The 57,374-nt window shown below is 56.8% G+C and carries 56 protein-coding genes (1 of these 56 running past the window's edge); 19 read left to right on the forward strand and 37 right to left on the reverse strand.

Annotated features, from left to right (window positions below; translation table 11 throughout):
• The first annotated feature begins 55 nt into the window (after window positions 1–55).
• Window positions 56–283 (forward strand): SlyX family protein, encoded by a 228-nt coding sequence (locus tag QOT07_RS23270; RefSeq protein ID WP_099063553.1) that lies wholly within the window; start codon window positions 56–58, stop codon window positions 281–283.
• A gap of 58 nt (window positions 284–341) precedes the next feature.
• Here QOT07_RS23270 and slyD read toward each other — a convergent pair whose 3' ends face one another.
• The 4 genes from slyD to kefG form a co-directional block, all read right to left on the reverse strand.
• A complete protein-coding gene (gene slyD / locus QOT07_RS23275) occupies window positions 342–944 on the reverse strand; it encodes a peptidylprolyl isomerase (protein WP_283603965.1) in 603 nt (200 codons plus the stop codon).
• Window positions 945–1,066: 122 nt separating this feature from the next.
• Complete coding sequence (locus QOT07_RS23280) at window positions 1,067–1,270, reverse strand: YheV family putative zinc ribbon protein (RefSeq protein ID WP_012147237.1); 204 nt, start codon at window positions 1,268–1,270, stop codon at window positions 1,067–1,069.
• A gap of 14 nt (window positions 1,271–1,284) precedes the next feature.
• Window positions 1,285–3,093 (reverse strand): glutathione-regulated potassium-efflux system protein KefB, encoded by a 1,809-nt coding sequence (kefB, locus tag QOT07_RS23285; RefSeq protein WP_129936933.1) that lies wholly within the window; start codon window positions 3,091–3,093, stop codon window positions 1,285–1,287.
• 2 nt (window positions 3,094–3,095) lie between these two features.
• A complete protein-coding gene (gene kefG, locus QOT07_RS23290) occupies window positions 3,096–3,647 on the reverse strand; it encodes a glutathione-regulated potassium-efflux system ancillary protein KefG (RefSeq protein WP_165366406.1) in 552 nt (183 codons plus the stop codon).
• Between the two features lie 133 nt (window positions 3,648–3,780).
• Here kefG and QOT07_RS23295 point away from each other — a divergent pair, with 133 nt between their 5' ends.
• Window positions 3,781–5,694, forward strand: coding sequence for an ABC transporter ATP-binding protein (locus QOT07_RS23295; protein WP_099063550.1), 1,914 nt, complete (start codon window positions 3,781–3,783; stop codon window positions 5,692–5,694).
• A gap of 15 nt (window positions 5,695–5,709) precedes the next feature.
• Here the strand turns inward: QOT07_RS23295 and tauD are convergent, their stop codons facing one another.
• The 9 genes from tauD to QOT07_RS23340 form a co-directional block, all read right to left on the reverse strand.
• A complete protein-coding gene (gene tauD / locus QOT07_RS23300) occupies window positions 5,710–6,558 on the reverse strand; it encodes a taurine dioxygenase (protein ID WP_099063549.1) in 849 nt (282 codons plus the stop codon).
• Entirely contained in the window at window positions 6,555–7,394 is an 840-nt protein-coding gene (tauC, locus tag QOT07_RS23305; RefSeq protein ID WP_283603966.1) for a taurine ABC transporter permease TauC, read from the reverse strand. The genes tauD and tauC overlap by 4 nt, the downstream gene beginning before the upstream one ends.
• Window positions 7,391–8,158 (reverse strand): taurine ABC transporter ATP-binding subunit, encoded by a 768-nt coding sequence (tauB, locus tag QOT07_RS23310; protein ID WP_099063547.1) that lies wholly within the window; start codon window positions 8,156–8,158, stop codon window positions 7,391–7,393. The genes tauC and tauB overlap by 4 nt, the downstream gene beginning before the upstream one ends.
• A gap of 9 nt (window positions 8,159–8,167) precedes the next feature.
• Window positions 8,168–9,163 carry a taurine ABC transporter substrate-binding protein gene (tauA, locus tag QOT07_RS23315; protein WP_112349091.1) on the reverse strand — a complete coding sequence of 332 codons (996 nt, stop codon included), beginning with the start codon at window positions 9,161–9,163 and terminating at the stop codon, window positions 8,168–8,170.
• Window positions 9,164–9,270: 107 nt separating this feature from the next.
• Window positions 9,271–10,392, reverse strand: a complete 1,122-nt coding sequence (locus tag QOT07_RS23320; protein WP_283603967.1) for a Gfo/Idh/MocA family protein — start codon at window positions 10,390–10,392, stop codon at window positions 9,271–9,273.
• Window positions 10,389–11,453 (reverse strand): sugar phosphate isomerase/epimerase family protein, encoded by a 1,065-nt coding sequence (locus QOT07_RS23325; RefSeq protein ID WP_099063544.1) that lies wholly within the window; start codon window positions 11,451–11,453, stop codon window positions 10,389–10,391. Before QOT07_RS23325 ends, QOT07_RS23320 begins: the two co-directional genes overlap by 4 nt.
• Window positions 11,450–12,529, reverse strand: a complete 1,080-nt coding sequence (locus QOT07_RS23330) for a Gfo/Idh/MocA family protein (protein ID WP_283603968.1) — start codon at window positions 12,527–12,529, stop codon at window positions 11,450–11,452. The genes QOT07_RS23325 and QOT07_RS23330 overlap by 4 nt, the downstream gene beginning before the upstream one ends.
• Complete coding sequence (locus tag QOT07_RS23335; RefSeq protein WP_283603969.1) at window positions 12,522–13,781, reverse strand: MFS transporter; 1,260 nt, start codon at window positions 13,779–13,781, stop codon at window positions 12,522–12,524. Before QOT07_RS23335 ends, QOT07_RS23330 begins: the two co-directional genes overlap by 8 nt.
• 31 nt (window positions 13,782–13,812) lie before the next feature.
• Window positions 13,813–14,730 carry a GNAT family N-acetyltransferase gene (locus tag QOT07_RS23340; protein ID WP_283603970.1) on the reverse strand — a complete coding sequence of 306 codons (918 nt, stop codon included), beginning with the start codon at window positions 14,728–14,730 and terminating at the stop codon, window positions 13,813–13,815.
• 243 nt (window positions 14,731–14,973) lie between these two features.
• Here QOT07_RS23340 and QOT07_RS23345 point away from each other — a divergent pair, with 243 nt between their 5' ends.
• Complete coding sequence (locus tag QOT07_RS23345; protein ID WP_261418137.1) at window positions 14,974–15,954, forward strand: LacI family DNA-binding transcriptional regulator; 981 nt, start codon at window positions 14,974–14,976, stop codon at window positions 15,952–15,954.
• Here the strand turns inward: QOT07_RS23345 and QOT07_RS23350 are convergent, their stop codons facing one another.
• Together QOT07_RS23350 and QOT07_RS23355 are read right to left on the reverse strand one after the other, a co-directional pair.
• On the reverse strand, window positions 15,955–16,737 hold the full coding sequence (locus QOT07_RS23350) for a PhzF family phenazine biosynthesis protein (protein ID WP_283603971.1): 783 nt from the start codon (window positions 16,735–16,737) through the stop codon (window positions 15,955–15,957). It abuts the gene before it with no gap.
• 9 nt (window positions 16,738–16,746) lie between these two features.
• Window positions 16,747–17,349, reverse strand: a complete 603-nt coding sequence (locus QOT07_RS23355; protein WP_099063538.1) for a LysE family translocator — start codon at window positions 17,347–17,349, stop codon at window positions 16,747–16,749.
• Between the two features lie 118 nt (window positions 17,350–17,467).
• Here QOT07_RS23355 and QOT07_RS23360 point away from each other — a divergent pair, with 118 nt between their 5' ends.
• The 3 genes from QOT07_RS23360 to QOT07_RS23370 all read left to right on the forward strand — a co-directional run bounded on the left by QOT07_RS23360 (window position 17,468) and on the right by QOT07_RS23370 (window position 19,824).
• Entirely contained in the window at window positions 17,468–18,448 is a 981-nt protein-coding gene (locus tag QOT07_RS23360; protein WP_283603972.1) for a hydrolase, read from the forward strand.
• Complete coding sequence (locus QOT07_RS23365) at window positions 18,445–18,678, forward strand: YheU family protein (RefSeq protein WP_085119788.1); 234 nt, start codon at window positions 18,445–18,447, stop codon at window positions 18,676–18,678. The genes QOT07_RS23360 and QOT07_RS23365 overlap by 4 nt, the downstream gene beginning before the upstream one ends.
• Before the next feature lie 276 nt (window positions 18,679–18,954).
• Window positions 18,955–19,824 (forward strand): phosphoribulokinase, encoded by an 870-nt coding sequence (locus QOT07_RS23370; RefSeq protein WP_012147256.1) that lies wholly within the window; start codon window positions 18,955–18,957, stop codon window positions 19,822–19,824.
• Window positions 19,825–19,864: 40 nt separating this feature from the next.
• On the opposite strand, the gene QOT07_RS23375 is transcribed toward QOT07_RS23370, so the two are convergent.
• Window positions 19,865–20,272 (reverse strand): OsmC family protein, encoded by a 408-nt coding sequence (locus QOT07_RS23375; protein ID WP_085119790.1) that lies wholly within the window; start codon window positions 20,270–20,272, stop codon window positions 19,865–19,867.
• Between the two features lie 379 nt (window positions 20,273–20,651).
• On the opposite strand from QOT07_RS23375, the gene crp reads away from it, so the two are divergent.
• Together crp and QOT07_RS23385 are read left to right on the forward strand one after the other, a co-directional pair.
• Window positions 20,652–21,284, forward strand: a complete 633-nt coding sequence (crp, locus tag QOT07_RS23380; RefSeq protein ID WP_004718520.1) for a cAMP-activated global transcriptional regulator CRP — start codon at window positions 20,652–20,654, stop codon at window positions 21,282–21,284.
• 54 nt (window positions 21,285–21,338) lie between these two features.
• Entirely contained in the window at window positions 21,339–23,414 is a 2,076-nt protein-coding gene (locus tag QOT07_RS23385; protein ID WP_283603973.1) for a YccS/YhfK family putative transporter, read from the forward strand.
• Window positions 23,415–23,451: 37 nt separating this feature from the next.
• Here QOT07_RS23385 and argD read toward each other — a convergent pair whose 3' ends face one another.
• The 6 genes from argD to ppiA form a co-directional block, all read right to left on the reverse strand.
• Entirely contained in the window at window positions 23,452–24,669 is a 1,218-nt protein-coding gene (argD, locus tag QOT07_RS23390; RefSeq protein ID WP_283603975.1) for a bifunctional acetylornithine/succinyldiaminopimelate transaminase, read from the reverse strand.
• A 131-nt stretch (window positions 24,670–24,800) separates the two neighbouring features.
• On the reverse strand, window positions 24,801–25,376 hold the full coding sequence (locus QOT07_RS23395; RefSeq protein WP_099063533.1) for an aminodeoxychorismate synthase component II: 576 nt from the start codon (window positions 25,374–25,376) through the stop codon (window positions 24,801–24,803).
• Window positions 25,377–25,474: 98 nt separating this feature from the next.
• Window positions 25,475–27,001 carry a helicase HerA-like domain-containing protein gene (locus tag QOT07_RS23400; protein WP_099063532.1) on the reverse strand — a complete coding sequence of 509 codons (1,527 nt, stop codon included), beginning with the start codon at window positions 26,999–27,001 and terminating at the stop codon, window positions 25,475–25,477.
• Between the two features lie 141 nt (window positions 27,002–27,142).
• Window positions 27,143–27,868, reverse strand: coding sequence for a two-component system response regulator BtsR (gene btsR / locus QOT07_RS23405; protein WP_283603978.1), 726 nt, complete (start codon window positions 27,866–27,868; stop codon window positions 27,143–27,145).
• Window positions 27,868–29,553, reverse strand: a complete 1,686-nt coding sequence (locus tag QOT07_RS23410) for a sensor histidine kinase (protein ID WP_099063528.1) — start codon at window positions 29,551–29,553, stop codon at window positions 27,868–27,870. Before QOT07_RS23410 ends, btsR begins: the two co-directional genes overlap by 1 nt.
• Before the next feature lie 161 nt (window positions 29,554–29,714).
• Window positions 29,715–30,284: a peptidylprolyl isomerase A gene (gene ppiA, locus QOT07_RS23415; protein WP_099063527.1), complete on the reverse strand. Its 570-nt coding sequence runs from the start codon at window positions 30,282–30,284 to the stop codon at window positions 29,715–29,717.
• Between the two features lie 356 nt (window positions 30,285–30,640).
• Here ppiA and QOT07_RS23420 point away from each other — a divergent pair, with 356 nt between their 5' ends.
• The 5 genes from QOT07_RS23420 (at window position 30,641) to QOT07_RS23440 (ending at window position 36,229) form a co-directional block, all read left to right on the forward strand.
• Complete coding sequence (locus tag QOT07_RS23420) at window positions 30,641–30,979, forward strand: PTS lactose/cellobiose transporter subunit IIA (protein ID WP_099063567.1); 339 nt, start codon at window positions 30,641–30,643, stop codon at window positions 30,977–30,979.
• The gene (locus QOT07_RS23425) at window positions 30,976–32,283 is read left to right on the forward strand and encodes a 6-phospho-beta-glucosidase (RefSeq protein WP_099063526.1); all 1,308 of its coding nucleotides are present in this window, start codon (window positions 30,976–30,978) and stop codon (window positions 32,281–32,283) included. Before QOT07_RS23420 ends, QOT07_RS23425 begins: the two co-directional genes overlap by 4 nt.
• Before the next feature lie 95 nt (window positions 32,284–32,378).
• The gene (locus QOT07_RS23430) at window positions 32,379–33,359 is read left to right on the forward strand and encodes a LacI family DNA-binding transcriptional regulator (protein ID WP_283604429.1); all 981 of its coding nucleotides are present in this window, start codon (window positions 32,379–32,381) and stop codon (window positions 33,357–33,359) included.
• Between the two features lie 312 nt (window positions 33,360–33,671).
• On the forward strand, window positions 33,672–34,856 hold the full coding sequence (tsgA, locus tag QOT07_RS23435; RefSeq protein ID WP_099063525.1) for an MFS transporter TsgA: 1,185 nt from the start codon (window positions 33,672–33,674) through the stop codon (window positions 34,854–34,856).
• A gap of 221 nt (window positions 34,857–35,077) precedes the next feature.
• Window positions 35,078–36,229: a Fic family protein gene (locus tag QOT07_RS23440; RefSeq protein ID WP_283603984.1), complete on the forward strand. Its 1,152-nt coding sequence runs from the start codon at window positions 35,078–35,080 to the stop codon at window positions 36,227–36,229.
• A 55-nt stretch (window positions 36,230–36,284) separates the two neighbouring features.
• Here the strand turns inward: QOT07_RS23440 and QOT07_RS23445 are convergent, their stop codons facing one another.
• Entirely contained in the window at window positions 36,285–37,553 is a 1,269-nt protein-coding gene (locus QOT07_RS23445) for a cytosine deaminase (protein ID WP_243457993.1), read from the reverse strand.
• Between the two features lie 303 nt (window positions 37,554–37,856).
• Between QOT07_RS23445 and nirB the strand changes: the two genes are divergently transcribed.
• From nirB to cysG, 4 genes are read left to right on the forward strand one after another with little or no spacing between them, the layout of a single operon-like run.
• A complete protein-coding gene (gene nirB, locus QOT07_RS23450) occupies window positions 37,857–40,406 on the forward strand; it encodes a nitrite reductase large subunit NirB (RefSeq protein ID WP_129936952.1) in 2,550 nt (849 codons plus the stop codon).
• Window positions 40,403–40,729, forward strand: a complete 327-nt coding sequence (nirD, locus tag QOT07_RS23455) for a nitrite reductase small subunit NirD (RefSeq protein WP_085119802.1) — start codon at window positions 40,403–40,405, stop codon at window positions 40,727–40,729. The genes nirB and nirD overlap by 4 nt, the downstream gene beginning before the upstream one ends.
• Before the next feature lie 30 nt (window positions 40,730–40,759).
• Complete coding sequence (gene nirC, locus QOT07_RS23460; protein ID WP_207979678.1) at window positions 40,760–41,560, forward strand: nitrite transporter NirC; 801 nt, start codon at window positions 40,760–40,762, stop codon at window positions 41,558–41,560.
• Between the two features lie 49 nt (window positions 41,561–41,609).
• Window positions 41,610–43,019 carry a siroheme synthase CysG gene (gene cysG / locus QOT07_RS23465; protein ID WP_283603986.1) on the forward strand — a complete coding sequence of 470 codons (1,410 nt, stop codon included), beginning with the start codon at window positions 41,610–41,612 and terminating at the stop codon, window positions 43,017–43,019.
• A gap of 51 nt (window positions 43,020–43,070) precedes the next feature.
• Here the strand turns inward: cysG and trpS are convergent, their stop codons facing one another.
• The 13 genes from trpS to pilM form a co-directional block, all read right to left on the reverse strand.
• A complete protein-coding gene (gene trpS / locus QOT07_RS23470; protein WP_283603987.1) occupies window positions 43,071–44,075 on the reverse strand; it encodes a tryptophan--tRNA ligase in 1,005 nt (334 codons plus the stop codon).
• Between the two features lie 2 nt (window positions 44,076–44,077).
• Entirely contained in the window at window positions 44,078–44,776 is a 699-nt protein-coding gene (locus QOT07_RS23475) for a phosphoglycolate phosphatase (protein ID WP_099063518.1), read from the reverse strand.
• The gene (rpe, locus tag QOT07_RS23480; protein WP_099063517.1) at window positions 44,769–45,446 is read right to left on the reverse strand and encodes a ribulose-phosphate 3-epimerase; all 678 of its coding nucleotides are present in this window, start codon (window positions 45,444–45,446) and stop codon (window positions 44,769–44,771) included. Before rpe ends, QOT07_RS23475 begins: the two co-directional genes overlap by 8 nt.
• A 55-nt stretch (window positions 45,447–45,501) precedes the next feature.
• Window positions 45,502–46,314, reverse strand: a complete 813-nt coding sequence (dam, locus tag QOT07_RS23485) for an adenine-specific DNA-methyltransferase (protein WP_099063516.1) — start codon at window positions 46,312–46,314, stop codon at window positions 45,502–45,504.
• A 255-nt stretch (window positions 46,315–46,569) separates the two neighbouring features.
• A complete protein-coding gene (locus QOT07_RS23490) occupies window positions 46,570–47,592 on the reverse strand; it encodes an SPOR domain-containing protein (RefSeq protein WP_099063515.1) in 1,023 nt (340 codons plus the stop codon).
• 158 nt (window positions 47,593–47,750) lie between these two features.
• Window positions 47,751–48,848 carry a 3-dehydroquinate synthase gene (aroB, locus tag QOT07_RS23495; RefSeq protein ID WP_099063514.1) on the reverse strand — a complete coding sequence of 366 codons (1,098 nt, stop codon included), beginning with the start codon at window positions 48,846–48,848 and terminating at the stop codon, window positions 47,751–47,753.
• A 93-nt stretch (window positions 48,849–48,941) separates the two neighbouring features.
• Window positions 48,942–49,463, reverse strand: a complete 522-nt coding sequence (gene aroK / locus QOT07_RS23500; RefSeq protein ID WP_004391482.1) for a shikimate kinase AroK — start codon at window positions 49,461–49,463, stop codon at window positions 48,942–48,944.
• A gap of 350 nt (window positions 49,464–49,813) precedes the next feature.
• A complete protein-coding gene (gene hofQ, locus QOT07_RS23505; protein WP_283603992.1) occupies window positions 49,814–51,055 on the reverse strand; it encodes a DNA uptake porin HofQ in 1,242 nt (413 codons plus the stop codon).
• Window positions 51,052–51,414, reverse strand: coding sequence for a DNA utilization family protein (locus QOT07_RS23510; RefSeq protein ID WP_099063512.1), 363 nt, complete (start codon window positions 51,412–51,414; stop codon window positions 51,052–51,054). The genes hofQ and QOT07_RS23510 overlap by 4 nt, the downstream gene beginning before the upstream one ends.
• Complete coding sequence (locus QOT07_RS23515) at window positions 51,407–51,748, reverse strand: hypothetical protein (RefSeq protein WP_283603995.1); 342 nt, start codon at window positions 51,746–51,748, stop codon at window positions 51,407–51,409. Before QOT07_RS23515 ends, QOT07_RS23510 begins: the two co-directional genes overlap by 8 nt.
• A 42-nt stretch (window positions 51,749–51,790) precedes the next feature.
• The gene (locus QOT07_RS23520; protein ID WP_283603996.1) at window positions 51,791–51,928 is read right to left on the reverse strand and encodes a hypothetical protein; all 138 of its coding nucleotides are present in this window, start codon (window positions 51,926–51,928) and stop codon (window positions 51,791–51,793) included.
• A complete protein-coding gene (locus QOT07_RS23525; protein ID WP_207979687.1) occupies window positions 51,921–52,457 on the reverse strand; it encodes a PilN domain-containing protein in 537 nt (178 codons plus the stop codon). The genes QOT07_RS23520 and QOT07_RS23525 overlap by 8 nt, the downstream gene beginning before the upstream one ends.
• Complete coding sequence (gene pilM, locus QOT07_RS23530) at window positions 52,457–53,299, reverse strand: type IV pilus biogenesis protein PilM (RefSeq protein WP_283603998.1); 843 nt, start codon at window positions 53,297–53,299, stop codon at window positions 52,457–52,459. Before pilM ends, QOT07_RS23525 begins: the two co-directional genes overlap by 1 nt.
• Before the next feature lie 122 nt (window positions 53,300–53,421).
• Between pilM and mrcA the strand changes: the two genes are divergently transcribed.
• On the forward strand, window positions 53,422–55,980 hold the full coding sequence (gene mrcA, locus QOT07_RS23535) for a peptidoglycan glycosyltransferase/peptidoglycan DD-transpeptidase MrcA (protein WP_207979691.1): 2,559 nt from the start codon (window positions 53,422–53,424) through the stop codon (window positions 55,978–55,980).
• Window positions 55,981–56,030: 50 nt separating this feature from the next.
• On the opposite strand, the gene nudE is transcribed toward mrcA, so the two are convergent.
• Window positions 56,031–56,585 carry an ADP compounds hydrolase NudE gene (gene nudE / locus QOT07_RS23540; RefSeq protein ID WP_085119817.1) on the reverse strand — a complete coding sequence of 185 codons (555 nt, stop codon included), beginning with the start codon at window positions 56,583–56,585 and terminating at the stop codon, window positions 56,031–56,033.
• A gap of 466 nt (window positions 56,586–57,051) precedes the next feature.
• Here nudE and QOT07_RS23545 point away from each other — a divergent pair, with 466 nt between their 5' ends.
• Window positions 57,052–57,374 carry the start of an intracellular growth attenuator family protein gene (locus QOT07_RS23545; RefSeq protein ID WP_283604000.1) on the forward strand. It continues 1,810 nt past the right edge of the window, so only the first 323 of its 2,133 coding nucleotides appear in the window; its start codon is at window positions 57,052–57,054; its stop codon lies beyond the right edge, outside the window.

Here is a 57,374-nt window from a genome sequence, read left to right on the forward strand (position 1 = left end):
GCAGCTGTTAACATAGCGTCAGATTCAGGATTAAACCGCGTCAGAGGTAGCCCCCATGCACAACGCCGATAACCAAAGCCTGTTACTGCGGCTTGAAGAGTTGGAGAGCCGTCAGGCCTTCCAGGAAGTCACCATCGAAGATCTCAACCAGACCCTGGTACAGCACCAGCTTGAAATGCTGAAATTGCAGGAACATCTGCGCGTGCTGACCGATAAAATGCGTTCGACCCAGACGTCGATGATAGCTTCGCAGTCGGAAGAAACACCGCCACCACATTATTGATAAACCATAAAAAAGGGCAGCCCCAGGGCCGCCCTTTTTTGCCGTTACTGCGCTGCGATTAGTGGCAGCCGCAACCGCCGTTACCACAACCGCCTTTCTTGGCTTGATCCTGGTCATGCGCATGGTCATGATCGTGATCGTGGTCATGACCGCCGCAGCAGCCTTCACCGTGTTCATGGTCGTGGTGATGATCGTGCTCGCCGTGTACGTGGCCGTGCGCCAGTTCTTCAGCGGTAGCTTCGCGGATCGCGACAACTTCCACGTTGAAGTTCAGGTTCTGACCCGCCAGCATGTGGTTACCGTCAACCACTACGTGATCGCCGTCCACTTCGGTGATTTCGACCGGCACTGGGCCCTGATCGGTATCAGCCAGGAAGCGCATACCCACTTCCAACTCGTCAACGCCCATAAAGACGTCTTTTGGCACGCGCTGCACCAGGTTTTCGTCGTAGTTGCCGTACGCATCGTTAGCGCCAACATTCACGTCAAAACGATCGCCCGCTTCGTGGCCTTCGAGAGCTTTTTCCAGACCTGCAATCAGAGAGCCATGCCCGTGCAGATAGTCCAGCGGCGCACTCACCGGAGACTCATCAACCAAAACACCGTCTTCTGTACGTACTTGATAAGCCAGGCTGACCACCAAGTCTTTTGCTACTTTCATGATATCTCCTACCGTTGGATACTTGGACGCAACCGTCATGGGGGCTGCGCCTTAACCGGACAGATTGTATCGGAAATCTTTCCCGCTGTACCCTCCAGCATAAAAAATCGCGCTCGATAACGCTACTCCGGATGGAAAATACCGATCACCTGTTCCTGCGGCCGGACGTGCTTTTCTACCTGCTCTTCGGTCTGCCGCTGATGATGGCCGCACTTAACGCACTCCACCACTTCAACCTGGTCTTCACGCCAAACTGCCAGCGTATCCATAGCCTTACAGCTCGGGCAGACCGCCCCGGCGATAAATCTTTTACGTGTTGCAGACATCTCAGTGCTCCAAATTATTCGTATTCATCCCAGCCGTCGAACTGGCGACTCTCTTTTTGCATTTCTCGATGGAAAAGTTCTTCCAACTCGCGCCGCGCTTCTTTTACGCGGGAAATCTGCGCCACATCGCCGTGATGCGGAGGCATCAGCTCACGCAGCATACGCATATCCAACCGGCGGAAGTGCTGCTGCGCCCGGTAGGCCTGATGCGGATGCATACCCAGCTCCGTTAACGCCTTGCGCCCCAGTTCCAGCGCACTGGAAAAAGTTTCACGACTGAACTGTTTGACCCCGGCCTGCAGCAATTCGTGCGCCTCCACACGACCGCGAGCCCGCGCCAGAATGCTCAGATCGGGAAAATGTTGCTGGCACAGACGCACGATTTCCATGGTGTCTTCAGGTTCATTACAGGTGATCACAATCGACTTGGCCTTCGCCGCACCGGCCGCACGCAGCAGCTCCAGTTCGGTGGCGTCGCCGTAATACACCTTGTAACCGTAGCGGCGCAGCACACCGACGGCGCTGACATCACGCTCCAACACGGTGATGCGCATCTTGTTGGCCATCAGCAACCGGCCGATCACCTGACCAAAACGCCCGAAACCGACGATGATCACCTGCGGGTCATCGTCCTCCACATACGGCGTCTCTTCGTCTTCATCGCGGGCGTTGTAACGGCGCGCCAGGATGCGATCAATAATTTGCATCAGCAGCGGCGTGGTCATCATCGACAGAGTGACCACCACCAACAGCAGCGCGAGTTGATCGGGCTGCAACACCTTCTGCGTGCCCGCCGCAGAGAACAGCACAAAGGCGAACTCACCGCCCTGGCTAAGCACGCCGGCAAACTGCAGACGTACCGAACTGCGCAGGCCGAAGATACGCGACAGTGAATACAACACCCCTGACTTGATCGCCACCAGCGCCACCACACCAATCAACACTTCGGCCAGATGGGTATAGAGTACGCCGATATTTAACGCCATACCCACCGAGATAAAAAACAGCCCCAGCAGCAGCCCCTTGAATGGCTCGATTGAAATCTCCAGCTCATGGCGATATTCACTCTCCGCCAGCAGCACGCCGGCGATAAAGGTCCCAAGCGCCATCGACAGGCCAAGCGCATCCATAAACAGCGCCGCCCCCAGCACCACCAGCAGAGCGGCAGCGGTGAAGATTTCACGCACCCCGGAAGAGGCGATATAGCGAAACAGCGGCCGCAGCAGGAAACGTCCACCGATCAGCATGCCGCCGAACGCCGCCACCTTGAGTGCAATTTGTGCCCAGTCGTCACTGCTGCCCCCGGCCCCGGCCAGGATCGGGATCAGCGCCAGCGCCGGGATCACCGCCATATCCTGGAACAGCAATACCGAGAACCCCAGTTGGCCGCCCTCATTGCGGTTCATGCCCTTCTCGCGCATTAGCTGCAGCGCCATGGCGGTTGACGACATCGCCAGCCCAATGCCCCCGATTACGGCGGCCTGCCAGGCGAAATGAGTCAGATAAAGCAGCGCCCCCAGCACCGTGGCGGTAATCAGCACCTGCCCGGCACCGACGCCAAAGATGGAGCGCCGCAACTCCCACAGTTTGCTCGGGTTCAGTTCCAGCCCGATGATAAACATCAGGAACACCACGCCCAGTTCGGAAAAGTGCAGGATCTCGTCAACGTCACGGATAAAGCCCAGCCCCCAGGGGCCGATGGCGATACCGGCGATCAGATATCCCAACACTGCGCCAATGCCCAGGCGACGAGCGATCGGCACCGTGACCACCGCGGCGAACAGGAACAGTAAAATTGCGGTCAGTAAGGTTGAACCTTCCATGTTTACCTCCCTCCGTGTGGTAGCGGATTACGCAGCCAGTCGCCATACGCGGCGGCATGGCTTTCCAGCACCTCCGGCTTCTGCCTGCGCGCCCAATACACCAGCATCGGCGTCAGCCAGTGCATGTGGCACATGGCCGCGGTCAGTTCGAACGGACGCAAAATATCTTCCATCGGATAGCGGTTATAACCGCCGGTGCGATAGGCCCCCTCAGGTTCACCGGTGGTGATCACCGAGCGCCAGTACTTTCCCGCCAGCGCATTGCCACCCATGCCGCTGGCAAAACCGCGCGACAGCACGCGATCCAGCCATTCTTTCAACAGGGCCGGGCAACTGTAGGTATAGAGAGGATGTTGAAAAACAATGACCTGATGTTCACGCAGCAGTTGTTGTTCGTGGTGAATATCAATAAAAAAATCAGGATAGTGCGCGTATAAATCGTGCACGGTGACATGGTCCAACTGCTGTGCCGGTCGAAGCAAAACCCGATTCGCGACCGAGTCCTGGGATTCCGGATGGGCATACAGCAGCAAGACCTTCGGCGGCTGTGACATCATTCCCCTCCAAAGCGTCGTCAGGGTAGCGGTTTTCCGTTACCATGCTCCGCAAAGACTAATAATAGGACAGTCTGCGTCCTGTTAACTTAGAACTCACTCAATTTAACATACTCTGAACATACGGCACTTTATGATTGTATTTTCCTCGCTACAAATCCGACGCGGCACCCGCGTCCTGTTGGACAACGCCACTGCGACGGTTAATCCAGGTCAGAAAGTCGGCCTGGTGGGTAAAAACGGCTGCGGCAAATCGACGCTGCTGTCATTGCTGAAGGGCGAAATGGCCGCGGACGGCGGCAGCTACACCTTCCCAAGCAACTGGGCCCTGGCCTGGGTCAACCAGGAAACGCCGGCGCTGGATATACCGGCGCTTGAGTATGTGATCGACGGCGACCGCGAATTCCGCCAGCTTGAAGCCGAATTGCAGGTGGCGAACGATAAAAACGACGGTCATGCCATCGCCACGCTGCACGGTAAACTGGACGCGCTCGATGCCTGGACTATCCGTTCACGCGCCGCCAGCCTGCTGCACGGTCTGGGCTTTTCCAACGAACAGTTGCTCAATCCGGTACGCGCCTTCTCGGGCGGCTGGCGCATGCGTCTGAACCTGGCACAAGCGCTGGTCTGTCGCTCAGACCTGCTGCTGCTCGACGAACCCACCAACCACCTGGACCTGGATGCGGTGATCTGGCTGGAGCGTTGGCTGAAGAGCTACCCTGGCACGCTGGTGCTGATTTCGCATGACCGCGACTTCCTCGATCCGATCGTCGATAAAATTCTGCATATCGAACAAGAAACCATTAACGAATATACCGGTAACTACTCTTCGTTCGAACGTCAGCGTTCGACCAAACTGGCTCAGCAACAGGCGCTGTACCAGAATCAACAAGAGAAAGTGGCGCACCTGCAAAGCTACATTGACCGCTTCCGCGCGCAGGCTACCAAGGCCAAGCAGGCGCAAAGCCGCATCAAAATGCTTGAACGCATGGAGTTGATCGCACCGGCCCACGTCGATAACCCGTTCAGCTTCAGCTTCCGCCAACCGGAAAGCCTGCCGAACCCGCTGCTGCGCATGGAAAAGGTCAGCGCCGGTTATGGCGACAAGGTGATCCTGAACTCGATCAAACTGAACCTGGTGCCCGGCTCGCGCATCGGTTTGCTGGGCCGTAATGGCGCCGGTAAATCTACCCTGATCAAAATGCTGGCCGGCTCACTGGAACCGCTGAGCGGTGAGATTGGTCTGGCAAAAGGCATCAAGCTGGGTTACTTCGCCCAGCATCAGCTGGAGTTCTTGCGCGCCGATGAATCCCCGCTGCAGCATTTGAGCCGCATCGCTCCCCGGGTGCTGGAACAGCAGTTGCGCGACTACCTGGGCGGCTTTGGCTTCCAGGGCGATAAGGTCACCGAGGCCACCGAGCGTTTCTCCGGCGGCGAAAAAGCGCGGCTGGTACTGGCTCTGATCGTCTGGCAACGCCCTAACCTGCTGCTGCTCGATGAACCGACCAACCACCTGGATCTGGACATGCGTCAGGCGCTGACCGAAGCGCTGATCGACTTCGAGGGCGCGTTAGTGGTGGTCTCGCACGACCGTCACCTGTTGCGCTCCACTACCGACGATCTCTATCTGGTGCACGATGGCCAGGTGGAAGTGTTCGATGGCGATTTGGACGACTATCAGCAATGGCTGATCGACCTGCAACGCCAGGAAAACCAGCAGGACGCGCCGGACAAGGAAAACAACGGTAACAGCGCCCAGGCGCGCAAGGATCAGAAACGTCGGGAAGCCGAGTTCCGCAGCCAGACTCAGCCGCTACGCAAGCAGATTGCCAAACTGGAACAGCAGATGGAAAAGCTGAGTGCCGAACTGGCGGCGGTGGAAGAGAAGCTGGCGGACTCTTCGCTGTATGACATCAGCCGCAAGGCCGATCTGACCCTCTGCCTGCAACAACAAAGCCAGGCCAAGTCCGCGCTGGAAGAAACGGAAATGACCTGGCTGGATGCGCAAGAGCAGTTGGAACAGTTCACCAACGAGTTTGATCTGTAACTCAGACCCCACCTTTTAGGCCTTGTAAAAAGGCTTATCCCCCAGAATGGTCGCGCGGTGCATAATGCGCCGCTGCGGCAGATAATCCGCGTTGGCGTAATGCTGCGTCACGCGGTTATCCCAGATGGCAACGTCATTTTCCTGCCAGCGCCAGCGCACCTGGAACTCCGGCTTGGTAATGTGGGCGAACAGGAAGTTCAGCAGCGCGTCGCTCTCCTTCGGTGCCAAATCAACAATCCGCGTAGTGAAACCTTCATTGACGAACAGAGCCTGCCGGCCGCTGACCGGATGCGTGCGCACCACCGGATGCAACAACGGCGGGTTTTTCTGTACCGCTACCTGCCAGCGCTGACGTTCTTCTTCACTGCCACGATGCTTGTGCTCCGGGAATGACTTGGTGAAGTCATGCTCCGCCTTCAGCCCGGCCAGCAATTGTCTGAACGGCTCAGACAAGGCTTCATAGGCCGCAATGCCACTGGCCCACAGCGTATCGCCACCGGTGGAGGGCAGGGTTTTCGCCGCCAGAATCGCCCCCAAAGGCGGGTTTTCGATAAAGGTCACGTCGGTGTGCCAGTTATCGTTGTCCGGCGGATTATTGTCATGGGTATCCAGCACGATAATCTCTTTCACGTCGGCGGCTTGCGGGTAGACCGGATGGATATGCAGATCGCCGAAGCGACCGGCCAAATTACGCTGTTGCAGCGGCGTGATTGGCTGATTGCGCAAGAACAGCACCTGGTGCTTCAGCAGCGCATGGTAAAGCTGCTCGAACTGGCCATCGCCCAACGGGCGCGCCAGCTCAACGTTTTCCACCAGTGCACCGATATAAGGCCCCAGCGGGGTGATACTTAAACGTTCGTTCATTGCTGTACTCCATGCCACGGGGTCAATCGGCGCTGCAAGGCACGTAACCCCAGCTCCAGCCCAAATGCAATAATCGCAATCACGCCGATACCGGCCAGCACCACATCGGTCGCCAGAAACTCACCGGCGGATTGCACCATAAATCCCAGACCGCGAGTGGCGGCAATCAGTTCTGCGGCCACCAGCGTCGACCAGCCGACCCCCAACCCAATGCGGATGCCGGTTAAAATCTCCGGCAAGGCGCTCGGCAGCACCACAAAGCGCAGCACCTGCCAGCGGTTGGCGCCCAGCGTACGAGCAGCCCGCACCCGGACCTGCGCCACACTGCGCACACCGGCCACGGCAGACAGCGTCACCGGGGCGAAAATCGCCAGATAAATCAGCAGTATTTTGGAGGTTTCGCCGATGCCGAACCAAATCACCATCAACGGTAAATAGGCCAACGGCGGCACTGGACGGTAAATCTCAATCAACGGATCAAGAATGCCGCGCACCGTGTCGTTTAACCCCATGGCAATGCCCACCGGCACACCGATAATCACCGCGGCCAACAGCGCCACCAGGATGCGTCCCAGGCTGGCGGCCAGATGCTGCCATAGCGTGGCATCCATAAAGCCTTGCGGGCTGGCAATGGTAATCAGTTGATGCAACACCTGCTGCGGGGCCGGTAAGAATAACGGGCTGATCAGGTTCAGCGCGGTCACACTCCACCAGATGGCCAATACCACCAGCAGGGTGGCACTGCTCAGCCAGACGTTACGCGGCACGCTAAAACGACGGGGCGCTGCTGCAACCTGCGGCTGAGCCCCCTCTTTGAGGGCAGAATGCAGACTCATAGCAAGGCCTCGCGCTGTTGGAAGACTTTGCCCAGCACGTATTCGCGCTGCGCGATAAATTCAGGATCGGACTTAATCGAACGGCAGGCCTCGCCGTCGGCATAGCGTTGGCCAAAGTTAAGCGTCAGGCGTTCCACCACCTGCCCCGGCCCCGGCGACAGCAGCAACAGTTCACTGGCCAGGAACACCGCCTCTTCAATATCGTGGGTGATCAGCAATACCTGCTTGCCGGTATCACGCCAAATGTTCAGCAGCAGTTCCTGCATTTGCTCGCGGGTAAAAGCGTCCAGCGCGCCGAACGGTTCATCCAGCAACAGCAGACGCGGGTCGGCGGCCAGTGCGCGGGCAATGCCCACCCGTTGACGCATACCGCCGGAGAGCTGCCAGATAAAGTGCCGTTCATAACCGGCCAACCCGACACGTTGCAACATCTGTTCTGCCACCTGACGGCGCTGCTGCTTGCCGATACCGGCCAGTTGCAGGCCAAACTCGACGTTATCCACCACATTACGCCACGGCAGTAAACCTTCATGCTGGAACACCACGCCCCGCTCGGCTCCGGGACCGTTAACGGTCGTTCCATCAAGCGTGATGCTGCCAGCTGAAGGCTCAATAAACCCGGCGATCAAATTCAACAGCGTGGTCTTGCCGCAGCCCGAAGGCCCGAGCACCACCACCAGTTGCCCGGCGGCAATCTGGAACGAAACGTCCCGCAACGCGGGGCGCCCCTGATACTCTGCTGAAAGGTGATTAACGTTTAACATACGGCTCCCCTACGACTGCGGCGCAGCCTGCACCTGTTTCACAAAACGATCGGTGACGTAGGCACTGTAGTCGCTGTCGACCTGTGGAATTTTGCCCTGCTGTTTCAGGAACTCGGCAGTATCACGGATCGCCTTGTCCACCGGCTGCCCCAACTGGGTGATTTGCTCCGCCACCGGCAAGTAGGTATTGCCTTTCACCAGCACCGGTATCTGTTCTTCCGGCACGCCGCTCAGACGGGACAGCGTGCTGAGATTGCCCTTGTCCTTCAGCCATTGTTCCGGTTGCGCCAGATAGGCTTTTTGCGCGTTCAGCGCGCTGGCAGCAAAGGCGGTCACCACTTCAGGATGTTTGTCGGCAAAGTCCTTGCGCACCACCCAAACGTCGAGCGTCGGCGCGCCCCATTGCCCGACCTGGGCGGAATCGGTCAGCACTTTACCCTGCTTGGCTAACTCATTGACCACCGGTGCCCAGACGTAGGCTCCGTCAATGTCACCACGCTGCCAGGCGGCGGCAATCGCCGGCGGTTGCAGATTGAGAATTTTGACCTGCTCAGGCTTGATGCCCCAATGCTTCAGAGAAGCCAGCAGGCTATAGTGGGTGGTTGAGATAAAGGGGACGGCGATGCGTTTGCCGATCAAATCCTGCGGGCTTTTGATCTCTTTTTTCACCACCAGGGCTTCGGAACTGCCGAGCTGGGAGGCGATCAGAAACACTTCGATTGGCAATTTTTGGCTGGCGGCCACCGCCAGTGGGCTGGAGCCGATATTACCGATCTGCACGTCGCCGGAGGCCAACGCACGCAGCACGCTGGATCCGCTGTCGAATTTACGCCAGTCAACGGTGGCACCGGATTGTTTGGCGAAGCTGTTTTCCGCCTGCGCCACCTTAGCGGGTTCCGCCGACGTCTGGTAGGCCACGGTCACGTCTACCGCATAGGCATTAGCCGCGCTAAGTGATAACACCAGCAGTGCCGCGCCGCGTAATGAAAACAGTTTGCTCGCCATGATCGCTCCGTTGATAAAAGTCTGTTCAGTTGCTGACAGTTTTATCTGAGCGGTGGCGAGCTATAAAAGAATAAAAAAAACTGCGTTATTACTTATGGGAATATAAATTAGTTCAGGTCGACCCATTGCCCACCGGCAGCACTGCTACGTTGGGCAGCATCGATAAATGCCATGCCCTGTACCCCGGTATCAATCCCCGGTAACAGGGGTGCCGCCTGCGGCCCATCCCGCAATCGTACCGCCGCCTCGCGGTAAATCTGACCAAATCCTTCCAGATAGCCTTCAGGATGCCCTGCCGGTACCCGTGCCAGTGAACGGTTTTCCACATACTGGAATGAAGAGGCGCGGGTTATGCAATAGGCTGGCGCATCCCGGGGCCGCATCCACAGCTGATTAGGTTGCTCCTGACAAAATTCCAGGCTGCCGTCGCTACCATAAATCCTCAACCGCAGGCCGTTCTCATGGCCGCAAGCCACCTGACTGGCCCACAGTCTGCCTCTGGCACCGTTGGCGTAGCGCATTTGCACCCGCACATCGTCGTCTATCTGACGCCCAGGAATAAACGCAGTGAGTTCGGCGCTGATCGCCTGCGGCAACAGGCCGCTGACAAAGTGCGCCAACTGCCAGGCATGGGTACCCACATCACCAATACAGCCGGCCCCGGCCTTTTCTGGCTGGGAACGCCAGCCAGCCTGCTTGTTGTCGGTCAGTTCCAGCGGCTGCGCCAGCCATTCTTGCAAATACTCCACCTCGATAAAGCGGATCGCCCCCAACTCACCGGCTAATACCCGACTACGCGCCTCGCGCACCAACGGATAGGCACTGTAGTTATGGGTCAATATCAGCTGCTTTCCGCTACGCTGCACCGTGTCGGCCAACTGCAACGCCTCGGCATAGCTGTTGCACAGAGGCTTGTCGCAGATGACGTCGATGCCGGCGTTAAGAAACACGGTCGCCACCGGCGCATGCAGATAATTGGGGGTGACGATAGCCACCACATCGATGCCGTTTTCGCGCGCCGCCTCTGCCTGTGCCATCTGGTTAAAATCGTGATAGCAGCGTTGTGGGTCGAGGTGTAGCCGTTCGCCGGTGCGGCGACAGTTTTCCCAATCAGCAGAGAAAGCCCCGGCTACCAGCTCAAACTCATCGTCCATCCGCGCCGCCAGACGATGCACTGCGCCGATAAAGGCCCCTTCGCCCCCGCCGACCATCCCCAAGCGTAATCTCATGGTTGCTCCCCCATACCCAACATCTGTCTGACCTGTTTGCGTTCACCGCCAACGGCGGCAAAATCATCAAACGCCCTCTCAGCGACCGGAATAATATGGCGGGCGATAAACTCAGCCCCTTCCCGCGCACCGGCCTCCGGCGATTTCAGACAGCACTCCCACTCCAGCGTGGCCCAGCCGGGAAAATCGTACTGCGCCAGCTTGCTGAAAATTGCCGGGAAGTCGATCTGCCCATCGCCGAGTGAACGAAAGCGTCCGGGTCTTTCCAGCCACGGCTGATAACCGCCGTACACGCCGCTGCGAGCACTGGGCCGATATTCAGCATCCTTGACGTGAAACGCCCGGATGCGCGGGTGATAAACATCAATAAAGCCAAGATAGTCCATCTGCTGCAAATGCAGATGGCTGGGGTCATACAGGATATGGCAACGCGGGTGATTGCCAACCTGCCGCAGAAAGCGCTCAAAGGTCACACCGTCATGCAGATCCTCCCCTGGGTGCAGTTCATAGCAAAGGTCGACACCGACGTCGTCAAAAGCATCGAGGATCGGCCGCCAACGCTGTGCCAGTTGCCCGAAGGCTTCCTCCAGCAACAGCGCATTGTGCGGTGGCCAGGGGTAAAAGTAGGGCCAGGCCAGCGCGCCAGAAAAAGTCACGTGTGCGGCTAATCCCAACCGCTGCGATGCCTGTGCTGCCATTAGCAATTGCTCCGTTGCCCATGCCTGCCGGGCCTGAGGATTGCCGCGCACCTGGACCGGAGCAAAGCCGTCAAAAGCCGGATCGTAAGCCGGATGCACCGCCACCAGTTGCCCCTGCAAATGGGTGGATAACTCGGAGATCGTCAGGCCGTGCCCCGCCAGCAACGCGCGCACCTCGTCACAATACTCCTGGCTGTGGGCCGCCCGCTTGAGATCAAAAATAGCGGGGGACGTGGTCGGGATCTGCAGGCTTTTAAACCCCAGCCCGGCGGCCCAACCGGCCAACCCGTCCAGCGAATCAAACGGCGCCTGCGGGCCGATAAACTGGGCCAGAAACAGCCCCGGCCCCTGAATGGTTTTCATGCTGATGACCTCCCTAACATTACTGTTTGCCGGCTGTGCACCGCTTCGTCCGCCGCCAGTACCACCCGCAGGCTGTTCAGGGCATCCTGCCAATGCTGGCCGAGATCCAACCCGTCCTGGATCGCCTGAAGAAAATAGCGCTGCTCGCTCAGGCACAGCGCCAAATGGTCCGGTTCGTCCTGACAGTCAATCCAGCGGTCCGATTGGAGAAACTGATTAGTGCTATCCAACGCCGCGCTGTGGATACGCAACGAGTCGGTACGGGTGTGGCCGTCGACGTTATCTGAATCCGCATCCGCCTGCCGCGCGACGATCGAGACTGAACCACGCGGTCCAATCACGTCTTTGACGAAGTAGGCGGTTTCGCTGATCATCGGCCCCCAGCCGGCTTCGTACCAGCCAACGGAGCCATCGGCAAAACGCACCTGTAACTGGCCATAGTTGTACATTTCCGGCGGCAACTCCTCACTCAGTCGTGCACCGATGGCGCTGACGCTGACCGGCTCCGACTGGGTCATCTGGCACATCACGTCGAGGTAATGCACGCCACAGTCGACAATCGGCGACAGCGACTGCATCAAACTGCGGTGCACATCCCACATCGCACCGTGACTCTGTTGATTGAGGTTCATGCGCATCACCAGCGGTTTACCCAAATCACGGGCCAATTCGACAAATTGCTGCCATGACGGGTGGTGACGCAGAATATAGCCGACCACCAGTTGCCGCCCGGCGGCCCGCGCGGCGGCAATCACTCGCTCCGCACCGGCCTGGGTAGTGGCGAGCGGTTTTTCAATGAACAGATGGCAACCGGCAGCCAGCGCCGCCAACGCGTAGGCCTCATGAGTATCTGGCCAGGTGGTCAGGCAAACCGCATCCGGACGCGTCACCGCCAGCGCCTGGGCGAAATCACTGAACACCGGGTAGCCGCCCCCCAACCGGGTATTGAGCCGATGTCGGGAATCACCGCGCGCCACCAATCCACAAATCTCGATGCCGTCCATACCCTGATAGGCTTCAGCATGTGAAGCCCCCATATTGCCGCAGCCCACCACCAGCACGCGCAAGTCAGTCATCGCGTTTCTCCCCCTGCGGGATTTCCCGGTAATTGAAGGTGAAGAAGAACAGTGCCGCGATCACCAGCGCACCGATGGCCGGATACCACCAGAAACTCTGCCACTGTGGCAGCGCTGCCGCCCCTTCTGCCGTCACCAAACGATTAAACAGTGCACCGCTGATTTGTGAACCGATCAACATGCCCAGACCATAGGTGAACAACACCAGCAGACTCTGGGCCTGGCCCTTGACCTTGTCACCGGCCACCTTGTCGGTGTAGATAAAACCGATCACGAAAAAGAAGTCGTAGCACATGCCGTGCAGAATGATGCCGAGGTAAATCATCCAGCGCAGTTCTTCGGTAATCCCCAGCGCAAACATCACGTAGCGCAGGAACCACGCCAACATGCCAATCAGCAGCATCACCTTGATGCCCAGCCGTACAAATAGAAACGGGATCAGCAGCATAAAGAACAGTTCGGACATCTGCCCCAACGACATCACCCCGCCGACATTGCTGAAACCGGTCGCCGCAATGAAAGGCGCGGCATAGGCATAGTAGGCCGCCAGCGGGATGGAGATCAGCGTCGCGCAGATGATAAATACCAGGAAGTGTCGCTGCTTCAGCATGGCGAAAGCATCGGCACACAGCAGGTCACGCATTTTTATCGGTTTGCCGCGTTCCGGTGCCGGGGTGTGTGGCAGGGTGAAGCTGTAAATGGCCAACACCAACGAGGCCACCGCCGCCAGTGTGAAAATACCGGTACTGTCTGACAGCCCGCTGGCACCGACGATCAGCCCGGCGACAATCCAGCCAAAGGTGCCGAACGCCCGCACCACAGGAAAGGCTTTTTCGCTGTTGCTCAGGCTATAAAACGCCACGTTGTTGCTGAGGGCGATAGTCGGCATATAACACAACATATAACCGAAAATGATCCACAACAGGCCGCTTTGTCCACTGCTGAAGAAGCCGGGCATCAGCCACAACAACCCGGCACCGATCAGATGCAGCACCCCCAGCACCTTCTGCGAGGCGAAGAAGCGATCGACCAGCATGCCCAGCACGAACGGTGACAGAATCGAAGCGATCGGCCCGGTCGAGTAAGCATCGCCGATGATCGCCGCCAGGCCGAACTTACCCATCACTACGCCGAGCGTGACGTACCACGCCCCCCAAACAAAGAACTGCAGAAACATCATCAGTGCCAACCGCGGCACCACCCATTTGAATGTGACGCTTTTGGTCCCCATGACCGCGCTGTCAGTTTGCATAATTCCCCCATTGGTCTTGTTGTGGTGTTGTCTAACCGCTTTCCGGCAGGAAGGACGGCATAACCACACCGCCGGGTTGTAGCGCACGGCCTTTCACCTGCGCCAAATGCAATTCACAAATCCGCCCGCCCCACTGCAACAGCACCTGGCTGAGGGCAGAACGTTGCGCCGGTACCAGCACCACCGGCGTGGTACCGCGATGGTGGCGATCCAGCATCCAACTGATCAACTCCAGGGCAATCTCTTCGCTGTGGCTGCAGCCCGGCCCCAACAGGCGGGAAGCCGGATGCGCCACCGAAGCCAGATAACCGCCAATGCTGCCGTCAAGTTCCCACACGGCAGTCCGCCATAGCCCGCTGGCGTCGTTGAGGAAGTAGTCAATATCGCGCCGACGTTCGATGCCCAACAGCGTTCGTTCCAACTGCAGGATGCCGGGCAGATCCTCTGGCTGGGCGGAGCGCACTCTGCCACGCGTCAGACTGGGGAAGGAAAATCCCTCTACCGGCACCGGGATCGTCATATCCTGGTAAATCGCATAGGGCGTAAAACCGGCGCGGTGGTACAGGGCGTAGGAATCCAGGTTCAGCGCGCTGGAAAGCAACCTTATAGGCCGCTCTCCCGCCAGCTCATCGGCCTTGCCCAACAGTTGCGCGGCGATACCACGGCCAAAGTAGTCGGGATGTACATTCATGATGCCCAGCCCGAGATGAGTTTCACGCGGGTGAAAGAAGCAGGAACCGCACAGCACGCCCTGTTCATCGTGCGCAACCCAGTGTTGGCCGGGATCCAGATGGTGATAGACGTCAACAAACAGCCCGCAGCTGGTCGGCTCTGCGGAAAAGATGGCGCCCATGCCGTGGCGTTGATACCAGGCATTGGTCGACAGATGAATCAGTTCTGCGACCGTCTGGCGATCACCGTTTTCCGCTACTCTCAGTTGCACCTGCATCCGCCACCTCTTTTCAGATTATGGGTTCAGCGAAATAACGCGAAATCGCAAAATGTAATCGATTTCATTTCCACCATGAGCAAAATGTAATCGATTTCTTTTTTTCGGCAACCTGATTAATCTGTTGAAAGGGGCTGATAAGATGAATTTGTAACCCACATCACAATCCTGAGGCCAGGCGCAGACTTTTTGCCGCGCTTGGGCATATTGTGCGGGGCAATTGGGCAGAAGGAACAGCAAACCATGTCGATCGAAAAGGTGGCGAAACTCGCCGGCGTCTCTGCCGCGACGGTCTCACGGGTATTGAACGGCCAGCAAATCGTCAAACCGGCCACTCGCGACAAGGTACTGGCGGCGATCCGCGCATGCGACTACCAACCCAACCTGCTGGCGCGTCAGCTACGCACTTCGCGTAGCCGTATGCTGCTGGTACTGGTTTCCAGTATCACCAATCCTTTTTGTTCCCTGGTAGTACGCGGTATCGAAGAAGAAGCCGAACGCCACGGCTACCACATTTTGCTGTGCAACTCCGAATCCAATCCAACCCGGGAGTCCGCCTATCTCAGCCTGCTGAGCGGTAAAGTGGTCGACGGCGTGATTACCATGGACGCCGTCAGTTGCCTGCCTGGCCTGACCGCAATGATTGGCGATTTCCCCTGGGTACAATGCGGCGAAGGCGATCCCGAGTTCCGCGCTTCTTCAGTCACCATCGACAACCATCAGGCGGCGATGGCCGGCGTGCGTTATTTAGCTGCACAGGGCCGACGACGTATTGCCCTGATCAACAGCGACATGCGCTATCTCTACTCGCAGCAGCGAGAGCAAGGTTATCGACAGGCGCTGGCCGAAGCCGGGTTCGACTATTGTCAGGTGGAATACGTCGAGGGACTGGAATATGCCGCCGGTGCGTTGGCCATGGGCCGCCTGCTGGATACCGAGCCGCGGCCGGATGCGGTATTCGCCATTTCCGACGTGATCGCCGGTGGGGCGATGAGCACCCTGCACCAACAGGGATTGCGCATTCCCGAAGATGTCGCGGTAATGGGCTTTGACGGCGTGCCATTCGGTGCCGTCACCACGCCACCGCTGACCACCGTCGAACAACCGATGCACCAGTTCGGCGTGCGCAGCGTGCAGTTGCTGCTGGAAAAAATCAAAAATCCGCAACAACCGCCGCGTAATGAAGTGCTTGAGTGGCGGCTGGTTGAACGTGGCTCAGCCTGATTACAGGCTCAATTCCCCACGCAAAAACGTACCCGCATAGCCACCAATCAAGGTGCGATCGCCCTTCAGCTCACAGAACAACTCGCCGCCACGTGCCGAAATCTGCCACGCGTGCAGTTGATGGCGACCGAGACGTGCGGTCCAGTAAGGCATCAGCGTGCAGTGTGCCGAGCCGGTCACCGGGTCTTCACCGCCGTCGAGAGTGAAATAGCGCGAGACAAAATCGACCTTTTCACCCGGAGCACTGACGATCACCGCACGGCCGACCAGGGCAATCAATGTCGGGATATCCGGCTGTAACGCCCGCACCTGCGCTTCGCTTTCCAGCACCACTAACAGCGCATTGGCCTGCCACACTTCCTGCGGTTCAGCGCCCAACAGTGCCGCCAACCCTTCAGGTTCCACAACCTTCTGCGGCGGCCGGGACGGGAAATCCAGAACCAGCCGTTCGCCATCTTCGGCGTCGCGTTTAACGTACAAATCGCCGCTCGCCGAACGGAAACGGATATCCTGCAGCGCCGGGTTCACCACGCTGAACATCACGTGTGCCGCCGCCAGCGTACCATGGCCACACAGATCGACCTCGCGATGAGGCGTGAACCAGCGGATAGCCGACATATCCCCATCGTCCCAGACAAAGCTGGTTTCCGGCAGGCTCAGCTCATTGGCGATGGCCTGCATCTCGGCGGTCGACAGTGGCTGTTTCAGCAGGCAGACACCGGCCGGGTTGCCACGAAATCCTTCGCCAGTGAAAGCCACAATGTGGAAGTAATTTTCTGCCATCGTATTTCCTTAATGCCAGATCAGTAACACACAGGCCGCCGTGAGCAGCCCCATAGAAACGTTAAAGATGATCCAGGCCTTTTTGCTACGCAGCAGGCGGCCAATCACCGTGCCAAATCCCAGCCAAATCACGCCGGCAACCATGTTCACCACGAAAATACCCAGCGAGATCGCCAGAATCGAGGTGTTGTACTTATCGCCTGCCAGGCTAAAGCTTGCCACCGCCCCCAGCGCCATCAGCCAGGCCTTGGGGTTAAGGAATTGCAGCAGCCAGCCCTGATACAGCCGTATCGGCTTGGGCGGTGCCACGTCGGTTTCCAGCTTTTCATAGGCGGCGGTGGCCACTTTCCACGCCAGCCACAGCAGGTACAGGCTGCCGAGAATTTTCAGCACCAGATGCAGAGCCGGATAAACCAGAATCAGGCTGCCGACGCCGAAGGCCACCAGCAGCAAAATGCTTTGCATGCCGAGCATGATACCTATCATCAGCAGCAGTGAACGCATAAAGCCAAAGTTGGCGCCGGAAGTGGTCAATAACATATTGTTGGGGCCGGGGGTGATCGCGGCAACCCACAGAAAGCCTAACATCGAAAGAAATAAACTCGCTTCCATCAGGCGGGTGCTCCTCACCCAGGGGGATTTTTGCAGTATTATTGTTAACTCAGGGTAGTGAAGCTAACAGCGCACTAATCATCCCACAATAGTTGCCAAAAAGATTTTTACTCAAGCTATGCATGAATCCTTTCGCCCGTTGACCGGGGCCAGTAATCCCCATCTGCAGACACTGCTGCCACGGCTGGTGCGCCGTCGTGTACAGCTGAAACCTCATTGGCAACGGCTGGAATTGCCCGGCGGCGACTTTGTCGATCTCGCCTGGAGCGAAGACCCGACTCAGGCTACCGACAAGCCACGTGTAGTGCTGTTCCACGGCCTGGAAGGCAACTTCTACAGCCCCTATGCCCATGGCCAGCTCAGCGCCTGGCGCGAAAAAGGCTGGCTCGGGGTAGTGATGCATTTTCGCGGCTGTAGCGGCGTGCCGAACCGTAAGCAACGCATCTATCATTCCGGCGAAACGGAGGATGCACGCTTTTTCCTGCAGTGGCTGCGAACCACCTACGGGGAAGCGCCAACCGCCGCCGTGGGTGTCTCGCTCGGCGGCAACATGCTGGCCTGCTACCTGGCGCAACAGGGCGCCGACAGCCTGCTGCAGGCGGCGGTGGTGGTCTCTGCGCCACTGATGCTGGAACCCTGCTCATGGCGGATGGATCAGGGCTTCTCGCGGGTTTATCAGCACTATCTGCTCGGGCAATTGAAACAAAACGCCACCCGCAAACTGCTGCACTATCCTGACACCCTGCCGCTGAAACTGCCGCAGCTCAAGGCGTTGCGCCGGATCCGCGACTTTGACGATGCCATTACCTCGCGTATCCACGGTTTCAGCGACGCTACCGATTATTACCGCCGCTGCAGTGCCCTGCCGCTGTTGCCGTCGATCCAAACGCCGTTGTTGATCATCCATGCCAAGGACGATCCTTTTATGACCGACGAAGTGATCCCCGAGGTCGCCACGCTGCCGCCCAACATTGAGTATCAGCTGACCGAGTTTGGCGGCCACGTCGGCTTTGTCGGCGGTACATTGAAAAAACCCCATATGTGGCTGGAATACCGTATTCCATCCTGGCTTGCCCCTTATCTGGAAACAACCAAGTGATTATCCCCTGGAAAGAACTGGAAGCTGAGACCCTGAACGGCCTGATCGAGTCCTTTGTGCTGCGTGAAGGGACCGACTACGGCGAGCACGAGCGCTCGCTGGAACAAAAGGTGGAAGACGTACGCCGCCAGTTGAAAAGTGGCGAGGTGCTGTTGGTGTGGTCAGAACTGCATGAGACCATCAACATCATGCCTCGAGGACAGTTCCGCGCCGGACAAGAAGAAATTTAGTGCCGATCGGTTCTATGACTGACGGAAAAAATCAGGTAACAATGAGGGATTGCAAACCAACGCGCGGAATTTTGCCCTTGGCGAAAGGGCGTCAAACACACCAATATAGCCTATAGCTTTCAAGCTGCAGCTAGGCGCCCAACTCGCTCATCCCCGGGCGCTTACTCGAGTAAGTAACCGGGGTGAGCGAGTGCAGGTAACAACGCTGCAGCTTGAAAGATGACGGGTATAATTTTATCTGACGCCTGCGCATTTAACACGGAGTGACCCACCACCATGTCCGCCAAACATCCCGTTATCGCAGTGACCGGCTCCAGCGGCGCCGGCACCACCACCACCAGCGTGGCGTTCCGTAAAATCTTTCAGCAGTTGAACATCCGTGCCGCTGAATTGGAAGGCGACAGTTTCCACCGCTATACCCGACCGGAAATGGACGCGGCAATCCGCAAAGCGCGCGATCTCGGCCGTCATATCAGCTATTTCGGCCCTGAGGCCAACGACTTCGGCCTGCTGCAACAAAGCTTTAGCGAGTACGGCACCAACGGTACCGGCCGCTCTCGCAAATATCTGCATACCTACGATGAAGCGGTGCCCTATAACCAGGTCCCCGGCACCTTTACGCCGTGGGAAGCCTTACCGGCACCGACCGACGTGCTGTTCTATGAAGGGTTGCACGGCGGCGTGGTGACCGAACACAACGACGTGGCCAAACATGTCGATTTATTGGTCGGCGTGGTGCCTATCGTCAACCTGGAGTGGATCCAGAAGTTGATCCGCGATACCGGCGAACGCGGCCACTCCCGTGAAGCGGTGATGGACTCGGTGGTCCGTTCGATGGAAGACTACATCAACTACATCACGCCGCAGTTCTCCCGCACCCACATCAACTTCCAACGGGTGCCGACGGTAGATACCTCCAACCCGTTTGCCGCCAAGGCGATCCCCTCGCTGGACGAGAGCTTTGTGGTGATCCACTTCCGCGGTCTGGACCAGATCGATTTCCCTTACTTGCTGGCCATGCTGCAAGGATCTTTTATCTCGCATATCAATACGCTGGTGGTGCCGGGTGGCAAAATGGGGCTGGCGATGGAGCTGATTATGGCGCCGCTGGTGCAGCAACTGCTGGAAGGCAAAAAAATCGAGTAACTTATCAGAGCGCGGCGACAGGCCGCGCCCCCTCTATCCGTCAGGACACTGCGCGGATTTCAAAACTGTGGGTCACGCTGGCTGCCTGACTCAACATCAGCGAGACCGAGCAGTACTTCTCGGCGGAAAGGTTTACCGCCCGCTCAACAATCTTGTCACTTAAATCTTTACCGGTGACGATAAAATGCAGGTTGATATGGGTAAACAAGCGTGGCGCTTCTTCACGCCGTTCGGAGGTCAATTTCACCTCGCAGTCGCGCACATCGTTACGTCCTTTTTGCAGGATCGACACCACATCGATCGCGCTGCAGCCTCCCACCGACATCAGCACCATTTCCATCGGGCTGGGGGCTTTATCACCGGCGTTACCGTCCATCAGCACCTGATGGCCAGACGCGGATTCACCCAGAAACGTCAGCCCTTCCACCCACTTAACTCTTGCCTGCATACTGGTCACTCCGGTTAATTTCTTAAAATCAGACTACGCTTTCGCATAGAAACTGGCAACGGAACCTGATGCTAATCATGCTGAAGCGAGACAACACAAGACACCCGCCTCACTCTGTGCTACAAACAGAGCCGCAATAAATCTTTCCGGGACACTGATTTCAGGGAAACTCCCAGGGAAAGGCTCCTTTACCGGTATGTTAACAGAATGTAGCTTGCAGCTCTCCCGGCAAGTTAATATGCTAGGGCGACAGCGTATATTTATGACACGCCTCAAAACCTGCTGCCAGCCACCATTAAAAAAACGGCGACAGCACGTTTTACAGGGAACTCTGACCCCTGTGACACAAGGCAGCGATAACAACAGAGGATAACAGCGAATGGTTCTCGGCAAACCGCAAACAGACCCTACTCTCGAATGGTTCCTGTCTCATTGCCATATCCACAAATATCCATCCAAAAGTACGCTGATTCACCAAGGTGAAAAGGCCGAAACGCTTTACTACATCGTCAAAGGCTCCGTAGCGGTGCTGATTAAGGATGAAGAAGGTAAAGAGATGATCCTGTCCTACCTTAACCAGGGGGATTTCATCGGCGAGCTTGGATTATTTGAAGAAGGTCAGGAGCGTAGCGCCTGGGTTAGGGCGAAAACCGCCTGTGAAGTGGCTGAAATTTCCTATAAGAAATTCCGCCAGTTGATTCAGGTTAACCCGGACATCCTGATGCGCCTGTCAGCGCAGATGGCAAACCGTCTGCAGATCACCTCTGAGAAAGTGGGTAACCTTGCTTTCCTGGACGTGACGGGCCGCATCGCGCAAACACTGCTGAACCTGGCGAAACAGCCTGATGCCATGACCCACCCGGATGGCATGCAGATTAAAATTACCCGCCAGGAAATTGGCCAGATCGTCGGTTGTTCACGTGAAACCGTTGGTCGTATTCTGAAAATGCTGGAAGATCAAAATCTGATCTCCGCCCACGGCAAAACTATTGTCGTTTACGGCACGCGTTAATTACTGAAAAAACGGCGCGATGATTCGCGCCGTTTTTTTATGCCCTGAATCATCATGTGGCGCCGACTGATTTACCACCCGGAAGTCAATTACGCACTGCGGCAAACGCTGGTGCTTTGCCTGCCGGTACTGCTGGGCCTGCTGATTGGCCAGCTGCAATACGGCCTGCTATTTTCCCTGGTCCCCGCCTGCTGTAACATCGCCGGGCTGGACACGCCCCACAAACGCTTCTTCAAACGCCTGATCGTCGGCGGTTCCCTGTTTGCCTTCAGTAGCCTGTTGCTGCAGCAAGTTCTGCTTTGGCAGTTGCCGCTGCCGTTACTGATGCTCGGCCTGGCCCTGTTGCTCGGCGTCAGCGGTGAAATCAGCCCGTTACACGCCCGCCTGCTGCCTGCCGCACTGGTAGCCGCCATCTTCTCTCTCAGCATGGTCGGTAGAGTCCCGCTGTGGCACGCACCGCTGTTATACGTGGTCGGTACCGCCTGGTACGGCCTGTTCACCTGGTTCTGGTTCAAGCTGTGGAAAGAACAACCGATGCGCGAGTCGCTCAATCAGCTCTATCTGGAGCTGGCGGACTACTTCGAAGCCAAATACTCGCTACTGACCCAGCATACCGATCCGCAGACTGCACTACCGCCATTGTTGGTACGCCAGCAAAAAGTCATGGACTTGATCACCCTGCTGTACCAGCAGCTTAATTTTTTGCCGCACGCCAGTAACCTTGAGCAAAAGCGCCTGCAACGCACCTTTCAGGTCGCGCTGGATTTGCAGGAACACATCACCGTCAGCCTGCATCTGCCGGAAGAAGTACAAAAACTGGTAGAGCAGAGCCAGGCCGAAGCAATTATCCGCCGCAATGCGCAGGTGATTGCCGGCCGACTACGCACGGTGGCCCACGATATTCTCTACCACCAGCATTCGCAGCGATTCAAAATGGACCATGAACTGGCGGCACTGGAAAAAGTCGCTGCGCAGCATCCGGACAACCCGGTGGGCCAGTTCTGCTACTACCACTTCAGTCGCATCGCACGTCTGCTGCGCACCCAGCACCCGCTCTACCGCCGCGATCTAATGGCCAACCAAAACCGCCTGCCGTTTTGGCCCGCGCTGGTCAGCTATCTGTCGTTCAAGTCCAACGCCCTGCGCAATGCGGCACGGCTGGGTGTCACGCTGGCGGCGGGCAGTAGTCTGGGTCTGTTTTTCAATCTGCCGAAGCCTTACTGGATCCTGCTGACCATCATGCTGGTGAGCCAGAACGGCTACAACGCCACCCGGGTGCGCATCCAGCACCGTGCGCTCGGTACCCTGGTCGGATTGGTGCTCGCCGCCGGTCTGCTGCAATTACAGCTACCCGAGGCCGAGACCCTAAGCGTGATGCTGGTGATCACGCTGCTGGCCTATCTGGTATCGCGTAAAAACTATGGGCTGGCGGTGATTGGCTTTACGGTGACGGCGGTCTACACCCTGCAATTGCTGGCGCTAAACGGCACCAATTTCCTGGTGCCACGGCTGATCGACACCCTGATTGGCTGCGTGCTGGTATTCGGCAGCACCATCTGGCTGTGGCCACAGTGGCAAAGCGGGCTGCTGCGCAAGAACGCCCACCAGGCGCTGGAGAACGATCAGCAGGCGCTGCGTTTGCTGCTGGAAGAACAGGAACCCGACCCCAGCGCACTGGCCTATGCCCGCATGCAGGTTAATCAGGCGCACAATGCGTTATTCACCTCGCTGAATCAGGCAATGCAGGAGCCGGGGTTTGAATCGAACTATCTGGCGGATATGCGCCTGTGGGTGACGCACAGCCAGTTTATTGTCGAACATCTGAACGCGATGACCATCCTGGCGCGCGAGCACTATATGCTGACGCCAAAGCTGGCGGAGGAGTATCTGCAATCTTGTGAGATCGCGCTGCAAAGCTGTCAGCAGCGGCTGGAATACGATGGGCCGAGCAGTGGCAACGGCATTATGCAGCCGCCGGATTTGCACCCGGAGATGCCGGTGACCGAAATGGAGCGCCACCTGCGGCGTATTCTGTCGCACCTGAGCGTCATGCACACCATCTCGTCATTGGCCTGGAGCCAACGCCCGCATCATGGCATCTGGCTGAAGCGCAAACTGCGCGATCAATAAGGGCGCCCTGTGGCGCCCCGGTTATCAGTGCAACAAATTAAGCGTTAATCACGTCCTGCACTGCCAGCTCAAACAGCGCCATACCTTCGTCGATATCCTGGATTTCCACCACCAGCGAAGGTGCAAAGCGGATCACATTTGGCCCGGCATTAAGGATCATCAGCCCACGAGCAGCAGCCGCCGTCAGGAAATCGCGCGCCTTGCCATGATACGGCGCCGTCAGTTCGGCACCAATCAACAGGCCCATGCCGCGAATATCGCTGAAAATACCGTACTTCTCGCCAATTTTCTTTAACGCCTGCACGTACAGCCCGTGACGTAACTCAATGCCGCTCAGCACTTCCGGCGTATTGATCACGTCCAGTGCCGCTTCCGCCACCGCGCAGGCCAGCGGATTACCGCCGTAGGTGGTGCCATGGGTGCCCACCTGCATCGCCGAGGCAATCTCTTCGGTGGTCAGCATGGCGCTAACCGGGAAACCGCCACCGAGCGCTTTGGCGGTAGTCAGGATGTCCGGCGTCACACCATAGTGCATGTAGGCGAACAGCTTGCCGCTGCGGCCCATACCGCTTTGCACTTCGTCAAACACCAACAGCGCCTGGTGTTTATCGCACAGTTCACGCACGCCCTTGAGGAATTCGGCATTGACCGGGGTAATGCCCCCTTCCCCTTGGATCGGCTCCATCACCACCGCACAGGTATGGTCGTCCATCACCGCCTTCACCGCCGCCAGATCGTTGAACGGCACGTGTACGATATCGGCCGGCTTGGGCCCAAAACCATCAGAATACTTGGCCTGCCCGCCCACCGAAACGGTAAACAGCGTGCGGCCGTGGAAAGCGTTATAAAAAGCGATGATTTTGGTTTTGTACGGGCTGTGACGGGTAATCGCGTAATGGCGTGCCAGTTTGAAGGCCGCTTCATTGGCTTCCGCACCAGAGTTGGCGAAAAACACCCGGTCGGCAAAGGTGGCGTTGATCAACTTGGTGGCCAGACGCAGCGCCGGTTCGTTGGTGAAAACATTGCTGGTATGCCACAGGGTTTCGCCCTGCTGTTTCAATGCCTCAACCAGGGCCGGGTGGCAATGCCCCAACGCCGTCACCGCAATGCCGCCAGAGAAATCGATGTACTCTTTCCCCTGTTGGTCCCACACGCGGCTGCCTTTGCCCCTGACCGGGACAAACTGGGCAGGTGCATAAACAGGCAAGATAACCTGATCAAAGGTGCTGCGGTTGACTTCGATTTTTTCGGTCATTATGGGGTCCACCCTGAATGTGACTCAGTCTTTTTGTTGCGATTGAGTGAAAATATAATCACAAAATATGCATAAAAAACCAATAAAGGGCAAACGCAAATCGTCTTCGCGGTTAAAAAAAACCTAACCAACTAACTTTTAAGGAAATTATCCAACAGCTGATGCCCCTGCTCACTGAGGATGCTCTCCGGATGGAACTGCACCCCTTCCAGCGCCAGTTGACGGTGGCGGATGCCCATAATCTCATCGCGTACGCCGTCGCGCTCACTCCAGGCGGTCACTTCAAAACAGTCCGGCAAGGTAGCGGCTTCAAGCACCAGCGAGTGGTAACGGGTGACGGTCAGCGGATTGTTCAACCCGTGAAAAACGCCGCTGTCGAGATGGCGGATCGCCGAGGTCTTGCCGTGCATCACCTCACGGGCGCGCACCACGTTGGCGCCAAAGGCCTGCCCCAGTGCCTGGTGCCCCAGGCAAACGCCGAGGATCGGCAGTTTGCCGGCAAAATGCCGAATAGCCGCCAGCGAGATACCGGCTTCGTTTGGGGTGCAGGGGCCCGGGGAGATCACCAGACGCTGCGGTGCCAGCCTTTCTATATCGGCCAGTTGCAGTTCGTCGTTACGCTTCACCAACACTTCGGCGCCTAATTGGCAGAAGTACTGGTAAAGGTTATAGGTAAATGAATCGTAGTTATCGATCAACAGCAGCATAGGGGTTCCAACGGACAGCATTGTAAGGGGCTAGCCCCGATTGACACCGGCGCATTATACAACGCCCCTACAATACTGCCGCCAGCGATAATTTCAGCTTACTTTTTACGGCCACCCATAATCGAGCCCAACACACCGCGCAAGATCTGGCGGCCAAGGTCACGCGCCATGCTCTTGGCCGCGGTCTGGACGATGCCGTCATGCTTGCCGCCACGTGGGCCGGTAGAACCGAACAGGATATCGTTCAGGCCCCCCATCAAACCACCGCCTGCCGGCTGCTGTGCCTGCGGTTGCGATGTCGGCTGACCCGGTTGCGGCGTGCCGACGGTAGCAAAACCTGCCGATGACAACTTCTCATAAGCGGATTCGCGATCAACCATATCTTCGTAACGACCGTACAAGGGCGATTTATTGATCGCACTGTTCAGCCCTTCCGCCCCCAGCATGCCCATTTTGGATTCCGGCGCGATCACCATCGCCCGTTCCACCACGTTAGGCCGCCCTTTCTCATCCAGGAACGACACCAGCGCCTCACCCACGCCCAGTTCGGTGATCGCCGTTTCTGCGTCGAAGGCCGGGTTGGCACGCATGGTTTGCGCCGCGGCTTTCACCGCTTTCTGATCGCGAGGAGTAAAGGCACGCAGCGCATGCTGTACACGGTTACCTAATTGGCCCAGCACGCTGTCCGGGATATCCAGCGGGTTCTGGGTCACAAAGTAGATGCCGACGCCTTTGGAGCGGATCAGACGCACTACCTGCTCGATTTTGGTCAGCAATGCTGCCGGCGCGTCGTTGAACAGCAGGTGTGCCTCATCGAAGAAGAACACCAGCTTCGGCTGTTCCGGGTCACCCACCTCCGGCAGGTGTTCAAACAGCTCGGCCAGCAGCCACAGCAGGAACACCGAATACAGCTTCGGCTGGTTAATCAGCTTGTCCGCCGCCAGCAGGTTAATGATGCCGTGGCCGTTGGCGTCGGTTTTCATCAGATCATTGATGTCGAGCATCGGCTCGCCGAAGAACTGGTTGGCACCCTGCTCTTCCAGCGTCAGCAGCCCACGCTGGATAGCGCCCACCGAAGCCGAAGAAATATTGCCGTATTGGGTCTGGAACTGTTTGGCGTTGTCACCCACGTACTGCACCATGGCGCGCAGATCTTTCATATCCAACAGCAGCAGCGCATTATCGTCGGCAATTTTGAACACCAACTGCAGTACGCCACTTTGTACCTCGTTCAGATCCAGCAAGCGGCCCAGCAGCAGCGGCCCCAGGTCAGACACGGTGGCGCGGATCGGGTGGCCCTTCTCGCCGTAGATGTCCCACGGAATAAGGGTACATGCCTGTGGCTGCCAGTCAGTGACGCCAATGGCCGTCAGGCGTGCCTGCAGTTTTTCGGAGGGCACGGCTTCGGTGCCTATTCCCGACAGGTCGCCCTTCACGTCGGACAAAAATACCGGAATGCCGATACGCGAGAATTGCTCAGCCATTTTTTGCAGCGTCACGGTTTTACCGGTCCCAGTCGCGCCGGTGATCAGACCATGGCGGTTGGCCAACGCGGGCAAGATCACCAGATCCTGTTCCGGTTTCCCGTCTTTCATCGCTTTGGCAATAATCCGTGCTTCACTCATTTTCTTTTCCTTGGACGCTGACGTGGCGCGAAAAGCGCCAGTTGATGTCAATAAAGCTATAAGCGTGGCGTAACCCCGTCAAGGACAAACAAAAAGGGCGTCATCAAGACGCCCGCAAAAGCCAATACTTTCAGAATCGCCCTAACCACGCAGCCCCAGCTCTTCTTTTAGCGCTTTCAGGTAACGGCGGCTGACCGGTACCGGTTCGCCGACCGGCATGATCATTTCCGCCGCGCCACCGTCATCAAAGCGGATCTCGCGCACCAGCTCCAGGTTAACCAAGTATTGTCGATGACAACGCACCAGCGGCGTTCGCATTTCCAGCGTGCGCAGCGTCAGCTCAGTAAAGCACTCCATGCCGTCATTGCGGACCACAAACACCCCACTCAGCCGCGAACGGATAGCCACCACCTCATCAAAGCGCAGCAAATAGATGCGGCTGTGACCGGTGCAGGGAATGTATTTCAGGTAACCGGCGCTTTCGTCCAGCGCGGCGATATTTTGCGGCTCGCGTTGCTGCTGCAGGCGCTGCAGCGTTTTGTTCAGTCGTTTCGGTTCCGCCGGTTTCAGCAGGTAGTCAAACGCATGCTCTTCAAAGGCCTGCACCGCGTATTCATCATAAGCGGTCAGAAACACAATATGCGGCATACGGTTGGGATCGAGCATGCCGACCATCTCCAGCCCAGTGATGCGCGGCATCTGGATATCCAAAAACACCACGTCCGGCTGCAAACGATGGATGCCGCTGATAGCCTCTATCGCATTGGCGCATTCGCCGACAATAGAGATGCCTTCTTCAGCTTCCAGCAAATGCCGCAGGTTATCGCGTGCGGAAGGTTCGTCATCGACAATCAGTACGTTTAACATCAGGCGGCCCTCGCCAAGGGGACATTGATCGTAATGCGGGTGAATGTTTGCGGCTCGCAGGCCACCTGTACCCCATAGGCGTCGCCGTAACGCACGCGGATCCGCTTATCCACCAGATTCATCCCCAGCCCACTGTTGTTCGGCTGCGATTGGAATAATCCGGCATTGTCGGTGACCTGCAGCAACAAACAGCCGCCTTCAAGCCGCGCGCCAATATCAATCCGCCCCACGCCCAGCAACTGCGAAGTGCCATGCTTGATGGCATTCTCAACGATCGGCTGCAGTGAAAATGCCGGTAACCGAACCGCCAACAACTCTTGCGGTAACGCAACGACCACCTCCAGCCGATCGGCAAAGCGCGCCAGTTCAATTTGCAGGTAGGCATTCACGTGTTCGAGCTCGTCCGCCAGGCTGACTTCATCACCGGAACGCTTGAGGTTCTTACGGAAAAAGGTCGAAAGATTTTGCACCAACTCACAGGCCCGGTCGCCGTCACGTCGGATCACCGCCACCAGCGTATTCAGGGCATTAAACAGGAAGTGTGGATTGACCTGCGCATGCAGTAATTTGATTTCTGACTGCGCCAACAGCTGTTTGTGGCGCTCGTACTGGCCAGCCATAATCTGTGCGGATAACAGGCTGGCGATACCTTCACCCAGCGTACGGTTGATGGTGCTGAACAACCGACTCTTCGGCTCATACAACTTGATGGTGCCGATCACTCGCTGATTCTCACCGCGCAGCGGGATCACCAATGTCGACCCCAGCTTGCAACTGGGATTAATCGAGCAGCAGTAAGAATGCTCATTGCCGTCGGCATAGACCACTTCGTTGTTGTCGATCGCACGGTGCGAGTGCTTTGACGAGATCGGCGTGCCCGGCAGGTGGTGGTCGTCACCGATGCCGATAAACGCCAGCAGTTTATCGCGGTCGGTTATCGCTACGGCGCCGATACCCAGTTCCTGATAAATCACTCGCGCCACCCTCATGCTGTTTTCCTGATCGAACCCTTGTCGCAGGATCCCTTCGGTGCGCTCGGCAATTTTCAGCGCCTTGGCGGAAAACGCACCGGTGTACTTTTCAAACATCGCTCGCCGATCCAGCAGGATTTGCATGAACATTGCGGCCCCCACCGTATTGGCGATCAACATCGGCAAAGCGATATGCTCCACCAGCCGCAGTGCCTCGTCGAATGGGCGCGCAATCGCCAGGATAATCACCATTTGCAGCACTTCGGTCACCAGCGCGACCCCGGCGACAAACAACGGATTAAACAGCAAGTCGATACGCCGGTGACGCATGGCAATGCTATGCACCAGCCCGCCCACCAGCCCTTCTGCTACGGTTGATACCGCACAGGCGATATCGGTCATGCCCCCCAGGGTATAACGGTGCAGACCACCGGTCAGTCCCACTAAAAGGCCCACCGAAGGCCCGCCCAGCAGGCCGCCTAACACCGCACCGATGGCGCGGGTGTTGGCAATCGAGCCTTCGACATGCAGACCGAAATAAGTGCCCATGATGCAGAACACCGAGAAAATGACGTAGCACAGCAGCTTGTGCGGCAGGCGGATGGTCACCTGCGTCAGCGGAATGAATAGCGGGGTTTTGCTCAGTAAATAAGCAATGACAAGGTAAACGCACATCTGCTGCAACAGCAGCAGCACCTGGCTAAATTCGAACATGGCAGCAGCTCATCCCTTAAGAAAACAGATGCAAAACGCCGGGTTTCCGGTCTGATTATAAGCTGGCGATTAGAGCATGTGACGGGGGAAAAAACAGTGATGCAGGCAAGGCTTCCGGGGAAAGCAACGCAGCCGGCCCACCTGGGGCCGGCGCAAAATCATTATGGCAGCACTTTCGCTGACAGGATGACGATAGGTTTGCTCGGAACATTCTGGTACGGACCGACGTTGCCGGTCGGCGCCTGGGAGATTTTATCTACCACGTCCATGCCCTTGACCACTTTGCCGAATACCGCGTAACCGAAGTCGCGCTGGCCGTGATCCAGGAAGGCGTTATCCGCCACGTTGAGGAAGAACTGGCTGGTAGCGCTGTCTTTGTCGGCGGTACGCGCCATCGAAATGGTGCCGCGCAGGTTGCGCAAACCGTTATCCGCTTCGTTCTTGATTGGCGCCTGGGTGGATTTTTGCTGCATGTCTGCAGTAAAGCCACCGCCCTGAACCATAAAGCCCGGGATCACGCGGTGGAAAACGGTGTTGTTGTAATAGCCGCTGTTCACGTAGTCGACGAAGTTCTTGGTGGAAACCGGAGCCTTCTGACTGTCGAGCGCCAATTCGATATTCCCTGCTGAGGTGGTCAGCATGACATGAGTTTCACCGGCGGCGAGCGCGGCGGGTGTCATTGCTGTCAGGGAACACAGCGCAACGAAGGTCACTAAAGTACGTTTGAACATTAACGGGTCCTTTCTCTGAGAGACAAACAACGGAAAAGCGCCTTGATTCTAAAGAGCTGAACCTGCGAGTGCCAGCCATTTACCTATATTTACGTAATAGTGGGACATATCTCAGTCAGCCCCGGATTTTACTGCCAAAAGTATGATCGCCTTAGACCTTTTTGCCAAATGCATCACGCATTTTTTGCCCTTTTTACGCCTTCGTCGCTTTTTGCGACACAACTCCCGGTTTCGTTTTCCATTCCCGTTACTCTAGATAAATGAGAGCGCTCTCATTTGAGCGCAAAGACAAGAATAATGAATGTCCGCCGGCACCGCTGCCGCGCAATAACAGGAGAAATAATGTGAGTGAATTGATGACTGAAATCAGCGCCGATTTTGAAAGCACCATCATGGAGCTGCTGGTGTTCTCCGGTGGCGCCCGTAGCAGTGCGCTGATGGCGCTGCAGCAAGCACGCGCCGGCGACTTTACCGCTTCAGCCAAGCATATGGCCGAGTCCAAACAGTCGGTGAAAAAAGCCCATCTTATTCAGACCCAACTGATCGGTCTGGACGAAGGCTGCGGCAAACTGACCATCAACCTGATTACTGTTCATGCCCAGGATCATCTGATGAACGCCATGGTGATCCAGGATCTGGCGGATGACATGATTGAGCTTTATCGCCGTCAGGCCCAGTTGGAGACCCGCGCATGAAATCGTTGAAAATAGCCGTGATTGGCGGCGGCAGCAGCTACACGCCAGAATTGGTCGATGGTTTGATCCAGCGTATCGAAGAGCTGCCGGTGACCGAACTGGCGCTGGTGGACGTTGAGCCTGGCCGCGAAAAGGTCGAGATCATCGCCGCACTGACCGAACGCATGCTGGCTCGTCACGGGCTGGAGCAGGTGAAGGTCAGCGTGCATTTCGAGCTGGATGAGGCCATCCGCGACGCCAACTTCGTGCTGACTCAGTTCCGCGTTGGCCAGTTGCCGGCGCGCGCCGCCGACGAGCGTTTGGGGCTGAAATACGATTTGATCGGCCAGGAAACCACCGGCGTTGGCGGCTTCGCCAAGGCGCTGCGCACCATCCCGGTGATGCTGGATATTGCGCGTAGAGTGGAAAAACTGGCGCCAGACGCCTGGATCATCAACTTCACCAACCCGGCCGGCATCGTCACCGAAGCGGTTTCCCGCTACACCAAAGCAAAAATCATCGGCCTGTGCAACGTGCCGATCAGCATGCATCACATGATTGCCAATATGCTGAAAAGCCCTTATCAGGAGGTACAACTGCAGTTCGCCGGGCTGAACCACATGGTGTGGGTACATCAGGTGCTGCAAAACGGTCATGACGTCACCGGCAAGGTGATCGACATGCTGTGTGATGGGGCAGCGCTGACCATGAATAACATCAAGGAAGAGCCTTGGCAGCCAGATTTCCTGCGCGCCGTAGGGGCGATCCCTTGCCCCTACCACCGCTATTTCTACCAAACCAAAGAGATGCTGGCCGAGGAAATTGCCGCAGCGGCCGAACGCGGTACCCGCGCCGAGCAGGTAATGAAGGTAGAGAAAGAGCTGTTTGAGCTGTATGCCGATCCGCATCTCGACAGCAAACCGGAACAGTTAAGTTTCCGCGGTGGATCATATTATTCGGAAGTGGCGCTGGAGCTAATCCGTGCGATCCATAATAATCTCGGGACGCAATTAGTCGTCAATACCGCAAACCGTGGCGCTATTCGCGGTTTACCGGACGACGCTGTGATAGAAACCAACTGTATCATCGATGCTCAGGGTGCCCATCCGCTGACCTTCGGCACGCTGCCGGATTCTATGCACGCGCTGACCCAACAGGTGAAAGCTTATGAGCGCCTGACCATCGAAGCTGCGGTGCATGGCGATCGCCGCAGTGGCCTGCTGGCCTTGGTCACCAACCCACTGGTCGGCAATGCCAATGTGGCACAGCCGCTGCTGGATGAAGTGCTGGCGGTGAACGCACCCTATCTGCCTCAGTTCAAATAACCGCCGGGCCAGCCAGGGTTGCTGATACATTGCTATAACTAGTATGCAGGGGTCGATACGTCGGCCCCATTTTTGTCGTAATCAGGAGTCGGATGATGGTGACACTGGAAGATGTCGCAGCCCTGGCGGGTGTGTCCCGCGCCACCGTGTCACGCGTTGTGAATGGCGATACCAACGTTAAAGGGCAAACCCGCGATAAGGTCGAAAAGGCGGTAGCCCAGCTTGGCTACACGCCCAATCCGGCCGCCCGTGCGTTGGCCTCCAGCCACAGCAATACCCTGGGATTGGTTACCACCTCCTATCGCGGCGGCTTCTTCGGCGCGCTGATGGACTTTGTGCAAACTGAAGCCGAATCCCACGGCAAGCAGTTGTTGGTGACTCAGGGGCGCAACAGCGCAGAAAACGAATGGCAGGCGATCCAGCGGCTGTTCAGCCTGCGCTGCGATGGGGTGATCCTGCATGTCCGTTTCCTCAGCGATGATCAACTGCGCCAGTTGGCAGCGGAGCAACACCGCTTTGTACTGCTCGATCGTCTGGTGCCGGGCCTGGAAGCGCACTGCGTCACCTTCGATCATCCCTACGCCAGCCGCATGGCGACACAACAATTGATTGATGCCGGCCACCGCCACATCGCCTGCATCAGTGGCCCGCGCGACCGCCCTTCCAGCCTTTTGCGACTGCAGGGTTTTGAACAGGCCATGCAGGCGGCGCATATCAAACCGGTGGCCTGCACCGAAGGGCTCTACGATCTGGAAAGCGGCTATCGCTGCGCCGATCAACTGCTAAAAATGAAAACCACGCCCACGGCTATCTATTGCTGCAACGAAGAGATGGCCATCGGTGCGCTGCTGGCGATCAACGAACACCGTCTGCGGGTGCCGCAGGACATCTCGTTGATCTGTTATGACAGCGGCGAACGCGCGCCCTTCGTCCGCCCGGCACTGAGCAGCGTACATTTCCCGATTACCGAAATGGCGCAATACGCCGCCCGCTTACTGATCGACCCGGCTACCCCACAGGTAAGCTTCACGCCAATCGTCATCAGCCGCGACTCGATCGCGACGGTGAATAAATAGATCACAAAATATTTCAGGCTCTCTCATTGATTGCATCAAAAAGTAGATAGCCATCACAAAAACTCCCGTTGTCTGTGCTAGGATCCGCTCCCTGGTGGCCTGATCGGGACTTTTTTCTGCTTTTGCCAGGAAAAGCCAGCGGCCCTAATCCAGCGTTATACCCTATGAATTTCAAATTGCAGCTAGGCGCCCAGCTCACTCATCCCCTGGAGCTTACTTCGGTAAGTGAGTGGGGGGTGTTAGTGCAGGTAACAACGCTGCGGTTTGAAAGGCGACGGGAATAATCTTAACAGACATAATCAGGCCTATATAATGAATGACAGCAACCGTCTACGGCTTACCTGGATCAGCTATTTTTCTTATGCGCTGACCGGTGCTTTAGTTATCGTCACAGGGATGGTGATGGGGAACATTGCAGAGTACTTTAATCTGCCGGTTTCCAGCATGAGCAATACTTTTACCTTTCTTAACGCCGGTATTTTGATTTCTATCTTCCTCAATGCCTGGCTGATGGAAATTATCCCGCTGAAACGTCAACTGATGTTTGGCTTTGTGCTGATGCTGTTGGCGGTTGCCGGGTTGATGCTGAGCAAAAGCCTGACCATGTTCTCGTTGTGCATGTTTATCCTTGGCGTGGTCAGCGGTATCACCATGTCGATAGGCACCTTCCTGATCACCCATATGTACGCCGGCCGCCAGCGCGGTTCGCGCCTACTGTTCACTGACTCCTTCTTCAGCATGGCCGGGATGATCTTCCCGATTGTCGCCGCAATGCTGCTGGCACGTCAGATCGGCTGGTACTGGGTGTATGCCTGCATCGGCTTGCTGTACGTGGGTATCTTTGTGCTGACCCTGTTCTCCGAATTCCCGGTGCTGGGCAACAAAGGCGCCGACGCCAGCCAGCCGGTAGTGAAAGAAAAATGGGGTATCGGCGTGCTGTTCCTGTCGATCGCCGCACTGTGCTACATCCTCGGCCAGCTGGGTTTCATTCAGTGGGTACCGGAATACGCCACCAAGTCGTTCGGGATGGATATCAGCCAGGCCGGTAAGCTGGTGAGTGATTTCTGGACCTCGTACATGATCGGCATGTGGGTATTCAGCTTTATCCTGCGCTTCTTCGATTTGCAGCGCATCGTCACTATTCTGGCCGCTTTGGCGACCGGCGCGATGTACCTGTTTGTCAGCACCGATAATCCGGAACACCTGGGCTACTACATTATGGCTCTGGGCTTCGTTTCCAGCGCGATCTACACCACGCTGATCACTCTGGGTTCGCTGCAGACTAAGGTTTCCTCACCGAAACTGGTTAACTTCATTCTGACCTGCGGCACCATCGGCACCATGCTGACCTTCGTGGTCACCGGCCCGATCGTAGCCAAAGGCGGCGCACACGCAGCGCTGACAACCGCCAACGGCCTGTACCTGGCGGTGTTCGTGATGTGTCTGCTGCTCGGCTTCGTGACCAAGCACCGCAGCCACGGCCACGTGACCAACTGATCTGCCAGCGCGATGTAACACGCGCTTTTACCAAGAGATCAAAATCCGGTGAGTCCCCCTCACCGGATTTTTTCTATGTGTTGGCGGACAAAATGAGTCCGGGCCCATAAGCGATTTGCCACTTGTCTTCATGACCTCAACTAATTAAAAAGACTTTTAATCAGCGCTCATGTTATTAAAGAGTTGTTTAATAACGTTCAGCCTTATTAAAGGAGAGTTTAATGAAGCGCACATCTGGCCGATTTATGACAACCCAGAGTCATCATGAAACCGTTAATGCCTTTGTGCCTGTGCCTTTACCGCCGTCTGCTCCTGTCCTTGATTCCCAAGCCTATCAACAACTCAATGCCCGAGCTGAACTTGGGTTGGCAAGACTATCAGGTATGACTGGCCTGGTGACATCGGGGGAGTGGCTCATCTACAGTGCAATACGGCGAGAAGCATTACTCACCTCTCAACTTGAAGGGACTCAGGCGACGCTGACAGATGTTTTTGATGAAGAAGCCGGATTGTCTGTAACCAATGCGAATGATGTCGAGGAAGTCACCCGGTATCTGCAGGCATTCAGGTTTGTCCGCGAGCAGATACTCTCTCCGACGGGATTACCTGTATCGGTCCGCTTACTCACAGAGGCCCACAAAGTTCTCCTGGATGGCATTCGGGGTACCAATAAGCAGCCAGGCAGTGTACGAACCAGTCAGAACTGGATTGGCGGTACGCGACCAGGTAATGCGGCGTATGTTCCACCACCACCAGAGCATGTCACCCGTTTACTGGCAGATCTTGAGATTTTTATACACGATGAAGCACCTACCTTGCCCCCCCTGGTGAGGATAGCTTTGGTGCACGCCCAGTTTGAAACCATTCACCCTTTTCTTGATGGAAATGGCCGTATAGGTCGTTTGCTGATCGCCATGTTACTTGAGACATGGAAACTTTTGCCTGAGCCATTATTGTATCTGTCAGGATATCTGAAAGCTCATCAGGCTGAGTACTACCGTTGTTTATCTGAAATCAGGAGCAATGGGGACTGGGAATCGTGGGTGGTTTTCTTTCTTGAAGGGGTTGAAATAGCGGCAGAGGAAGCACAACGAAGCATCATTCAGATAGCTTCGTTGATCGCAACTGACAGGAAAAAAATTCTCGCTACTGCATCAAGTACATTACAAACGCTGCGCCTTTTTGAGTTATTACCCACCATGCCGAAATTGACTGTGGAACGCGCTCAGGCGGAGTTAGCCGTCTCCTTCCCTACTGCCAGCGCCGCCGTCAAAGCGCTGGAAAATGCAGGGATCCTGATGGAAACGACAGGCCGGCTAAGAGGCAAAAGCTACGTCTATCAGGCCTATGTAGATGTATTGCGCAATGATTAACAACAATGTGTGATAAAGCATTGGTAACCAAAGAAAATCGGTCGATAGCCCGCTCTTAACGCCGGAAATCCACTTTCTCGTCCTGCGCCAGATACAGCGTGGTTTCCGCCGGCTGGGTCTCGGCAATCACCGTGCCCTGACGTATCGAGTAACGCACCGGCGTCTGTCGGCGCACCGCATCAAAGCCGCTATCCGCAGGCAATATCACCAGATTGGCACTGTTGCCCGCCGTCAGGCCGTAGTCGGTCAGATTCAGGGTGCGCGCGCTGTGGCTGGTGATCAGTTTCAGCCCGTCGTCGATCTGCCCGTATCCCATCAGTTGGCACACGTGCAGTCCCATATGCAGTACCTGCAGCATGTTGGCGGTGCCCAGCGGATACCAGGGATCGAACACATCATCATGACCAAAGCAGACGTTGATTTCCGCCTCCAGCATCTCCTTCACCCGGGTGATGCCGCGCCGTTTCGGGTAGCTGTCGAAACGACCCTGCAGGTGAATATTCACCAGCGGATTGGCGACAAAATTGATGCCGGACATTTTCAGCAGGCGGAAAAGCCGCGACGTATAAGCACCATTGTAAGAGTGCATCGCCGTGGTATGGCTGGCGGTGACTCTGGCCCCCATATCCAGCTTCAGCGCCAGCGCCGCCACGGTTTCGACAAAGCGCGACTGCTCGTCGTCTATTTCATCGCAGTGGACATCCACCAGCCGATCGTATTTCTGTGCCAAAGCGAATGCCTTGTGCAGCGACTCCACGCCGTATTCGCGCGTAAACTCAAAGTGCGGAATGGCCCCCACCACGTCGGCCCCCAGTCGCAGCGCCTCTTCCAACAGCGCCTCACCGTTGGGATAGGACATAATGCCTTCCTGCGGAAAAGCGACGATTTGCAACGTGACCCAGGGGGCAACTTCCTGTTTCACCTCCAGCATTGCACGCAGCGCAGTCAGGGTCGGGTCGGAAACGTCAACGTGGGTACGCACGTACTGCACGCCGTTGGCGATTTGCCATTTCAGCGTCTGCCAGGCGCGCTGCTTAACGTCCTCATGGGTCAGCAACGCCTTGCGCTCTGCCCAGCGCTCAATCCCTTCAAACAGGGTACCCGACTGGTTCCAGGCCGGTTGCCCGGCGGTTTGGGTAGTATCCAGATGGATATGTGGCTCAACAAACGCCGGCATCGCCAGCCCGCCCTGCGCATCCAGCACATCGCTGCGCCATTCCTGCCCTTCCGGTTGCGGCACGATATGGGCGATGCGCCCCTGCTCAATCGCCAGTTGCCACAGCCCTTCATGCCCGCTCAGACGCAGGTTATCGATAAACTTCAATGGACTCTTGGCCACCCTTCACCTCTGCTGTTCCAGCCTGTTTTATTCATCATACTGGCAGCGGATCATACTGACAAAGCCGCCAATAATTTATTCCACCACCGATTACTCCCGAATGGGTAGAATTCGCATTAACTGGCTCGTTTCAGCTAAAGATGAATAAAAACCGCAACTTATCAAATAACGATAAAAATCATTCATATACCACATTAGAGGTATATGGAGGGGCGATTGATTTGCATCAATAAATTGCCCACAGGGAGGAATAAGGTAACGCTAGGAAACCAGAATTTTGAGGCAATAATGAGCAGAGTCAAACTTGCTGTCATCGGTAATGGCATGGTCGGCCACCGGTTTATCGAAGATCTGCTGGAAAAAGCAGACAAAGACCAGTTCGACATCACCGTATTTTGCGAAGAACCGCGCATCGCCTACGATCGCGTACACCTTTCTTCTTATTTCTCCCACCACACCGCTGAAGAACTTTCGCTGGTACGCGAAGGCTTTTACGAGAAACAGGGCGTAAAGGTTTTGGTTGGCGAACGCGCCATCACCATCAACCGCAGTGAGAAAGTCATTCACTCCAATACCGGCCGTACCATCTATTACGATAAATTGATCATGGCCACCGGCTCTTATCCGTGGATCCCGCCGATTAAAGGCTCCGAAAGCCAGGACTGTTTCGTCTACCGTACCATTGAAGATCTGAACGCCATCGAAGCCTGCGCACGCCGCAGCAAACGCGGTGCGGTGGTCGGCGGTGGCCTGTTGGGTCTGGAAGCCGCCGGGGCGCTGAAAAGTCTCGGCGTTGAAACTCACGTCATCGAATTTGCGCCGGTACTGATGGCCGAACAGCTCGACCCGATGGGTGGCGATCAACTGCGTCGCAAGATCGAACGCATGGGCGTCAAAGTCCATACCGGTAAAAATACCCAGGAAATCGTCAACGGCGGGGAGCAGGCGCGTAAAACCATGCAGTTCGCCGACGGGACCGCGCTGGAAGTGGACTTCATCGTCTTCTCCACCGGCATCCGTGCCCAGGACAAGCTGGCTCACCAGTGCGGTCTGGCCACCGCCCGCCGCGGCGGTATCGTGATTAACGACAGCTGCCAGACCTCCGATCCTGACGTTTATGCCATCGGCGAATGTGCCTCATGGCGTGAACGCACCTTCGGTCTGGTAGCGCCGGGCTATAAAATGGCGCAGGTCACCGCCGATCATCTGCTGGGCCGTGAAAACACCTTCATGGGTGCCGACATGAGCGCCAAGCTGAAACTGCTGGGCGTCGACGTCGGCGGTATCGGTGATGCCCACGGCCGCACCGAAGGCGCACGCAGCTACGTCTATCTGGACGAGAGCAAAGAAGTTTATAAACGCATCGTGGTCAGCGCCGACAACAAAACCCTGTTGGGTGCGGTGCTGGTCGGTGATACCAGCGACTACGGCAACCTGCTGCAGCTGGCACTGAACGCCATCGAACTGCCGGAAAACCCGGACGGTCTGATCCTGCCGGCACATGCGGGCAGCAAACCGGCCATCGGCGTCGACTCCCTGCCGGAAACCGCACAAATCTGTTCCTGCTTCGACGTCAGCAAAGGCGATATCATCAAAGCGGTCAGCATGGGTTGTCATACCGTCGCGGCGATCAAGTCCGAAACCAAAGCCGGCACCGGCTGTGGCGGCTGTATCCCGCTGATCACTCAGGTGTTGAACGCCGAACTGAGCAAACAGGGTATCGAGGTCAACCACCACCTGTGCGAACACTTCGCTTATTCACGCCAGGAGCTGTACCACCTGATCCGCGTTGAAGGCATCAAATCCTTCGACGAACTGTTGACCAAATACGGCAAAGGCTACGGTTGCGAAGTTTGTAAACCTACCGTCGGTTCACTGTTGGCCTCCTGCTGGAATGAATACATTCTCAAACCGCAGCACACGCCGCTGCAGGACACCAACGACAACTTCCTCGGCAATATCCAGAAAGACGGCACCTACTCGGTGATCCCACGCTCTCCAGGCGGCGAAATCACGCCGGAAGGGTTGATGGTAGTCGGCCAAATCGCCAAGGAATACAACCTGTACACCAAGCTGACCGGCTCCCAGCGCATCGGCATGTTCGGCGCGCAGAAAGACGACCTGCCGGCCATCTGGAGCAAGCTGATTGCCGCCGGCTTTGAAACCGGTCACGCCTACGCCAAGGCGCTGCGCATGTCCAAAACCTGCGTCGGCAGCACCTGGTGCCGCTTTGGCGTCGGCGACAGCGTCGGCTTTGGCGTCAAGCTGGAACATCGCTACAAAGGGATCCGCACCCCGCACAAAATGAAGTTTGGCGTTTCCGGCTGCACCCGTGAATGTTCCGAAGCCCAGGGCAAAGACGTCGGCATTATCGCCACCGAAAACGGCTGGAACCTGTACGTTTGCGGTAACGGCGGGATGAAACCACGCCATGCCGACCTGCTGGCAGCGGATCTCGACCGCGAGACGCTGGAGCACTATCTCGATCGCTTTATGATGTTCTATATCCGCACCGCCGATAAACTGCAGCGCACTTCCGTATGGCTGGAAAGCCTGGAAGGCGGCATCGATTATCTGCGTAAGGTGATCATTGACGACAAACTGGGGATTAACGACCAGTTGGAAGCCGAGATCGCCCGCCTGCGCGACGCGGTGGTCTGCGAGTGGAAAGAAACCCTTGAGCACCCTGAGTCCCAGGTGCGTTTCGCCCACTTTATCAACAGCAGCCAACGCGATCCTAACGTCCAGGTGGTCGCCGAGCGCGAACAGCATCGGCCGGCGCGTCCGGATGAGCGTATTCCTGTCACCCTGCTGGAAGCTGAGGAGAACAACGTATGAGCCAGTGGACAACCCTTTGCCCCATCACCGATATTCTGCCCGGCACCGGCGTGTGTGCCCTGATCGGCGAGCAACAGGTAGCGATATTCCGCCCTTATGCCGACGAACAGGTGTTTGCCATCAGCAATATTGATCCCTTCGCCCAGGCCAGCGTGTTATCACGCGGCCTGATCGCCGAACATCAGGGTGAACTGTGGGTCGCCAGCCCGCTAAAAAAACAACATTTCCGCCTGCACGACGGCTACTGCCTGGAAGATGACAGCCGTTCCGTCGCGCATTTTACCAGCCGGGTTCTGGACGGCATGGTGCAGGTCGCGGCCTGATATTTTCACTTTAACCTCAGGGGAAGCAGCATGTTCACCGATACCATCAACAAATGTGCCGCCAACGCGGCGCGCATCGTCAGGCTGGCGAAGCACAGTCCGCTGGGCTTTTGGATCAGCTCGGCGATGGCCGGGGCCTACGTCGGCCTCGGCATCATTTTGATCTTCACCCTCGGCAATCTGGTCGATCCGTCCCTCCGTCCGCTGGTGATGGGGGCCACCTTCGGCATCGCGCTGACGTTGGTGATCATTGCCGGTTCGGAGCTGTTCACCGGCCATACCATGTTCCTGACGCTGGGCGTCAAAGCCGGTACCATCACGCAGGGCCAGATGTGGGCAGTCCTGCCGCAAACCTGGCTGGGCAACCTGTTGGGCTCGGTGCTGGTCGCACTGATGTACTATTACGGTGGCGGTAGCCTGCTGTCGGTGGACACCAGCCTGGTGCATACCGCCGCGCTGGCAAAAACCACCGCCCCGGCAGAAGTGCTGTTCTTCAAGGGTGTGCTGTGTAACTGGCTGGTCTGCCTGGCGATTTGGATGGCCATTCGCGTTGAGGGTGCCGCCAAATTCATCGCCATCTGGTGGTGCCTGCTGGCCTTTATCGCGTCCGGCTACGAACACTCGGTCGCCAATATGACGCTGTTCGCTCTGTCCTGGTTCGGTCATCACAGCGAGGCCTATACCCTGAGCGGGATCGGCCATAACCTGCTGTGGGTAACGTTGGGCAATATCCTGTCCGGTGCCGTGCTGATGGGCCTGGGTTACTGGTACGCCACGCCACGTGCCGAACGGCCACAGGCTGAGAAAGCGGCTGCGCGTCAGACTGCATAATATTCAGGGGCGCCTTGCGCCCCACTGCTGATTGCCCCGAGGAGTGCCGATGGATTACCTGCCGATTTTCTGCCAACTGCAACACAAAGCCTGCCTGCTGGTCGGTGGCGGTGAGATTGCCGAGCGCAAAGCTCGCCTGCTGCTGGATGCCGGTGCGATGTTGACCGTCAATGCCTGTGCCTTCAACCCGCAGTTCCACGAGTGGGCGGCTCAGGGCCGGGTCACACTGGCGGAAGGTGAATTCAGTGCAGAGTTACTGACGGAAAAGTGGCTGGTGATCGCCGCTACCGATCGCCTCGAGGTCAATGCGCTGGTGTATCAGTGCGCCAACCAACAGCGGGTGTTCTGCAACGTGGTCGATGATCCAAAGCGCGCCAGCTTTATCATGCCGTCGATTATCGATCGCTCGCCAATTATGGTCGCGGTGTCCTCCGGTGGGAAAGCCCCGGTGCTGGCACGACTGCTGCGTGAAAAGCTGGAGGCCGTGCTGCCCCAACATCTTGGCAAGTTGGCGCAACTGGGCGGTTCATTGCGTCAGCGGGTGAAAAAGCACTTCAGCGATATCGGCTCACGCCGTCGTTTTTGGGAAAAGCTTTTTGCCCATGATCGGCTGGCGCAGTCGCTGGCCAATAATGACCAGGCGCTGGCGGAACAGCAGATCGAACAGCTGTTTAGCCACCAACCGCAAGATTGCGGCGAAGTGGTGCTGGTGGGGGCCGGGCCGGGCGATGCCGGTTTGATGACGCTGAAAGGCCTGCAGCAGATCCAGCAGGCTGACGTGGTGGTTTACGACCGGCTGGTATCCGATGAGGTCATGACGCTGGTGCGCCGCGATGCCGAGCGCATTTTCGTCGGCAAACGCGCGGGCCATCACTGCGTACCCCAGGAGGAAATCAATCAAATCCTGTTGCAACAAGCCCAGTTGGGTAAACGCGTGGTGCGCCTGAAAGGCGGTGATCCATTTATCTTCGGCCGCGGTGGTGAAGAACTGGAAACGTTGGCCGCAGCCAATATCCCATTCTCGGTGGTGCCGGGCATTACCGCCGCCTCTGGTTGCTCAGCCTACAGTGGCATTCCCCTCACCCACCGCGACCATGCGCAGAGCGTGCGGCTGGTGACCGGCCATGCCAAGAGTGACGGCGGACTGGACTGGTCAACGCTGGCAGCAGGGCAACAAACTCTGGTGTTCTACATGGGCCTGACACAGGCGGCAGAGATCCAGCGCCAACTGATCGCGCACGGCATGCCAGCCACAACCCCGGTAGCACTGGTAGAAAACGGCACGTCCTGCCGCCAGCGGGTCATAGAAGGTGAATTAAACCAGTTGGGGACACTGGCCTTACAGGCCGCCAGCCCAAGTTTAATTATTGTCGGCAGCGTGGTGAGCCTGCGTAGCAAACTGAACTGGTTCTCCAGCCAGCAGCCACCGCAACCGCAACCGCTGGCCAAAATGGCCTGATTCAGACGTAAAAAAAGCGGCCAGTGGCCGCTTTTCTTTTTGCTCAGAGACTCACTGCGGTGAAACAAAGCCCACAGCCTGGTAAACCTTCGCCAGGGTTTCCTGAGCGCGTGCGCGGGCCTTGGCAGCGCCATCACGCATCACTTGCTGCAGCAGGGCCTCGTCATTGCGGAAACGGTGATAACGTTCCTGCAGCTCACTCAGCATGCCGGATACCGCCTCAGCAACGGCACCTTTCAGGTGGCCATACATCTGGCCTTCAAATTCGGCTTCCAGTTGAGCAATGCTCTTGCCGGTCACGCCAGAGAGAATATCCAACAGGTTGGACACCCCCGCCTTGTTTGCCACGTCGTAACGCACCACTGGCGGCTCTTCGGAATCGGTCATCGCACGTTTGATCTTCTTGGCCACCGCTTTCGGATCTTCCAGCAGGCCAATCACGTTATTGCGGTTATCGTCCGACTTGGACATCTTCTTGGTCGGCTCTTGCAGCGACATCACGCGGGCACCGGACTTGGGAATAAACGGCTCGGGCACTTTGAACACGTCACCGTAAAGCGCGTTGAAACGCTGACCGATGTCACGGCTCAACTCCAGATGTTGTTTCTGGTCTTCGCCGACCGGCACCTGGTTGGTCTGATACAGCAGGATATCTGCCGCCATCAACACCGGGTAGCTGAACAGGCCGGCGTTGATGTTCTCCGCGTAACGGGTGGACTTATCCTTGAACTGGGTCATGCGGCTCAGTTCGCCGAAATAGGTGTAGCAGTTCAGCACCCAGCTCAGTTGCGTGTGCTCCGGCACGTGCGACTGCACGAAGATGGTGCTTTTTTGCGGATCGATGCCGCAGGCCAGGTACAGCGCCAGCGTATCCAGCGTGGCTTTGCGCAATTTATCTGCGTCCTGACGTACGGTAATCGCATGCAAATCGACGATGCAGAAGATGCAGTCGTAATCATCCTGCATCTGCAGCCACTGACGCAGCGCACCCATGTAGTTGCCAATGGTCAGTTCACCGGACGGTTGCGCGCCGCTAAATACGATGGGCTTACTCATGTTTAAATTTCCTGATTCTCTAAAGATGACAGCCCAAGAGCGGGCAACAAGTCGGCAAAGCGCTCCAACACGCGGTCGGGATGGCTCAGGGCAATCGCCTCGCCGTAGTTATAACCGTAGGTCAGTGCGGCGCTTGGGCAACCTGCCCCCTGTGCCGCCTGAATATCATTGCGGGAGTCGCCGACAAACAGCAACTCGTTGGCGCGCAGGCCAAGCTTGCCGAGGACCAGATACAGTGGCGCCGGATGCGGTTTCTTTTCCACCACGTCGTCACCGCCGATAATCAGCGAGAAGTAATCAATAATGCCCAATGCGGCCAGTAACGGCGCCACAAACGGCGTTGGCTTGTTGGTCACCAGGGCCATCGGGTAATTTTGCGCAGCCAGCTGAGCCAGGGTTTCTTTCACCTGTGGGAACAGGCGACTGCCGCTGTCGACGGTTTGCGCATAGAAATGATCGAAACGCTCGCGAAGCTGTTGGCAGTGTTCCGGCGTGGCTTCCACCTCGGCCCAGCGCAGCGCACGCTGTACCAGCACATCAGCACCATTACCAATCCAGGTGCCCACCCGGGCCTCACCGGCCTGCGGCAGGCCCATTTCTGCCAGCGCCAGATCGATCGCGGCGGCCAGCCCCGGCGCGCTGTCAACCAGCGTGCCATCGAGATCAAAGGCCAGAGCGCGGACCGCGCTGAAATCAGCCATGCGTCACCTTCGCCAACTCGCTGCGCATTTCGTCAATCACCCGACGATAATCCGGCTTGCTGAAGATGGCTGAACCGGCGACAAACATGTCTGCGCCCGCGGCAGCAATCTCGGCGATATTGTCGACCTTAACGCCACCATCCACTTCCAGGCGGATATCACGACCGCTTTCGTCGATCAGTTTGCGCACCTGACGCAGCTTATCCAGAGTACCGTGGATAAACGACTGGCCGCCAAAGCCAGGGTTAACCGACATCAGCAGGATCACGTCGACTTTATCCATCACGTAATCGAGGTAGCTCAGCGGCGTTGCCGGATTGAGCACCAGACCGGCTTTACAGCCATGCTCTTTAATCAGTTGAATGGTGCGATCGACGTGTTCGGAGGCTTCCGGATGGAAAGAGATGTAACTGGCACCTGCTGCAGCGAAGTCCGGCACAATACGGTCGACCGGTTTCACCATCAGGTGCACGTCAATCGGCGCGGTGATGCCGTAATTACGCAGCGCCTGACAAACCATCGGCCCGATGGTCAGATTAGGAACGTAGTGGTTATCCATTACGTCAAAATGCACTACGTCGCCGCCTGCGGCCAACACGTTGGCAGTGTCTTCACCCAGGCGGGCAAAGTCTGCTGACAAAATGGACGGGGCAATCAAAAATTTTTTCATCCGCTATCTCCAAACGTAGGGTTCGAATTGTTATACGCCGGGGCGTAACCCCGGTTTAACGATACAGCGCCAAAAGCTCATTCACTTTGCTGCGACCAAGAATATTACGGCTGATGGTGCGGCGCGCTTTCACCACGTACAGCGACGCGTGCTGGTACCAGTCTCGCGTCAGCTCGGTATCATGGTTGGAAATCAATACCGGCACCTGGCTTTCTACCGAAAGCTGATGCGCCATCAGCGCCAGGCTCTGCTGGTCGGCCATGCTAAAGCTGTTGGTGTGGTAGGCGGTAAAATTCGCCGTCGCCGATAAAGGCGCATACGGCGGATCGCAATACACCACGGTACCGCGCTCGGCTTTTGCCATGGTATCGCGGTAATGCTCACAGACAAAAGTGGCGTTGCGGGATTTTTCAGCGAACCAGTACAGCTCGTCCTCCGGGAAGTACGGTTTCTTGTAACGTCCAAACGGGACGTTGAACTCTCCACGCAGGTTATATCGGCACAGGCCGTTATAACAGTGGCGGTTCAGATAAAGAAACAGCAGCGCGCGACGATAGGCATCGGCGCTAGTATTAAACTCTTCGCGCAGCAGGTAAAACTGTTCTGACTTATTGAATTCATCGGTGAAAAGCAGGCGGGCATCACGCACGAAGTCATCCGTACGCAGTTTAACGATGTTATACAGGTTAATAAGATCGCTGTTGATGTCGGCGAGAATATAGGCGTCGTATTCCGTGTTCAGGAAGACTGAACCCGCACCCACGAAGGGCTCGATTAAGCAGTCGCCTGCTGGTAGGTGACGACGGATCTCGTCCACCAGCGGGTATTTTCCACCAGCCCATTTTAAAAAAGCGCGGTTTTTCTTCATGCCGTCAATTAGCTACTTATTATACAATTCAGAGCGGCGGATTGTACTCTGTTTCAGACAGCACATCAGCGCACAAATTTAAGTGATTGATACCCTTCATCCTTCAAGCCGCAGCACCCCTGGCCGCGCACAGTTATTCGGCCTGTCCGCAGGCCACTCCAGTCATCGGTCACGGGCGGCTCTGTTCGCCCTGAGTAACAGGGGCGCAGCATGTGCGCCCCTACAATGCCTGAATGCAGCTTGAAATCTATCGGGTTACTTTTTCAGATCCTGCTGTACCTGACGTACAGGTCGAACCCATGGTTTTTTCGCCTGAACATCAGCCGGCAGCGTCGCAATTGCGCGCTTGGCTTCTGCTGAGGAAGCATAGTTGCCACTCACCAGCACGTACCAAGGTTTACCGTCACGTTTAGTCGAATACACCAGATAATGCTGTAATTTCTGCTGCTTGGCGTAGGCATTCAGCGTATCGGAACGCGAAGCGCTGCTCAGTTGCAGAGTGTAATGGCTTGCCGGTGCAGACTGCAGCGAACCGCCGCTGCCGCTAACGGCTTCCGCCTTGGTACTTGCTGCTCCCGCTTTAGCGGAAGAGGCAGGTGCCGGGGTATACACCGTGGTTGGCGATTTATGCTGTGTGGCCGTAGCCGCCGGCTTGCTGGCGGTTTTTGCCGGTGTTTTATGTTGCTGTGGCGCAGTGCCCTGAACCGGACGTACGGCTTCTTTCGCCGCTGCGCCATTCATCAGGGTAGCCGGTGCCGTTGGCAACGTTGAAGCTGGACCGCTCATGCCCTGCGTTGCCGCATCAACCTGACCCTGTTGCGCCGACAGTGCATCCGACATATTGCCCGGCAGATCGACACGCTGTTGCGCGCCGCCCTGTGCTGGCTGCGGTTGCGCTTCCGTCGGGGTGCTGGAGATCGGTGGAACGCTGACGGTTTGCGGCTGCGAGCTGCTGCTCACACCGTTATTGTCATTGGTATCCGTGGTTCCGCCCGGAACACCGGTATTACCGGCAGTCAGTGACGAAGAGCCGGACAGGTTAATGTCCTTGGCTGCGCCATTCTGCGCGCTTTCCTGTGCTGCTTCATGCTTGGTTGGCGCCTTCAACGCCGAGCCAATGCCGATAATCAACAGCAACAACACCAGAATACCGATACCAATCATTAAATGCTGACGCGAAACGGCAAAACGCGGTCCCGGAGCCGGTTTACGCGAACGTGCAGGACGACGATCGCTGCTATCAGGTCTGAGATCGTCTTCCGGTTTAAACTCATCCATCTGAAACCCTCCAACTAGAGGCAAAAGCCCACCACTGTAGACCTACCGTGGCACGAGCAGATTAACCCGATGATGGCAAAGCGACGCCAGTCAGGCTTTGCACATTATTAATATAGATGTAAACGGCGGCTAAGCCACTGTTACTTCGTCCGATTTACTTAGGCATTCCGTTCGGGAAGGCAAGCTGCGATCGAAGCAAGCACCATATCGTGCCCCACTCCGCCACGGACCTCCGCCTGGCCAATGGCCGTCGGCAGTACCAGGCGCAATTCACCGGCCAGTACTTTCTTATCGCGCATCATATGCGGCAGATAAGATCCCGGAGCCATTTCCTGCGGGCCACACACCGGTAAACCGGCGCGCAACAACAGTGCTTTAATGCGTTCAATATCTTCGCTTGAGAACTGACCGAGACGGTGCGCGGTTTCTGCCGCCATTACCATACCGGCAGCAACGGCTTCACCATGCAACCATACACCATAGCCCATTTCGGCTTCGATCGCATGGCCGTAAGTATGGCCCAGATTCAGCAGCGCGCGCAGACCGCTTTCGCGTTCATCAGCGGCAACCACCTCGGCCTTCAGCTCGCAGCAGCGGCGGATACAGTAGGCCAGGGCCTGCATATCCAACGCCACCAGGGCATCGATATTGTTTTCCAGCCAGACGAAGAAATCGCGATCGAGAATAATCCCGTACTTGATCACCTCAGCCAAACCAGAGGAGAGCTCACGCGCAGGCAAGGTTTTCAGGCAATCCAGATCAACCACCACCGAAGCGGGTTGATAGAAAGCGCCGATCATGTTTTTACCGAGCGGATGATTGACGGCGGTTTTACCGCCAACGGAAGAGTCCACCTGCGACAGCAGCGTGGTAGGGACCTGAATAAAGCGGACACCGCGCTGATAACAAGCGGCGGCAAAGCCGGTAAGATCGCCTACCACGCCGCCCCCGAGGGCAATCAGCGTGGTATCACGACCGTGCGGCTTTTCCAACAGTGCCGAGAACACCTGCTCAAGCACGGCAAGGGATTTATACTGTTCGCCATCAGGTAAAATCACCTGATCCACCATGACGCCTGCCTGCTCCAGCACCTTCCGGACGTTGTCCAGATAGAGTGGCGCCAGGGTTTGGTTAGTGACCAGCATAACCTGTTCACCCGCCTTCAGCGGCATAAAAGAAGCCGGATCGTTAAACAATCCGGCGGCTATGGTTATCGGGTAGCTGCGCTCCCCAAGCGTTACGGTAATTCTCTCCATGTCGCGCTCAGTTCTCAATGTGGTTTATCCCCGCTACTGCGGGGAACACAATCAGTCTTTCCGCATTTGCCGTGGCGAACACGGAAACCGCAATCAGTTACTTTCCAGCATGTTGATAATCTGGTTGGCAACCACTTTAGCGCTTTGATCGTCGGTGCGGATGGTGACATCTGCAATTTCTTCGTACAACGGATTGCGCTCTTTCGCCAGCGCTTCAAGCACTTCACGCGGAGGAGAATCAACCTGCAGCAGCGGACGTTTTTTGTCGCGCTGGGTACGGGCCAATTGCTTCTCGATAGTGGTTTCCAGGTACACCACTACGCCACGCGCCGACAGACGGTTACGCGTTTCACGCGATTTAACCGAACCACCGCCGGTAGCCAGCACGATGCCTTGCTTTTCCGTCAGTTCATTAATGACTTTTTCTTCACGATCGCGGAAACCTTCTTCACCTTCCACGTCGAATACCCAGCCCACGTCAGCTCCGGTACGTCGCTCAATTTCTTGATCGGAGTCGAAAAACTCCATATTGAGTTGCTGAGCTAACTGACGGCCAATAGTGCTTTTGCCGGCACCCATAGGCCCAACCAGAAAGATATTGCGTTTCTCTGCCATGTTTTTCGGTATTACTAAGACAATTCGTTAATGTTAACCCGCCCCGCCAATCAAATCAGCGGCGGGACCTAAACTGAAACCTCATGAACGATAGTGCGAGATCAGACGGAAAATTATCTCAACACTCTTGGTAGTTTGGCAACCGAATAAATCGCAATCCACGCCGCAGGAGGGAAACCATACGTTTTTAACGGCGTCTTGGCGCTAACAAAAAAACCTCGGTGCTCAATTCGGTAACCCTTGTAAGCTAAATCGGTCGCAGCGTCAAACGCAGATGCCCCGAAGGTGATAAAAAAGTGCATCTGCTCATCAACTTTAGGCGATTTCCCACGAACCGCACACCCGGTTGCTCAGGCCTTAATCAATGTCGGAGTAATGAATATCACCAGCTCGCGTCGTTTATGCTGTTTGCTGCTCTGTTTGAACAAGGATCCCAGCAAGGGCACGTCGCTGATCCCGGGTACCTTGTCTGCGCCCTCGGCGCTATGACGTTGAAATACACCACCTAAAACAACGGTTTCGCCATCTTTGAGCGTCACCTGGGTTTTGATCTCCTGTTTATCGATCGCCAACGTCTCGCCTGCCGCACGGCTGATTGAACGCCCGGGCATGTTCTGGCTGATTTGCAGGGTCAGGGTGATACGGCCATTGGGCAAAACTTTCGGCGTCACCTCCATGCCCAGCACCGCCTCCTTGAATTCCATCGACGTCGCCCCGCTGGAACCGCTGTTTACCTCATAGGGAATTTCGGTCCCCTGTTTAATGCTGGCGGTTTGCAGGTTCGCGGTCAGCAGGCGCGGACTGGCGATGATTTCCACCCGGTTCTCCTGCTCCAGCGCCATCAGTTCCAGATCCAGCAATCGCCCGCCGATCCGCGCCAGATGAAAACCCGCGCTGACTGCGCTGCGATCCAGCGGCAACCCGACGTTAAAGCCATCCATTTGCCATGACTTTGCCGGCCGCTCATCCGATGCCAGCCCCCAACGCACACCCAGCTCGCGTAAACTCTCGCTGTTGATGGTGACAATATGCGCCGCCAATTGTACCTGCGCCAACGGTGTGTCCATCTCCGCAATCCGCTGGGTTAATAGCGCCACTACCGGTGCAGTGTCGCGGATCAGAACAGCGTTGGTGCGCTTATCCGCGACCACGCTGCCACGCTCACTCAGTAACAGACTGCCCTGAGCATTGAGATTTTCAGCAATCTCTTGCGCATCGGCATGGCTCAGCGGCAAGGTCACGCTGTGCAGCGGTTGTTTTTGCGCCAACGCCAATTTTTGACGCTGCTTTTCCTGCTCATTGGGTTCTGGAGAAACCATCATCACATTCCCCTCCAGCGTCATGGACAGCTTCCCCATGCGCAGGATCACCGTCAGCGCCTGGCGCCAGGGCACGTTATCCAACCTCAGCGTCAGGTTGCCGCCCACGCCGGCAGCGGTGACCACATTCAGTTGTTGATAATCCGCCAGTGCCTGCAACACCAGAGCAACTGGCGCATCCTGAAATTCCAGCGAAATAGGGTCCTGGTCCTGCGCGGCACTAGCAATAGCGACACTCCAGAGCAACACGCCCAGCCAACGGCATCCTTTCATTTTTCTTCCTTATGGTTTCCCAGGGTCAATACCACGGCATCCTCAGCGACCGGACACGCCGGATCGCCCTGTTTCTCCTTCAGCGTTAATTGCCCCTCCAGGACCTGTTCCACCCGCCAGCGGCCAGCCAATAAGGTTTGTTGAGGCTTTAATCGCAGCCACTGCCCGGCGGTGGTGATAACCCAGGCATGGTGTAGCGCCGCCTGCCCGATAGTGCCTTTCAATTGCCAGTTCACCGGTGATTCCGCCACGCTCGGGCAGTCAGGCAAGGGTAATGGCTTGAAAGGATCGCGTGGCTGCGGCTGGGCCATCAGCGTCAGAGGCAGCCACAGCAACCAGAACCCGTAACTTTTATTCATTGGGGTTTACCGCCGCAGCCTCTGCCAAAGCTGCCTGGAGAGTGAAATTTGCCATCAGCCCTTCCGCCTGCGCTTCAACGGTCATTTGATCAATGCGCAAGTTGGCAGGCAGGCTCTCCAACAGTCTTAATAAACTGCCGTAATTGAGATGCAGCCGCAGGATTTGCCGCGGTGAGCTCTCCTGCTGCTGCCAGCGTTGCAGCCCGGCATTTGCCCGTTGTAAGGCAACCGCCAGGTCCCCCTCGGCGACAGGCTGACGAGCGACCTGCTGCAAATCTTGATTCACCTGTTCCAGCGTCGGCATACGGGCGAGTTGCTCCCACAAGGGGCTCATTTGTTGCGTCAGGCGCTGCTGCTCTGCCTCGGTCTGTGCCAGTTACTGCCATTTCCCTTGCAACAGCAACAAACCAAACAGCAGGATCAGGCTACCCAACACCAGCCACTGGATGGCCAGCAGCTTCCACCCCGGCAACCCCAACCCTCTCGCCAACCAAAACGGCAATGGCTTATCCACCCTGCCCCCATTGCGCCACCAACGTAAACGAGAACAAACCATCCTGGCGCTGCGCGACTTCTGCCAGTCGGTAGCGCTGTAACAGGGGTAACGCCGTCATCTGTTGCTCAAACTGAAGCACAGCTTCGTAGCGCCGGCTAAGGCCCCGTAAGGTGATACTTTGCGCGTGGCTTTCCAGCGCGATCAGCCACAGCGGGTCAGGTAACAGGACGGGGAGTTGTTGTAACAGTTGCAGATAACGGCGGTTATGCGCCCGGTTGTTGTCATGCTGTTGTGCCAGCGCGGTTAAACGCGCCAGACGCGCCATCGCCTGTTGCAACTGTTGATAACGATCGGTCAGTTTTGTCTGCTGATCGATCAGCGCTAACAGTGCCTCATGCCGCTGTACCTGTTGCTGACTCAGCAAGCCAAAAACGACCGTCAGTACCGCCAGCACCAACACCAGTTGCAAGACGAACATACGTAACCAGAAGGCGCAGCGGCGACGCTGACCTCGTGTGCGCCATGGCAAGAGATTAACCTGATACATCAGCTATCCTCAGCGCGCAGCGCCAGGCCGCCGGCCAAGACAAACGCCGCCGGCAATACGGGTAACGGGGGCCGAAGTTGGCTGAAAGCGCTAAAGGGTGACCACGGCAGGCTGCCTGGCGGCGGCGGCTCATCCATCACGCTGCTATAGTAAATCTGGTCTTCACCGAGTGAGGGACAGGCAGCATTCATCGCCGCCAGCGCCTGACTTGCCCCAGCAGCTTCCCCTATCGGTACGATGCCATAGGCAAACACCACTCGATGCGGGGCCACCCATAGCCATTCGTCATCGAGGCGATGCAACAAACCGGCGTCGGCCGACACGCCTGCCGCCTCTGCCATGACGCGCAGTGCGCAAGGGGTAATATCAACCACCTGAGGCTGCAAATTGGCCTCGCGCAGGCAGTTTAGCCACTGTTGCAGCTCTTGCTGGCGTGCGGCGGTGAGCAGCAGGGTCGCGTGTTCGGGCAGTGCCTGGCGGTAGTCCAGCGCCAATGTTTGGCTATCCAGGGGAAACTGTTTCAGCCCCTGACTGGTGATGTAGTCGCCACGTACCGGCTCTTTCAGCCTGGCGTCCGGCAGCGGCATCTGATGTTGTAGAACCCGCTGCGCGGGCAAAGCAATGCGTAAGGAAATATGTCTTGGTAACTGAACCCGCCATTGCCGTAATGCCTGAATCAGGGCGTCGGTCTGTTCCAGACAGCCCTCACGCAGCACCGGTTGCGGCAGCGTTTGTTGCCACCAGTGTCGCAGTTGCCAGCCATTGCGGCGGCGTTGTGCTGCCAGGGCACGAACGCAGTGACTTTGTATATCCAGTCCCACCTGCCATGCTTGAGTAAACATATTTCGCCCGACCTCCATATCGTCAGATAACAAAAGAACATATCCATGTTGCAGGCTTGCCTTTATACTACCGCGCGGTTGTTTATAAACTGCCCAAATGACATGAAAATGGGAAATCTCAGGTGAAGTTCGTAAAGTATTTACTAATCCTTGCAGTGTGTTGCATCGTGTTGGGGGCAGCCTCGATCTTTGGCTTGTACAAATATGTCGAGCCGCAGCTGCCTGACGTTGCAACGCTGAAAGATGTGCGGCTGCAAATACCGATGCAGGTTTACAGCGCCGATGGCGAACTGATCGCCCAATACGGTGAGAAACGCCGTATTCCGCTAAAACTGAACCAAATTCCGCCGGTTATGGTGCATGCGTTTATCGCCACCGAAGACAGCCGCTTCTATGAGCATCATGGCGTCGATCCTATCGGTATCTTCCGTGCAGCCTCTATCGCGCTGGTCTCAGGCCATGCGTCACAGGGGGCGAGTACCATTACCCAGCAGTTGGCGAGAAACTTCTTCTTAAGCCCGGAACGCACCCTGATGCGCAAAATCAAGGAAGCCTTCCTGGCAATACGCATCGAACAGATGCTGACCAAAGACGAAATCCTCGAGCTGTATCTGAATAAAATCTATCTGGGGTATCGCGCCTATGGCGTGGGTGCTGCGGCACAGGTTTACTTCGGTAAAGACGTCAGTCAGCTCAGCTTAAGCGAAATGGCGACCATTGCCGGCTTGCCGAAAGCCCCGTCAACCTTCAACCCGCTCTACTCCCACGATCGCGCCGTAGCTCGCCGCAACGTGGTGCTGTCGCGCATGCTGGATGAGCATTACATCACCCAGTCGCAGTACGATCAGGCGCGCAGTGAAGAGTTGGTGGCCAATTACCATGCGCCGGAAATCAGCTTCTCCGCACCTTATCTCTCCGAGATGGTGCGTCAGGAGATGATCAAGCGTTATGGCGACAATGCTTATACCGACGGCTACAAGGTCTACACCACCGTCACCAGGAAGCTGCAGTTGGCGGCGCAGGAATCGGTACGTAATAACGTGCTGGCGTATGACATGCGCCACGGTTACCGCGGCCCGTCCAACGTGCTGTGGAAAGTGGGTGAAGCGGCCTGGGACCAAAAGCAGATCGTCGACTCATTGAAGAATCTGCCTAACTACGGTCCATTGTCGCCGGCGGTGATTGTCGCAACCAGCGCCGAAGAGGCCACGGCCATGATGGCAGACGGCAGTCATGTCGCGCTGCCGATGTCCACCATGCGCTGGGCACGGCCTTACAAGTCCGACACGCAGCAGGGCTCAACGCCGAAACGCGTCACCGATGTGGTGCAGGCCGGTCAACAGGTTTGGGTCCGCAAAGTGGGCGAAAACTGGTGGCTGTCACAGGTGCCGGACGTCAACTCTGCCCTGGTGTCGATCAACCCGAATGACGGGGCGGTGAAAGCCCTGGTCGGCGGGTTCGACTTCAACCAGAGCAAGTTCAACCGCGTTACTCAGGCACTGCGTCAGGTCGGTTCCAATATCAAACCCTTCCTGTATACCGCAGCGATGGACAAGGGCCTGACCCTGGCCACCATCTTGAATGACCTGCCGATCACCCGTTGGGATCCAGGTGCCGGTACCGACTGGCGACCGAAGAACTCACCGCCAACCTACGACGGCCCGATTCGCCTGCGTCAGGGGCTGGGACAGTCGAAGAACGTGGTGATGGTCCGTGCGATGCGTGCGATGGGCGTCGATTACGCGGCAGAATACCTGCAGCGTTTCGGCTTCCCGGCACAAAACATCGTACACACCGAATCACTGGCGCTGGGTTCCGCTTCGTTCACCCCAATGCAGCTGGTACGCGGTTACGCGGTGCTGGCCAACGGCGGTTATCTGGTGGATCCGTACTTCATCACCAGGATTGAAGACGATAACGGCAACACGGTGTTCGAAACCAAGCCGAAGATTGTCTGCGACAGCTGTAATCTGCCGGTGATTTATGGTGATACCCACCGCTCTGCCGTGCTTTCCGAAGACAATATTGAAAATGTCGCGACGTCGCAGGAAGGCAAGAATGGCAACGTGCCAATGCCGCAGCTGGAGCAGGTGACCCCGGCTCAGGTTCAGCAGGATGGCGATCAACAATATGCGCCACACGTTATCAGCACCCCGCTGGCATTCCTGATGCACGACGCGCTGAACAGCAACATCTACGGTGAACCGGGCTGGATGGGCACCGCCTGGCGTGCAGGTCGTGATCTGAAACGTCGTGATATCGGCGGCAAAACCGGGACCACCAACAGTTCAAAAGACGCCTGGTTCTCCGGCTATGGCCCGGATACCGTGACGTCGGTATGGATTGGCTTCGATGACCATCGGCGTGACCTTGGCCGTGCAACGGTATCCGGTGCGATCCCGGATCAGGTTTCCGGCGGCGAAGGCGGGGCGAAAAGTGCACAACCGGCCTGGGATGACTTTATGAAAACGGCACTGGAAGGCATTCCGGAGCAGAAAGTTACCCCACCACCGGGCATTATCAGCGTCACCATCGACAAGAACAGCGGTAAGCTTTCCGGCGGTGGCGGCGGTAGCCGTTCCGAGTACTTTATCGAAGGGACTCAGCCGACGGACTACCCATCAAGGGATACCGGTACAACGCTGACCGATCCCGGTGGCGAGAGTCACGAACTGTTCTAACAAAAAGGGCCAGAAAAATTCTGGCCCTTTCTTTTTTGAGTCATCAGTATCTAACGTGAGCCGCGCAAAAACGCTTCGGTGAGGAACAATGCGCTGACGTTACGCGCCTCGCGGAAATCAGGCTCTGCCAGTAACGCCATCATGTCGGCTATCGGCCAACGCACCTGCGGCAAGGGTTCCGGTTCATCCCCCTCCAGGCTCTGCGGGTAAAGATCGTGCGCCAGCACAATATTCATTTTGCTGGAAAAGTACGACGGCGCCATTGTCAGCTTGCTAAGAAAATCAAAGCGACCTGCACCAAAGCCGACCTCTTCCATCAGTTCACGGTTAGCCGCTTCCAGCACGCCTTCACCCGGGTCAATCAACCCTTTAGGGAAGCCAAGCTCATACGATTCGGTGCCCACGGCATATTCACGGATCAGCAGTAAATCGTCGCCAATCACCGGCACAATCATCACGGCCTCGCGATCTGAGGGCCGCATCCGCTCATACACCCGCCGTACACCGTTACTGAATTCCAGATCGACCGACTCAACGTTAAATAAACGCGAACGCGCGACCGTTTCCACTTTCAGAATTTTAGGTTTTTGCAGGTGTTTATCCATGATTGCCTCAAATGAGTTATCCAGCGGCAGGCCACAGCATCAGGCGTGATGACGCGAATAACCAGAATAATGATTGGCGTGACGCGCAGTTCACATGCGTTCAAACGCTGACCAAATCCGATCTTGATCACATTGTGCGTTAATGAGAACCTTGGCCGCAACGAGCACAAGCAGTAATTTACTTTTTTTTAACAAGCGTAGCCAGTACCCGCCGCTTTTCTGTTCTCATGCAGCAAAAAGAACGCATTAAAATAAGATAATGCCGATATCGACAGTGCAACCTGGTTGCTATCATCACGCAGGTAAGACAGGACAGTAGGACGAATATTTTTTATCAATAAGTGAGATCCCGACGGAGAATCTGCTTTCCCGTCACGGATCAGGGTGTCTCTTGGTGATTGGACTGCGTATAATACTCCACGATTCATCAGGTTGGTGAGGTTCACGGGTACAGGATGGGGATAGCATGAGCACAATAGTGTTGATATTGGCCTTAGTGCTTGCCTGCCTGATTGCCGCCGGCCTGTATCTTTGGTTCAAAGCCCGCAATCAGCCGCTGCTGACGCGTACGCTGCCTTTTATCAAACCCACACACCGTAAGCTGACCGGCGAAGAACGCGCCGCCGTTGAGCACTATCTCGGCCAACAAAATAAGCTGAGCAACAAACTGTTGCCCGGCAACAGCTCATTACCTTCTGCCAAGCTGGCGCTGACCCCACAAAGCGACAACGTCTACCCGATCACCCACGCCATCACCCGCTACGGGCTGGCCAGCGATGAACCCAATAA

Origin of the sequence: Serratia proteamaculans, from assembly GCF_949794035.1 — a bacterium.
GTDB classification, from domain to species: domain Bacteria; phylum Pseudomonadota; class Gammaproteobacteria; order Enterobacterales; family Enterobacteriaceae; genus Serratia; species Serratia proteamaculans.

Coding starts and splice junctions, on each gene's coding strand:
- QOT07_RS23270 (WP_099063553.1), top strand. CDS start 56: ATGCACAACGCCGATAACCAAAGCCTGTTACTGCGGCTTGAAGAGTTG.
- slyD (WP_283603965.1), bottom strand. CDS start 944: ATGAAAGTAGCAAAAGACTTGGTGGTCAGCCTGGCTTATCAAGTACGT.
- QOT07_RS23280 (WP_012147237.1), bottom strand. CDS start 1,270: ATGTCTGCAACACGTAAAAGATTTATCGCCGGGGCGGTCTGCCCGAGC.
- kefB (WP_129936933.1), bottom strand. CDS start 3,093: ATGGAAGGTTCAACCTTACTGACCGCAATTTTACTGTTCCTGTTCGCC.
- kefG (WP_165366406.1), bottom strand. CDS start 3,647: ATGTCACAGCCGCCGAAGGTCTTGCTGCTGTATGCCCATCCGGAATCC.
- QOT07_RS23295 (WP_099063550.1), top strand. CDS start 3,781: ATGATTGTATTTTCCTCGCTACAAATCCGACGCGGCACCCGCGTCCTG.
- tauD (WP_099063549.1), bottom strand. CDS start 6,558: ATGAACGAACGTTTAAGTATCACCCCGCTGGGGCCTTATATCGGTGCA.
- tauC (WP_283603966.1), bottom strand. CDS start 7,394: ATGAGTCTGCATTCTGCCCTCAAAGAGGGGGCTCAGCCGCAGGTTGCA.
- tauB (WP_099063547.1), bottom strand. CDS start 8,158: ATGTTAAACGTTAATCACCTTTCAGCAGAGTATCAGGGGCGCCCCGCG.
- tauA (WP_112349091.1), bottom strand. CDS start 9,163: ATGGCGAGCAAACTGTTTTCATTACGCGGCGCGGCACTGCTGGTGTTA.
- QOT07_RS23320 (WP_283603967.1), bottom strand. CDS start 10,392: ATGAGATTACGCTTGGGGATGGTCGGCGGGGGCGAAGGGGCCTTTATC.
- QOT07_RS23325 (WP_099063544.1), bottom strand. CDS start 11,453: ATGAAAACCATTCAGGGGCCGGGGCTGTTTCTGGCCCAGTTTATCGGC.
- QOT07_RS23330 (WP_283603968.1), bottom strand. CDS start 12,529: ATGACTGACTTGCGCGTGCTGGTGGTGGGCTGCGGCAATATGGGGGCT.
- QOT07_RS23335 (WP_283603969.1), bottom strand. CDS start 13,781: ATGCAAACTGACAGCGCGGTCATGGGGACCAAAAGCGTCACATTCAAA.
- QOT07_RS23340 (WP_283603970.1), bottom strand. CDS start 14,730: ATGCAGGTGCAACTGAGAGTAGCGGAAAACGGTGATCGCCAGACGGTC.
- QOT07_RS23345 (WP_261418137.1), top strand. CDS start 14,974: ATGTCGATCGAAAAGGTGGCGAAACTCGCCGGCGTCTCTGCCGCGACG.
- QOT07_RS23350 (WP_283603971.1), bottom strand. CDS start 16,737: ATGGCAGAAAATTACTTCCACATTGTGGCTTTCACTGGCGAAGGATTT.
- QOT07_RS23355 (WP_099063538.1), bottom strand. CDS start 17,349: ATGGAAGCGAGTTTATTTCTTTCGATGTTAGGCTTTCTGTGGGTTGCC.
- QOT07_RS23360 (WP_283603972.1), top strand. CDS start 17,468: ATGCATGAATCCTTTCGCCCGTTGACCGGGGCCAGTAATCCCCATCTG.
- QOT07_RS23370 (WP_012147256.1), top strand. CDS start 18,955: ATGTCCGCCAAACATCCCGTTATCGCAGTGACCGGCTCCAGCGGCGCC.
- QOT07_RS23375 (WP_085119790.1), bottom strand. CDS start 20,272: ATGCAGGCAAGAGTTAAGTGGGTGGAAGGGCTGACGTTTCTGGGTGAA.
- crp (WP_004718520.1), top strand. CDS start 20,652: ATGGTTCTCGGCAAACCGCAAACAGACCCTACTCTCGAATGGTTCCTG.
- QOT07_RS23385 (WP_283603973.1), top strand. CDS start 21,339: ATGTGGCGCCGACTGATTTACCACCCGGAAGTCAATTACGCACTGCGG.
- argD (WP_283603975.1), bottom strand. CDS start 24,669: ATGACCGAAAAAATCGAAGTCAACCGCAGCACCTTTGATCAGGTTATC.
- QOT07_RS23395 (WP_099063533.1), bottom strand. CDS start 25,376: ATGCTGCTGTTGATCGATAACTACGATTCATTTACCTATAACCTTTAC.
- QOT07_RS23400 (WP_099063532.1), bottom strand. CDS start 27,001: ATGAGTGAAGCACGGATTATTGCCAAAGCGATGAAAGACGGGAAACCG.
- btsR (WP_283603978.1), bottom strand. CDS start 27,868: ATGTTAAACGTACTGATTGTCGATGACGAACCTTCCGCACGCGATAAC.
- QOT07_RS23410 (WP_099063528.1), bottom strand. CDS start 29,553: ATGTTCGAATTTAGCCAGGTGCTGCTGCTGTTGCAGCAGATGTGCGTT.
- ppiA (WP_099063527.1), bottom strand. CDS start 30,284: ATGTTCAAACGTACTTTAGTGACCTTCGTTGCGCTGTGTTCCCTGACA.
- QOT07_RS23420 (WP_099063567.1), top strand. CDS start 30,641: ATGACTGAAATCAGCGCCGATTTTGAAAGCACCATCATGGAGCTGCTG.
- QOT07_RS23425 (WP_099063526.1), top strand. CDS start 30,976: ATGAAATCGTTGAAAATAGCCGTGATTGGCGGCGGCAGCAGCTACACG.
- QOT07_RS23430 (WP_283604429.1), top strand. CDS start 32,379: ATGGTGACACTGGAAGATGTCGCAGCCCTGGCGGGTGTGTCCCGCGCC.
- tsgA (WP_099063525.1), top strand. CDS start 33,672: ATGAATGACAGCAACCGTCTACGGCTTACCTGGATCAGCTATTTTTCT.
- QOT07_RS23440 (WP_283603984.1), top strand. CDS start 35,078: ATGAAGCGCACATCTGGCCGATTTATGACAACCCAGAGTCATCATGAA.
- nirB (WP_129936952.1), top strand. CDS start 37,857: ATGAGCAGAGTCAAACTTGCTGTCATCGGTAATGGCATGGTCGGCCAC.
- nirD (WP_085119802.1), top strand. CDS start 40,403: ATGAGCCAGTGGACAACCCTTTGCCCCATCACCGATATTCTGCCCGGC.
- nirC (WP_207979678.1), top strand. CDS start 40,760: ATGTTCACCGATACCATCAACAAATGTGCCGCCAACGCGGCGCGCATC.
- cysG (WP_283603986.1), top strand. CDS start 41,610: ATGGATTACCTGCCGATTTTCTGCCAACTGCAACACAAAGCCTGCCTG.
- trpS (WP_283603987.1), bottom strand. CDS start 44,075: ATGAGTAAGCCCATCGTATTTAGCGGCGCGCAACCGTCCGGTGAACTG.
- QOT07_RS23475 (WP_099063518.1), bottom strand. CDS start 44,776: ATGGCTGATTTCAGCGCGGTCCGCGCTCTGGCCTTTGATCTCGATGGC.
- rpe (WP_099063517.1), bottom strand. CDS start 45,446: ATGAAAAAATTTTTGATTGCCCCGTCCATTTTGTCAGCAGACTTTGCC.
- dam (WP_099063516.1), bottom strand. CDS start 46,314: ATGAAGAAAAACCGCGCTTTTTTAAAATGGGCTGGTGGAAAATACCCG.
- QOT07_RS23490 (WP_099063515.1), bottom strand. CDS start 47,592: ATGGATGAGTTTAAACCGGAAGACGATCTCAGACCTGATAGCAGCGAT.
- aroB (WP_099063514.1), bottom strand. CDS start 48,848: ATGGAGAGAATTACCGTAACGCTTGGGGAGCGCAGCTACCCGATAACC.
- aroK (WP_004391482.1), bottom strand. CDS start 49,463: ATGGCAGAGAAACGCAATATCTTTCTGGTTGGGCCTATGGGTGCCGGC.
- hofQ (WP_283603992.1), bottom strand. CDS start 51,055: ATGAAAGGATGCCGTTGGCTGGGCGTGTTGCTCTGGAGTGTCGCTATT.
- QOT07_RS23510 (WP_099063512.1), bottom strand. CDS start 51,414: ATGAATAAAAGTTACGGGTTCTGGTTGCTGTGGCTGCCTCTGACGCTG.
- QOT07_RS23515 (WP_283603995.1), bottom strand. CDS start 51,748: ATGAGCCCCTTGTGGGAGCAACTCGCCCGTATGCCGACGCTGGAACAG.
- QOT07_RS23525 (WP_207979687.1), bottom strand. CDS start 52,457: ATGTATCAGGTTAATCTCTTGCCATGGCGCACACGAGGTCAGCGTCGC.
- pilM (WP_283603998.1), bottom strand. CDS start 53,299: ATGTTTACTCAAGCATGGCAGGTGGGACTGGATATACAAAGTCACTGC.
- nudE (WP_085119817.1), bottom strand. CDS start 56,585: ATGGATAAACACCTGCAAAAACCTAAAATTCTGAAAGTGGAAACGGTC.